Origin of the sequence: Streptomyces axinellae (assembly GCF_039532135.1) — a bacterium.
GTDB lineage: Bacteria > Actinomycetota > Actinomycetes > Streptomycetales > Streptomycetaceae > Streptomyces > Streptomyces axinellae.
Genome location: NZ_BAAARJ010000005.1, coordinates 1 through 56,169, shown reverse-complemented (window position 1 = coordinate 56,169; position 56,169 = coordinate 1). Strand labels below are relative to the sequence as shown.

48 protein-coding genes, 6 tRNA genes and 1 pseudogene (1 of these 55 only partly in view) are annotated in these 56,169 nt (G+C 72.1%); 26 read left to right on the top strand and 29 right to left on the bottom strand.

Translation table 11 applies throughout. The annotated features are described in order from the left end of the window. Positions 1-8, bottom strand: the start of a protein-coding gene (locus ABD339_RS08650; protein WP_344563894.1) for a TetR/AcrR family transcriptional regulator. The gene continues 727 nt to the left of window position 1, outside the view; only the first 8 of its 735 coding nucleotides appear in the window; the start codon lies at positions 6-8; its stop codon lies beyond the left edge, outside the window. A gap of 302 nt (positions 9-310) precedes the next feature. Further along, complete coding sequence (locus tag ABD339_RS08645; protein ID WP_344563892.1) at positions 311-895, bottom strand: CGNR zinc finger domain-containing protein; 585 nt, start codon at positions 893-895, stop codon at positions 311-313. A 51-nt stretch (positions 896-946) separates the two neighbouring features. Between ABD339_RS08645 and ABD339_RS08640 the strand changes: the two genes are divergently transcribed. The 4 genes from ABD339_RS08640 to ABD339_RS08625 all read left to right on the top strand — a co-directional run bounded on the left by ABD339_RS08640 (position 947) and on the right by ABD339_RS08625 (position 5,252). Then, a complete protein-coding gene (locus tag ABD339_RS08640) occupies positions 947-2,473 on the top strand; it encodes an MFS transporter (RefSeq protein WP_344563890.1) in 1,527 nt (508 codons plus the stop codon). Positions 2,474-2,491: 18 nt separating this feature from the next. After that, a complete protein-coding gene (locus ABD339_RS08635; protein WP_344563888.1) occupies positions 2,492-3,613 on the top strand; it encodes an epoxide hydrolase family protein in 1,122 nt (373 codons plus the stop codon). 332 nt (positions 3,614-3,945) lie between these two features. Continuing rightward, positions 3,946-4,611 carry a TetR/AcrR family transcriptional regulator gene (locus ABD339_RS08630; protein WP_344563887.1) on the top strand — a complete coding sequence of 222 codons (666 nt, stop codon included), beginning with the start codon at positions 3,946-3,948 and terminating at the stop codon, positions 4,609-4,611. A 470-nt stretch (positions 4,612-5,081) separates the two neighbouring features. Next, positions 5,082-5,252, top strand: a complete 171-nt coding sequence (locus ABD339_RS08625; protein ID WP_344563886.1) for a hypothetical protein — start codon at positions 5,082-5,084, stop codon at positions 5,250-5,252. A gap of 383 nt (positions 5,253-5,635) precedes the next feature. Here ABD339_RS08625 and ABD339_RS08620 read toward each other — a convergent pair. Continuing rightward, positions 5,636-7,300 (bottom strand): annotated as a pseudogene (locus ABD339_RS08620) (IS1182 family transposase); the annotation flags it as partial. Positions 7,301-7,597: 297 nt separating this feature from the next. Here ABD339_RS08620 and ABD339_RS08615 point away from each other — a divergent pair. Together ABD339_RS08615 and ABD339_RS08610 are read left to right on the top strand one after the other, a co-directional pair. Then, a tRNA-Asp gene (locus ABD339_RS08615) sits at positions 7,598-7,672 on the top strand. A gap of 20 nt (positions 7,673-7,692) precedes the next feature. Next, positions 7,693-7,766 (top strand) — tRNA-Phe (locus ABD339_RS08610). Between the two features lie 50 nt (positions 7,767-7,816). On the opposite strand, the gene ABD339_RS08605 is transcribed toward ABD339_RS08610, so the two are convergent. Continuing rightward, positions 7,817-7,939, bottom strand: a complete 123-nt coding sequence (locus tag ABD339_RS08605) for a hypothetical protein (protein WP_344563884.1) — start codon at positions 7,937-7,939, stop codon at positions 7,817-7,819. A 216-nt stretch (positions 7,940-8,155) separates the two neighbouring features. Here ABD339_RS08605 and ABD339_RS08600 point away from each other — a divergent pair, with 216 nt between their 5' ends. Continuing rightward, positions 8,156-8,491, top strand: a complete 336-nt coding sequence (locus ABD339_RS08600; protein ID WP_344563882.1) for an SCO4225 family membrane protein — start codon at positions 8,156-8,158, stop codon at positions 8,489-8,491. Between the two features lie 45 nt (positions 8,492-8,536). Here the strand turns inward: ABD339_RS08600 and ABD339_RS08595 are convergent, their stop codons facing one another. The 5 genes from ABD339_RS08595 to ABD339_RS08575 form a co-directional block, all read right to left on the bottom strand. Then, the gene (locus tag ABD339_RS08595) at positions 8,537-9,817 is read right to left on the bottom strand and encodes an ABC transporter permease (RefSeq protein ID WP_344563880.1); all 1,281 of its coding nucleotides are present in this window, start codon (positions 9,815-9,817) and stop codon (positions 8,537-8,539) included. 102 nt (positions 9,818-9,919) lie between these two features. Beyond that, positions 9,920-10,906, bottom strand: a complete 987-nt coding sequence (locus ABD339_RS08590; protein WP_344563878.1) for a cytochrome c biogenesis protein CcdA — start codon at positions 10,904-10,906, stop codon at positions 9,920-9,922. Beyond that, positions 10,906-11,895: a DsbA family protein gene (locus ABD339_RS08585; protein WP_344563877.1), complete on the bottom strand. Its 990-nt coding sequence runs from the start codon at positions 11,893-11,895 to the stop codon at positions 10,906-10,908. The genes ABD339_RS08590 and ABD339_RS08585 overlap by 1 nt, the downstream gene beginning before the upstream one ends. 91 nt (positions 11,896-11,986) lie before the next feature. Further along, positions 11,987-12,466, bottom strand: a complete 480-nt coding sequence (locus ABD339_RS08580; protein ID WP_344563875.1) for a hypothetical protein — start codon at positions 12,464-12,466, stop codon at positions 11,987-11,989. A 43-nt stretch (positions 12,467-12,509) separates the two neighbouring features. Then, positions 12,510-13,250 carry a SanA/YdcF family protein gene (locus tag ABD339_RS08575; protein WP_344563873.1) on the bottom strand — a complete coding sequence of 247 codons (741 nt, stop codon included), beginning with the start codon at positions 13,248-13,250 and terminating at the stop codon, positions 12,510-12,512. A gap of 264 nt (positions 13,251-13,514) precedes the next feature. Here ABD339_RS08575 and hrpA point away from each other — a divergent pair, with 264 nt between their 5' ends. The 3 genes from hrpA (at position 13,515) to ABD339_RS08560 (ending at position 18,448) form a co-directional block, all read left to right on the top strand. Beyond that, complete coding sequence (gene hrpA / locus ABD339_RS08570) at positions 13,515-17,567, top strand: ATP-dependent RNA helicase HrpA (protein WP_344563871.1); 4,053 nt, start codon at positions 13,515-13,517, stop codon at positions 17,565-17,567. Positions 17,568-17,655: 88 nt separating this feature from the next. Then, a tRNA-Asp gene (locus ABD339_RS08565) sits at positions 17,656-17,730 on the top strand. Positions 17,731-18,256: 526 nt separating this feature from the next. Beyond that, entirely contained in the window at positions 18,257-18,448 is a 192-nt protein-coding gene (locus ABD339_RS08560) for a DUF6274 family protein (protein WP_344563869.1), read from the top strand. A 486-nt stretch (positions 18,449-18,934) separates the two neighbouring features. Here the strand turns inward: ABD339_RS08560 and bldC are convergent, their stop codons facing one another. Continuing rightward, positions 18,935-19,141, bottom strand: coding sequence for a developmental transcriptional regulator BldC (bldC, locus tag ABD339_RS08555; RefSeq protein WP_003949541.1), 207 nt, complete (start codon positions 19,139-19,141; stop codon positions 18,935-18,937). Positions 19,142-19,623: 482 nt separating this feature from the next. After that, positions 19,624-20,499, bottom strand: coding sequence for a DUF8083 family protein (locus tag ABD339_RS08550; RefSeq protein ID WP_344563867.1), 876 nt, complete (start codon positions 20,497-20,499; stop codon positions 19,624-19,626). A gap of 184 nt (positions 20,500-20,683) precedes the next feature. Here ABD339_RS08550 and ABD339_RS08545 point away from each other — a divergent pair, with 184 nt between their 5' ends. Beyond that, on the top strand, positions 20,684-21,805 hold the full coding sequence (locus tag ABD339_RS08545; protein WP_344563865.1) for a Leu/Phe/Val dehydrogenase: 1,122 nt from the start codon (positions 20,684-20,686) through the stop codon (positions 21,803-21,805). Positions 21,806-22,054: 249 nt separating this feature from the next. Then, positions 22,055-22,315, top strand: a complete 261-nt coding sequence (locus ABD339_RS08540) for a DUF3073 domain-containing protein (RefSeq protein ID WP_344563863.1) — start codon at positions 22,055-22,057, stop codon at positions 22,313-22,315. Between the two features lie 245 nt (positions 22,316-22,560). Here the strand turns inward: ABD339_RS08540 and purM are convergent, their stop codons facing one another. The 4 genes from purM to ABD339_RS08520 all read right to left on the bottom strand — a co-directional run bounded on the left by purM (position 22,561) and on the right by ABD339_RS08520 (position 26,877). Continuing rightward, positions 22,561-23,634, bottom strand: coding sequence for a phosphoribosylformylglycinamidine cyclo-ligase (purM, locus tag ABD339_RS08535; RefSeq protein ID WP_344563861.1), 1,074 nt, complete (start codon positions 23,632-23,634; stop codon positions 22,561-22,563). A 209-nt stretch (positions 23,635-23,843) separates the two neighbouring features. Beyond that, positions 23,844-25,394 carry an amidophosphoribosyltransferase gene (purF, locus tag ABD339_RS08530; RefSeq protein ID WP_344563860.1) on the bottom strand — a complete coding sequence of 517 codons (1,551 nt, stop codon included), beginning with the start codon at positions 25,392-25,394 and terminating at the stop codon, positions 23,844-23,846. 54 nt (positions 25,395-25,448) lie between these two features. Further along, positions 25,449-26,282 carry a maleylpyruvate isomerase family mycothiol-dependent enzyme gene (locus ABD339_RS08525; RefSeq protein WP_344563858.1) on the bottom strand — a complete coding sequence of 278 codons (834 nt, stop codon included), beginning with the start codon at positions 26,280-26,282 and terminating at the stop codon, positions 25,449-25,451. A gap of 10 nt (positions 26,283-26,292) precedes the next feature. Next, positions 26,293-26,877, bottom strand: coding sequence for a TetR/AcrR family transcriptional regulator (locus ABD339_RS08520; RefSeq protein WP_344563857.1), 585 nt, complete (start codon positions 26,875-26,877; stop codon positions 26,293-26,295). Between the two features lie 268 nt (positions 26,878-27,145). Between ABD339_RS08520 and ABD339_RS08515 the strand changes: the two genes are divergently transcribed. After that, positions 27,146-27,916, top strand: coding sequence for an SDR family oxidoreductase (locus ABD339_RS08515; protein WP_344564419.1), 771 nt, complete (start codon positions 27,146-27,148; stop codon positions 27,914-27,916). 94 nt (positions 27,917-28,010) lie between these two features. Here ABD339_RS08515 and purL read toward each other — a convergent pair whose 3' ends face one another. The 3 genes from purL to purS are packed head-to-tail and all read right to left on the bottom strand — an operon-like array spanning position 28,011 to position 31,287. After that, positions 28,011-30,314 carry a phosphoribosylformylglycinamidine synthase subunit PurL gene (purL, locus tag ABD339_RS08510; RefSeq protein WP_344563856.1) on the bottom strand — a complete coding sequence of 768 codons (2,304 nt, stop codon included), beginning with the start codon at positions 30,312-30,314 and terminating at the stop codon, positions 28,011-28,013. Beyond that, positions 30,311-30,988 carry a phosphoribosylformylglycinamidine synthase subunit PurQ gene (gene purQ / locus ABD339_RS08505; protein ID WP_344563854.1) on the bottom strand — a complete coding sequence of 226 codons (678 nt, stop codon included), beginning with the start codon at positions 30,986-30,988 and terminating at the stop codon, positions 30,311-30,313. Before purQ ends, purL begins: the two co-directional genes overlap by 4 nt. Next, positions 30,985-31,287, bottom strand: coding sequence for a phosphoribosylformylglycinamidine synthase subunit PurS (gene purS, locus ABD339_RS08500; protein ID WP_344563852.1), 303 nt, complete (start codon positions 31,285-31,287; stop codon positions 30,985-30,987). Before purS ends, purQ begins: the two co-directional genes overlap by 4 nt. A 426-nt stretch (positions 31,288-31,713) precedes the next feature. On the opposite strand from purS, the gene ABD339_RS08495 reads away from it, so the two are divergent. From ABD339_RS08495 to ABD339_RS08460, 8 genes are all read left to right on the top strand, one after another. Continuing rightward, positions 31,714-32,031 (top strand): histone-like nucleoid-structuring protein Lsr2, encoded by a 318-nt coding sequence (locus ABD339_RS08495; RefSeq protein WP_344563850.1) that lies wholly within the window; start codon positions 31,714-31,716, stop codon positions 32,029-32,031. A gap of 138 nt (positions 32,032-32,169) precedes the next feature. Then, a tRNA-Gly gene (locus ABD339_RS08490) sits at positions 32,170-32,241 on the top strand. A 79-nt stretch (positions 32,242-32,320) separates the two neighbouring features. Next, positions 32,321-32,393, top strand: a tRNA-Gly gene (locus ABD339_RS08485). Positions 32,394-32,573: 180 nt separating this feature from the next. After that, positions 32,574-33,617 carry an ABC transporter ATP-binding protein gene (locus tag ABD339_RS08480; RefSeq protein ID WP_344564418.1) on the top strand — a complete coding sequence of 348 codons (1,044 nt, stop codon included), beginning with the start codon at positions 32,574-32,576 and terminating at the stop codon, positions 33,615-33,617. Further along, entirely contained in the window at positions 33,614-34,459 is an 846-nt protein-coding gene (locus tag ABD339_RS08475) for an ABC transporter permease (RefSeq protein ID WP_344563849.1), read from the top strand. The genes ABD339_RS08480 and ABD339_RS08475 overlap by 4 nt, the downstream gene beginning before the upstream one ends. A gap of 110 nt (positions 34,460-34,569) precedes the next feature. Further along, on the top strand, positions 34,570-35,994 hold the full coding sequence (locus tag ABD339_RS08470) for a sensor histidine kinase (protein ID WP_344563848.1): 1,425 nt from the start codon (positions 34,570-34,572) through the stop codon (positions 35,992-35,994). A gap of 156 nt (positions 35,995-36,150) precedes the next feature. Further along, entirely contained in the window at positions 36,151-36,753 is a 603-nt protein-coding gene (locus ABD339_RS08465; protein WP_344564416.1) for a response regulator transcription factor, read from the top strand. Between the two features lie 95 nt (positions 36,754-36,848). Continuing rightward, positions 36,849-36,921, top strand: a tRNA-Gly gene (locus ABD339_RS08460). A gap of 68 nt (positions 36,922-36,989) precedes the next feature. Here the strand turns inward: ABD339_RS08460 and ABD339_RS08455 are convergent. From ABD339_RS08455 to purD, 4 genes are all read right to left on the bottom strand, one after another. Beyond that, positions 36,990-37,931, bottom strand: a complete 942-nt coding sequence (locus ABD339_RS08455) for a phosphoribosylaminoimidazolesuccinocarboxamide synthase (protein ID WP_344563846.1) — start codon at positions 37,929-37,931, stop codon at positions 36,990-36,992. Positions 37,932-38,308: 377 nt separating this feature from the next. Beyond that, complete coding sequence (locus tag ABD339_RS08450; RefSeq protein WP_344563844.1) at positions 38,309-39,895, bottom strand: N,N-dimethylformamidase beta subunit family domain-containing protein; 1,587 nt, start codon at positions 39,893-39,895, stop codon at positions 38,309-38,311. A 218-nt stretch (positions 39,896-40,113) separates the two neighbouring features. Beyond that, positions 40,114-42,273 (bottom strand): hypothetical protein, encoded by a 2,160-nt coding sequence (locus ABD339_RS08445; protein ID WP_344563842.1) that lies wholly within the window; start codon positions 42,271-42,273, stop codon positions 40,114-40,116. 274 nt (positions 42,274-42,547) lie between these two features. After that, on the bottom strand, positions 42,548-43,828 hold the full coding sequence (gene purD, locus ABD339_RS08440; protein ID WP_344563840.1) for a phosphoribosylamine--glycine ligase: 1,281 nt from the start codon (positions 43,826-43,828) through the stop codon (positions 42,548-42,550). Positions 43,829-44,179: 351 nt separating this feature from the next. Between purD and ABD339_RS08435 the strand changes: the two genes are divergently transcribed. Continuing rightward, on the top strand, positions 44,180-44,887 hold the full coding sequence (locus ABD339_RS08435; RefSeq protein WP_344563838.1) for an SLATT domain-containing protein: 708 nt from the start codon (positions 44,180-44,182) through the stop codon (positions 44,885-44,887). A 93-nt stretch (positions 44,888-44,980) separates the two neighbouring features. Here the strand turns inward: ABD339_RS08435 and ABD339_RS08430 are convergent, their stop codons facing one another. From ABD339_RS08430 to ABD339_RS08415, 4 genes are all read right to left on the bottom strand, one after another. Continuing rightward, entirely contained in the window at positions 44,981-45,640 is a 660-nt protein-coding gene (locus ABD339_RS08430; RefSeq protein WP_344563836.1) for a hypothetical protein, read from the bottom strand. A 176-nt stretch (positions 45,641-45,816) separates the two neighbouring features. Continuing rightward, a complete protein-coding gene (locus ABD339_RS08425; RefSeq protein WP_344563831.1) occupies positions 45,817-46,569 on the bottom strand; it encodes a GntR family transcriptional regulator in 753 nt (250 codons plus the stop codon). Then, on the bottom strand, positions 46,566-47,942 hold the full coding sequence (locus ABD339_RS08420; protein WP_344564414.1) for an aspartate aminotransferase family protein: 1,377 nt from the start codon (positions 47,940-47,942) through the stop codon (positions 46,566-46,568). Before ABD339_RS08420 ends, ABD339_RS08425 begins: the two co-directional genes overlap by 4 nt. Before the next feature lie 414 nt (positions 47,943-48,356). Next, positions 48,357-49,151, bottom strand: coding sequence for a hypothetical protein (locus tag ABD339_RS08415; protein WP_344563829.1), 795 nt, complete (start codon positions 49,149-49,151; stop codon positions 48,357-48,359). A 127-nt stretch (positions 49,152-49,278) separates the two neighbouring features. Between ABD339_RS08415 and ABD339_RS08410 the strand changes: the two genes are divergently transcribed. The 3 genes from ABD339_RS08410 to ABD339_RS08400 all read left to right on the top strand — a co-directional run bounded on the left by ABD339_RS08410 (position 49,279) and on the right by ABD339_RS08400 (position 52,960). Further along, positions 49,279-50,058, top strand: a complete 780-nt coding sequence (locus ABD339_RS08410) for a response regulator transcription factor (RefSeq protein ID WP_344563827.1) — start codon at positions 49,279-49,281, stop codon at positions 50,056-50,058. Next, on the top strand, positions 50,058-51,734 hold the full coding sequence (locus ABD339_RS08405) for a sensor histidine kinase (RefSeq protein ID WP_344563825.1): 1,677 nt from the start codon (positions 50,058-50,060) through the stop codon (positions 51,732-51,734). The genes ABD339_RS08410 and ABD339_RS08405 overlap by 1 nt, the downstream gene beginning before the upstream one ends. A gap of 551 nt (positions 51,735-52,285) precedes the next feature. After that, positions 52,286-52,960 (top strand): S1 family peptidase, encoded by a 675-nt coding sequence (locus ABD339_RS08400; RefSeq protein ID WP_344564412.1) that lies wholly within the window; start codon positions 52,286-52,288, stop codon positions 52,958-52,960. Between the two features lie 128 nt (positions 52,961-53,088). Here ABD339_RS08400 and ABD339_RS08395 read toward each other — a convergent pair whose 3' ends face one another. Continuing rightward, positions 53,089-53,811: a LysE family translocator gene (locus ABD339_RS08395; RefSeq protein ID WP_344563823.1), complete on the bottom strand. Its 723-nt coding sequence runs from the start codon at positions 53,809-53,811 to the stop codon at positions 53,089-53,091. Positions 53,812-53,923: 112 nt separating this feature from the next. Between ABD339_RS08395 and ABD339_RS08390 the strand changes: the two genes are divergently transcribed. Then, positions 53,924-54,376: an Lrp/AsnC family transcriptional regulator gene (locus ABD339_RS08390; RefSeq protein ID WP_344563821.1), complete on the top strand. Its 453-nt coding sequence runs from the start codon at positions 53,924-53,926 to the stop codon at positions 54,374-54,376. A gap of 87 nt (positions 54,377-54,463) precedes the next feature. Here ABD339_RS08390 and ABD339_RS08385 read toward each other — a convergent pair whose 3' ends face one another. Both ABD339_RS08385 and ABD339_RS08380 read right to left on the bottom strand, forming a co-directional pair. Beyond that, a complete protein-coding gene (locus ABD339_RS08385) occupies positions 54,464-55,399 on the bottom strand; it encodes an SRPBCC family protein (protein ID WP_344563819.1) in 936 nt (311 codons plus the stop codon). A gap of 6 nt (positions 55,400-55,405) precedes the next feature. Next, positions 55,406-56,011 (bottom strand): hypothetical protein, encoded by a 606-nt coding sequence (locus ABD339_RS08380; protein WP_344563817.1) that lies wholly within the window; start codon positions 56,009-56,011, stop codon positions 55,406-55,408. Positions 56,012-56,169 lie beyond the last annotated feature (158 nt).

Here is a 56,169-nt window from a genome sequence, read left to right as displayed (position 1 = left end):
GCGAACATGTTCGCGCAGGGAGCCACACACCTTCGAGGACGCCCGCCCACCGGTCGAAATGCCCGCCACGAGCGGGCGGCCCGCACGACTCAAGAGATGCCGCCTCACCTGCGGTACCCGCCTCCGGGCTGGAAGGGCACACGGTGGACGAGGCCGCCTGGCCCGCTCGTCGGAGCCGCCCCCCTTTTTCACGCCTTGAAGTGGCGCGGACGGCATCGGGCCCGGGCCCGGGACCGCCACTACCGCCGCCCACGCGCCTGCGCGCCTGCGCGCCTGTGCGGCGTGACGACCCCGTTCTCGGACTGGAGTATCAACGCGGACTGCGTCGGTTCCGGTAGGCCGCGACGCTGGCCCGGTGTGCGCAGGTTCGGGTGCAGTACTGCTTCGAGGCGTTGCGCGAGAGGTCCACGAAGGTGGCCCGGCAGTTCGATCCGGCACATACGCCGAGACGGGCGGGGCCGAGCGTGGCGATCACGGAGGCCAGTGCGCTGAGCGTGGTCGCGGCAAGGTGCGCGGAGCAGCGGTCGGTATCGGAGGTCACCTCGGTCCACCAGCGGCTGTCCTCGTGGCGCAGTACGGGGGTGGCGCGGCTGCGGCGCAGACCGTCGTTGATCAGAGCCGCAGCTTCGACCGCGTCCGTGTTCGCCCGTTCGAGCACCTCACGCACCGTCTCGCGCAGCGCGCGGACTTCCGCCAGGTCGGCGCGGGTGGGATGCCGCTGACCGGCCCCTTGGTCCGCGGTCGGACTCGGCGGCACCGCTACGGGATGGTCGTCGAGGAAGCCCTGGAGCTGCTCCACGGTCTCCAGCGCGTCCTCTCCCTTGACCGGCCTCAAGGTGTTGGCGAGATCGACGGCTGTCTGGACCACCCGTGGGTCGTAACACGCATTCTGCATTTGACGTATCTCCTCACTGCTCCCTAACGTTACACCCAAAGGAGCTTTAGCATGTCACAATGCACTCGGCGAGGGACGACGCCGCAGGTCATCCCCTCCGGAGAGGCCCCGGCACCGGGGCGGACGGACGCCCCGGACGGGCGTCGGCTGGGGCTGACTCTGGGGATGCTGGTGCTGCCGATGTACGTGGCACTGGGAGCGCCGTCGGTGGCCCTGCCCGCCATCGGCCGCGCGCTCGCGGTGCCGTTCGGGGCCACCGCATGGATCCTCGCCGCGTGGTCACTGACCTCCGCGCTCGCGATGCCGGTCGCGGGCCGGCTGCTGGCCCGCTGGAGCCCCTTCCAGGTCCTCGCCGCCGGGGTCGTGGCGCTCGCCGCGGGCTCCGCGCTCGCCGGGGCCGGGCCGACACTGTCCGTCGTGATCGTCGGCCGACTGATCGGCGGCGCCGGGGCGGGCGCGACCGTGATCGCCGTCTTTGCCGCGGCCACCGCCCTTCCCGGGCGGCAACGGATCCGCGCCCTGGGAATCATCGCGGCTGCCGGCGCGACGGCGTCGGGGTGCGGGACGCTGTTGGGCGGGGCGGTGACCGCATGGCTCGGGTGGCGTGCCGTGCTCGCGATCCCGGTCCTCGCGCTGCCCCTCCTGCTGGCCGCGTTGCCGAGCAGGCGCGCGCTGACGCGGAGCGGCGGTGGCAGTGGCGGTGGCGGTGGCAGTGGCAGTGGCGGTGGCGGTGGCAGTGGCAGTGGCAGCGAGCGGAACGGCTCGACCGGGCGACTCGATGTCGTCGGCGCGGCCGTGCTGTCGGTGCTCGCCGGCTCCTTGATCACGTTGCTGCAGGCACACTCGGTCGGCCTGCCCGCTCCGGTCACGCTCGTCGTGGCTGCCGCCGGGGCGCTCGCCGCCGTGGGGCTGTGCCGGCGGGTGCGCGGTACGCCCGACGCGTTCGTGCCCCGGCGGGTGATCGCATCCCCCGGCTTCCTGGCGGCCGGGCTCATCGGCGGGACCGTCTTCGCCGGCTACTACGGGGTGCTGTTCCGTGCCCCGTCCCTGATCGAGCAGGCCACGGGCGGGGGCCCGCTGGAAGCGGGCGTGCTCTTGGTCCCGGCCGCCGCCTGCTCGGTGCTGGCCGGGCGGCTGGTCGGCACCTCGACCGACCGGTTCACCGGTTGGCAGGTGTCGGCCGGGCTTGCGGCACTCACCGTCGTCGGCGTGCTCGTCGTCGCGGTCTTCACCGGGCCGATCCTGATCGTCGTCGGCACGGCGTTGACCGTGTGCGGGTTCGCCGGTGCCCAGGCCGTCCTGGTGAGCCTCGCGCCGGACCTGGTCGCCGCGGACGACCGCCACACCGCACAGGGCCTGCTCAACTTCATGAACGCCCTGGGCGGCGGGATCGGTCCGGCCGCTGTCGCGGGTCTGTCCGGCATCGGGCCGGCGCCGATGGCCCTCGCCGTGCTCGCGGCACTCCCTCTGACCGGACTCGTCCTCAGCCTGACCCGGCGCCCTACCCCCGCCCCGCACCCGGCGCCACGCGAGAGCGGCGCTGACAGTCCACCCGCATCAGATCCGACAACGCCTTGACCAGCAAGGAGCCTTGCCATGTCCGCCGAGCCGTTCGAGGTCAGCGTCACCGAAGCCGAGATCGCGGACCTGCGTGAACGATTGCGACGGACACGCTGGCCCGAGCGCGAGCCGGTGGACGACTGGTCACAGGGGCTGCCGCTGGGGTATGCGCAGGAGCTTTGCCGCAGTTGGGCCGAGGACTACGACTTCGGGTTCGCCGAGCGGCTGAACGTGTTCCCTCAGTACCGCGACACCCTCGACGGGCTGGGCATCCACTTCCTGCACGTCCGCTCACCGGAGCCGGACGCGTTCCCGCTCGTGCTCACCCACGGGTGGCCGGGTTCGGTGCTCGAATTCCTGGAGGTCCTCGGCCCGCTGACCGACCCGCGCGCGCACGGCGGTGACCCGGCGGACGCGTTCCACGTGGTCGCACCGTCATTGCCCGGGTACGGCTGGAGCGACAAACCGACGACGACCGGGTGGGGCATCACCCGCACCGCGCGCGCCTGGGACACCTTGATGGTCTCGCTGGGTTACGAACGGTACGGCGCGCAGGGCGGTGACTGGGGTTCGGCGGTGTCCGCGGCGTTGGGCGAGGTGGCGCCCGAGCGGGTCGCCGCCGTCCACCTGAACCTGGGGTCCGTGGCGGCGGGCACGTTCGATGACCCGACGCCCGCGGAGCTGGCGAATCTCGAAGCCGAGAAGGAGATGCGGCGCACCGGCCGGGGGTACTCGGCGATCCAGGCGACCCGGCCGCAGACGCTCGGCTACGGCCTCACCGACTCCCCGGCGGGGCAGGCCGCCTGGATCGCCGAGAAGTTCTGGGCGTGGACGGACAACGACGGCCATCCCGAGGACGCGTTGTCGCGGCAGACGATCCTCGACGAGATCTCGGTCTACTGGTTCACCGCGTCGGCCACGTCCTCGGCGCGCCTGTACTGGGAGAGCTTCGCCAACTTCCGGGACAAGGCGACCGCGCCATCCGGGCTGTCGGTCTACCCGCGCGACATCACCCGCCCGTCGAGGCGGGAGGCCGAGCTGCGGTTCACCGACCTGCGCTGGTTCGAGGAGCTGCCGCACGGCGGCCACTTCGCCGCGCTGGAGCAGCCGGAGTCGCTGGTCGAGCAGGTGCGCGGGTTCTTCCGCCTGTTCCGCTGACTGTCCGTGCCACCCCTGGGAAGCCCGCGCCCAGGGGATGGTCCAGTCAGTCCCCCGGTCACCGGCACGTCATGTGGTGGGGCGGCGCGAGGGGCATCCGCTGCCCGGCTCGGCCCGACATACGCCTCGTCAGCTCCGCGAGGTGGAAGACCTGGCTGTACAACAGCCGGCAGCGGATGCTGCGGGGTGCCGCGTTGGCGGACCGCTGCAACCGGGCTCCGTGCTCGTCGGCCACGGGTCGGCGGCCACGGGGCGCAGCCGTGGGGGGCGGGGCCCCGCCCCCCATTTAGTGAACAGTGTTCACGTGAACAGTGTTCAGTATAGTGAGGTCCATGAGCTCTCCGTCAAGCCCGGCCCGAGGCCGGCCCGCCCGACTCAGCCAGGCCCGCACCATCCAGACCGCCCTCGACCTCCTGGACGAGTCCGGACTCGACGCGTTGACCATGCGCCGGCTCGCCGATGCGCTGGGCGTCCAGGCCGGCGCGCTGTACCGCTACTTCGCGACCAAGCAGGACCTGCTCACCGCGATGGCCGAGCGCATGGTCGAAGGCGTCGGGGCCGCCGCCGGGCCGACGGGGGACGGCGACTGGAGCGAGGGAGTGGCACGGCTCGCCCGCTCGCTGCGTACCGCCCTGCTCGCCCATCGCGACGGCGCACGCGTCTTCGCCGGTACACACTCGACCGGCCCGAACACCCTGGGCTTCTCCGACAGCCTCGTCGGCGTACTGCGAGCGGCGGGCTTCGGCGACAGCGAAGCGGCGCGGGCGCTCTACGCGGTGGCCAACTTCACCGTCGGCCACACGCTGGAGGAACAGGCCGCCCTCCGGCCGGAGAACGAAGGGCCCGCCGACACGGGGCTCCTGCACGAGGCGGTGGCCGCAGGGACGTATCCGCACCTCGCCGCCACCCTGCCGGTGCTCACCAGTACGGATTTCACGGGGCACTTCGAGTTCGGACTGCGGCTGCTCCTGGACGGACTGCGTGCTGTGCGGCGGTGAGCCCATGGGTGCTCCCCGACGCCGCGGGTCCGAGCGGGCAGGAGCAGACCGACGACGCGCTCCGGACTGTCCGCCGCACCCTCGTCCCTCACGACCATCGCGAACCTGAGTATTACGCAGCGTTACACGCCGCCGCTCGGCAACGGCTGTTGCGAGAACAGGGCCGCCGCCGCGCCCGCCTACGAGCTACTGGCGGCCAGTCCCCTACGCGGGCCCGGCCCCACAGCCGCAGGACGGTCGCCCCCGGTCTCCCCCGCGCCGACGCCGCGGCTCGCGACGCGACCCGCGACTCGCGACCGCCTGGGCACCCTGACCCCGACCGGGCACGAGGTCACCGCCCTCGCCGCCCTCGGTGCCCACACCCCCCGGGGTCCGCCCGACCGCCCTCCCGGCGCAGGAGTGCGGCATCCGTGCTGATCGCGGGCCGCGGGCCCTGCCCTACGGCGCGTCCCGCAGACGGGAGTTGCCAGTTGGCCGGCGAGCGCCCGGCCGGCGTCAAGGGCGGCGGCGAGCGCCTCGCAGTGCTGCTCGGCGAGAGCGCGCAGACCCTCCATGCCGGGGGTGGCGGCGGCGAGGGTGAGTTCACGCTTGAGACGGTCAACCCGGCCTGCCGGACGCCGGCCAGGACCCGCGCCAGGTAGGGGGTGGAATGGTCATCTCCCCCTGCTCCCCCGCCCGTTGACGCCCCGCCGGACCGGCTCCGGCCGCCACCGCACCTACGCGCGCCTCAGCCGTCCGTGTGGGCCGGGGTACGGAGGCGCCAGGTGGTGCCGGAACAGGGCAGGGGCGGGAAGGTGTGCCCCTGGACGTCGGTGCTCCAGTGGTGGCCCTGGCCGCAGTCGCACTCGTAGATACCGCTGGCGGGGACGGTTTCCCCCGGCTTGTAGCGCAGGTTTTGACTCATATGCCACATATAGCCCCGCCCGCCCTGCCCCGCGACCCGAGCGGCCCTGCTCGCACCCCGGCCGGCCCAGGGGCGCCCCGCCCCGGCCGGAGGATGCTGTTGGTTAATTCGGGCCGTCTGCTTCGCTCCGCCGATCGTCGGATCGGCGGGGCGAAGTGCTGCGAAGTGGCTGGTGCGGGTGCGGGCTCGTGGGGTGCCGGTGAGGTGGGCGTCGATGCGGGCGAGGTTGACCGCTGCTCCGGTGAGCTGGTGCTGGAGGCTGGTCTTGGCAAGCCCGCGGTAGCGGGATCTGCGCAGGCCGCAGCGGTTCACGCCCTGGGAGATGGCACCTTCGACACCAGCGCGGGTCTTGTAGCGTTCCTTCCACGCGTCGGTCTCCTGCTCGGCCCGGCGCTGGTGCAGGACCTCATGAATGTCCCGGTCCTGGAGGGTCAGCTTGCGGCGCGGTCCGCGCGTGCAGGAGTTCTTGACCTGGCAGGGTCCGCAGTCGGTCATCGAGAACTGCACCCGGATCTCGACCTTGTCCCGGACAGGTTCTCTCGCCCAGCGGGTGCTGGTCTTCCCGCCGGGGCAGGCCACTGTCTGCCGGTCCCAGTCGATGGTGAATGCGCCGACGGGAAAGGTCGCTGAAGCCCCGGCCCTGTTCTGCCAGCCGGTGCCCGGCATCATCGGCCCCACCAGCTCCACGTTGTGGTCGCGCCGGGCGGCCACGATGTGGCGGGCGGTGACATAGCCGGTGTCGACCAGGTGCTCGTCGGGAAGCAGCCGGCGCTCGGCGAGAGTGGCGTGGAGGGCCGGGACCATCTCGAAGTCGCTGACCGTGGCACCGGTGGTGGCGACGTTCGTGATCAGGTCCGGCGTGTCACCACCGCAGGTCTCGGTGAGATGGACCTTGTATCCGTCCCACATCGTGTCGCGCTTCACGCTGCCGCGCGCCTCAGTGTCATAGGGGGTGACCAGGCGCATCGCGCCTGGCGGCCGGTCTTTTGGGTCCCTGCGCCGCACCTCGCCTTCGACCAGGTGGAAGTGCTGGACCCACATCTGCCGCAAGACTTCCACCTCCGGCACCGCCCGCAGTCCGGCAGGTGCACCGGGTGAGGTGACGGCCTCCAGCAGCCGCATCCCGTCGGTTCCGATCCGGCGGCCGATCTCGTCCCGCTTGGCCGGGGTCTTGGGGAACCGTGTGTCCTCGGCGCGGGTGGCGTAGTGCCGGAACCAGTTCGGCTCAGCGATCTCGGACAGCCAGTCGGGGACGGCGACGGCGAGCGCGTTCAGGGCCGAGCGCAGGGTTTCGGCGATCATCTCCAGCCAGCACATGTCCCGCGCCGCCGACAGCACATGGGTGGAGTCGGTCCGGGCCTTGCCTCTGCCGGTGAGCAGTCCCTTGTCCCGGGCCGCGGCGAGGATGCCGTCCAGTACCCGCCGCCCCGCGTCCGCCTGGACCAGCCGGTCTCGGAACTCCGAGAGGACGGAGAAGTCGAAGCCCGGATCATCCAGCTGGAACCCGAGGGCGTACTTGAAGTCGATCCGGGCCCGGACCGCCTCCGCGGCCTGCCGGTCGGTCAGCCCCTCGACGAACTGCAACACCAGGACCAGCGCAAGGCGTCCCGGTGACCAGGCGGGCTTGCCCCGCACCGGAAACAGGTCCGCGAACTCCTCGTCCGCGAACAGTGACCCCAGCTCGTCACGGACCCGGATCGCCAGGCTCCCCTTCGGGAACGCGGCCCGCGCCACCCGCACCGTCTCCGCCGGGATCTCCCCAGACCCCTTCGGCTGCATCGACATCCACACCCACCCCATACGACAACGTCGGCCTTCAAGACCACAACCGGGTCTTGAAGGCCGACGTCACGCACGGCCCCGAATTAACCAACAGCATCGCCGGAGGAGAGCGGGGCCGCCCCGCGTCAACGTCGAATCCGGCGGACCGGCACGTTTACGGCGCACACCCCGGGGTCTGTTACTCTTTTCCGGCGACGTCACCCCAGCTCGGGAGCCCCTCGGGGAGCCCCTCTGGAGCCTCCCGAAAGCAGTTGGGAGCACCGTTCGCACTGTGCGAGACTAGGTCTCACGCGAAAGCTTGGTCCTGTGGAGCAGTTTGGAGTGCTCGCCACCCTGTCAAGGTGGAGGCCGCGGGTTCAAATCCCGTCAGGACCGCTGCACCCTTCAAGGTGCGTGGCTGGGTAGCTCAGTTGGTACGAGCGTCCGCCTGAAAAGCGGAAGGTCGCCGGTTCGACCCCGGCCCCAGCCACCGTCGCCCCTCTCGGGGCTTGAGCCCCTGCCAGGATCATCGGCGGGGGCTCATTCGTTGTCGGTGACAGCCGCGGGGCAGGACGCGGAGAACTCGTACCGCAGCTCGTAGAGGTGCCCGGCCTTGGCCATCAGCGTGGCCTCGATGGGCCAGGGCTTGGCCTTCGCCTTCATCTTGGTGCGCAGCCCGAGAACTGAGTACGCGCACTCATGCGATCGCGATGCGCCGCTGGCTACCGTACGACTGTACGAACGATGACGGACGACGACGGCACGTGATCCGGCCGCTCACGTGCGACCAGCGAACCGGACAAGCCGCGCCGGACAAGCCGCACTGGACGACAGGCACCGGCAACAGGCACCGGACAAGCACGCAGAGGAGACCTCGCGATGACGCGCACGTACAACTGGGGGATGACCGCCCGTCGGCTGTGGGGGAACCCGGCTGCCCTCGGCTACCTTGCCCTGGTGCTCGGTACCGTGGCGTTCACCCTGGTCACCATGGGTTTCGCGCCGGAGCCCGATGCTTCGATGGCCGGGGTCTGGATGTATGTGGCGACGGCGCCGGTGTCCTTCCTCTTCGTGATGGCCGGCAGCGTGGAGACCTGGTTCATGGTGTTCTCACTCGTCGTCTCGGCGCTGGTCCAGTCCGCCGTGATCGGCGCGCTCTACAGCGCCCTCCGCGCCCGGCGCCAGGAGTCGCCCCGGCGGCCCTCCCTCATCTGACGTCCGACAGCCGACCGCCCGGCATGACGTGACGGCTCCAGGAGGTCACGCCCCGGACGGGGCCGTTCCGTGGGGGGTCGCGTGGGTCGCGGCCTTGGGGCGTCCGCCCGGGTGGCGGTGGCGCCAGATCCAGAAGACCGTACTGGAGACCAGCGCCCAGGCGGCGAGCACCAGGTAGGGCTGGAGCAGCTGGTGTTCGGGGAAGTAGACGGCTGTGTGCTGGGCGTTCACCGAGGCGCCGGGGGGCAGCCAGCGGCCGATCTCGCCCAGTACCGAGGGCAGCAGCGGCCAGGAGACGGCGCCGCCGGAGGACGGGTTGCCCAGCAGCACCATCACGCCCCAGGTCGGCACCATGGCCCAGCGCCCGAAGAGGGTGTTGAACATCGTGAAGACCATGCCGCCGGTGAACATCGTCAGCGCCAGGATCATCCAGGAGTGCACGAACGGGAGCCGTAGCGCGCCCAGGCCCCAGTCCACCACCGCGGAGATCACGAAACCGCCCAGCAGCGCGTACGCGACCGTGAAGGCGATACGTTCCGGCGGGTTCAGCGCGCGTGCGTGCACGCTGAGCTGGATCGCGCCGACGAAGCCGATGATCACGGCTGCGAGCGAGATGTAGAAGATCGCCAGCCCGCGCGGGTCCCCCTTGTTCAGCGGCTTGAGGTCCCGCACCTGCACCGGGACGCCGATCGCCTTGCCGACCTTCGGCCCCGCCTTCTCCAGCAGCTGGGCCACCGAGGCGCCGGACGCGCTGGAGACGTCCAGTTCGACGCCCTTCGGCCGCTCGACCCGCACGATCGCGAAGACCTGCTGGGCCTCGATGGCCTGCTCCGCCTCGGCCTGCGTACGGAAGTGCCGCAGCTCCAGGGAGGAGCCGAGCCCCTTCTCCATGCCCTGGACGAAGGCGCTCCGGTCGTGCGCGCTGTTCGGTTTGCCGACGAGGGCGACCGGGACATGGTGCGGAGTGGGGTTGGCCATCGCGTACGTGTACGAGCCGGCGAAGAGGCCGGCCGCGGCGGCGAGGATCAGCACGAGCACCGAGGCGGGCAGGAACGGCGAGTCCTTGAAGGCCCGCCACCTCTCGCCCGCGCTCGGCTTGTGGCCGTGCCGGCCGTGCGGCCCTTGGGGCCGGGGGCGCCCTTCGGGACCGTACTGACCGTGGGGGCCGAGTTGCCCTTGAAGGCCGAGTTGCTCGTGGGGGGCGTGCTGTCCGTGGGGGCCGAGCTGCCCTTGGGCGCGGGTGGGCGTCCCGTCCGCCTCTGGCGCCCCGTTCTCCTCGGACTCCTCGCGTCGCCGCTCCGACCACTCCGGTTCCTCCGCGTCCATGCGCCCACACTAAGCGGGCAAACCGTGCATTTCCCCTGGAGGGGATGAAATTTGCCCCCGCCCCCCAGCCCCCGCCCCCGTCCCTCTGGGGAGGGACGGGCGTCAGCTGTTTCGGGGTGCGTTCGGGCGGGGGTGGGGGCACACGTCCGGGTGCGGCTCCGGCTCTGGCGCTGAGTGCGCGTCCGGCTCCGGGTCCGCGTCCCGCTGGGGGGCCGCGTCCGGTTGTGGGGCCGCGTCCGGTTGGGGGGCCGCGTCCGGTTGTGGGTCGGGGGCGGCGCGGCGGGCGCGCAGTCGGTGGACCGCTGCCGCGCCGCCGGCCACGACGAGGAGCCCCGCCAGCAGCACCCCGTCAGGCACCCCGTTGCCCACCCTCTTCGCCCAGCTCTCGGCGGTGAAGGCACCGTCCACATCCAGCAGGCCGGGCAGCGACGCCGCGCCGTCGAAGAGCAGGAACAGCGCGCCCAGCAGGATGAAGAACAGCCCCGACAGCAGGGAGGTGGTGTGCAGCCGCAACCGGCCCACGCGCAGTTCCCGGCCGCGCAGCCACCGGCGCCGACCCAGGTCGAAGCGCTCCCACAGCAGCGCCAGCACGAACAGCGGTACGGCCATGCCCAGGGCGTAAACGGCCAGCAGTACGCCCCCGTACACCGGGTTGCCGCTCACCGCCGCGACCGTCAGCACACTGCCGAGGATCGGGCCCGCGCAGAATCCGGCCAGGCCGTAGACCGCGCCGAGCGCGTAGACGGAGAGGGCGGTGGTGGGCCGGATGCGGCCGGACACCGCCTGGAGGCGGCGCGAGGCGAAGCCCATACCGAGGATCTGCGCCAGCCCGAGCGCGATGATCAGCCAGCCGCCCACCGCGACCAGCAGCTCCCGGTGCCCGTAGAAGAGCCGCCCCGCGAACGAACCGGCGGCGCCCAGCGGCACCAGCGTGGTGGCCAGCCCGAGGTAGAAGATGCCGGTACGGGCGGTCAGGCGGCCGGCCGAGTCCATCGAATAGGCGAAGAACGCGGGCAGCAGCAGGGCGCTGCACGGGCTGAGCAGGGCGAGCAGGCCGCCGAGGAAGGCGGCCAGATATCCGACGTCCATCAGCCGCGCCCGCCTGCCTCGTCGCCCTTCCCCTCGGACCCCTTGTCGCCCTTCCCCTCGGACCCCTTGTCGCCCTTCCCCTCGGACCCCTCGTCGCTCTTCTTCGCGGCTGCCGCCGCGCGTTCGATCGCGTCGGTGAAGACCTCGTCCGGCTGGGCGCCGGCGATCGGCTCGCCGTTCACCAGGAAGGCCGGGGTGGCGCTGGCACCCAGCCCGTACGCCTCCTCGCGGTCCTTGGCCACCAGCTTTCCGGCGGCGTCGCCCGCCCGGTCGCGGTCGAAACGGTCGAGGTCCTTGACGCCCGCCTCCTCGGCGAGGTCGTGCAGGTGGGCATCGGCGAAGGCGTTCTTCTCGTTGGCCTTGTCGGAGTAGACGGCCTTGTAGAACTCCCAGAACCGGCCCTGCTGACCTGCGGCGTAGCTCGCGAGCGCGGCGCGCTCCGAACCCTTGCCGAAGATGGGGTAGTTGCGCCACTCCAGGCGCAGCAGGCCCTTGTCGACGTACTTCTTCACCAGCTTCGGCTCGGTGTCCCTGGCGAACTTCCCGCAGAACGAGCAGCCGAAGTCGGCGTACTCGATCATCACGACCGGCGCGCCCTTGTCGCCGCGCGCGAAGGGGTCGTCGGCGTCGCGCCGGGCCAGCTTCAGCAGGGCCGGGTCGCCGGCGGGACCGTCGTCCGGGCGGCCCTGGACGGTGGCGTTGCCCGCCTCCGAGCCGTCGGAGTCGCCGCCCACGGCGTACTGCGACAGCCACCCGGCCAGCAGCGCGCCGACGAGGATGAGCGCTCCGATGGCCGGCCCCTTGCGGGACTTCGGCTTCGGGCCGGACTTGGGCTTCGGACCCGACTTGGGGTTCGTCCCGGACTTGGGGTTCGGCCCGGACTTCGGACCGGACTCGGGGTTCGATCCAGGCTCGGATTTCGGCGATTTCGGCCCGGACTTCGGCTGGGGCTCGGGGTTTTCGGGTCGGGAACGGCGCTGAGAAGGCACAGAGTTCTCCTGTCCTGGTGGCGGAATGGATGCTGCTGCCGGACGGCGCGGACGGGCGCGGAGCGCGCGGGGGCCGCGTCGTCGGGCGCATCTACACGCGCAGGACGGAGAGTTCTATGGGGGTCGGGGGTGGTGCGGGGGCGGGACCGCGCACGGGAGGCCGCGCGTGCGCGGTCCCGATGGCGGCATGCGACTCCGGGGTGAGACAGACGGGCAGCGCGAGGGTCTGCGTCTTCTGCTGAGTGGTGGACGGCACGGCGGGCAAGGCGCCGTCGTCCCCCTTGGACTTGTGGCAGCGAGAGGATCCGGACTCGTCGGCCGGAGCGGCGGCGTCATACGCGGTACGCGGGGAGTACGCCGACTCCTGGGCCGCGTGGGCCTTCTGAATCGCGTGGGCCGTACGAGCTGTCTGCGCCGCGTGGGCTGTCTGGGTCAGCTGGGCCGGCTGGGCCGCGGTCGGGGAAAGGGACGGCGCGGCGGCCCGCGCCTGCGCGGCCCCGCACAGTGCGAGCAGCAGCCCCAGGAGGACAGCGGTCGCCCGCCGTACCCGTACCTGACCTCCGCCGCTCATGCGGGTCAGCCTAACGAACCGGATCTCCCCCGCCACTCGGCACTCAGTCGCCCGGCCCTCCTCCGGCGGGACCGGTCCGGTGGGGTCCGGCCAGGGCGCGCCGCACACCGGGTTCGCGGGGGCCGAGGAAGTGCGGGTCGGGGGTGAACGCGGCCTCCAGCGCGGCCTTCGCGGCGCCGGGCACCTCGCGGAGCCCGCCCGCGTACCAGGTGACGTCCCTCGGCTCGCGCACGGGCACCCCGTACGCGTCGATCCCCGCCGCCCGGCACAGCGCCGCCGCCCTGCGCACGTGGAAGTCCTGGCTGACCAGCAGCGCGCGGTGGACGCCGAAGATCCGGCGGGCCCGGGTGCACGAGTCCCAGGTGTCGAAGCCCGCGTAGTCCGCGACGATCCGCGAGCCGGGCACGCCGCGCTCGGTCAGATAGCCGCGCATCGCACCGGGCTCGTCGTAGCCCCGGCGGCCGTTGTCCCCGGTGACCAGCAGGGCGCGGGCCTTGCCGTGCCGGTACAGGTCGATCGCCGTATCCAGCCGGTGCGCCAGATACGGCGAGGGCTCGCCGTCCCACAGCCCCGCGCCGAAGACGACCGCCACGGGTGCGGACGGCGCGGCCTCGACACCGCCGCGCACGACCGCGCTGTCGGTGGACAGCCGCAGCCAGGTGGCGGGCAGGACGGCCAGCACGCAGACGAGCACGGCCACCCGTACGAGCCGTCGCCGCCGCGTCCGCGCCCACGTCCATATCCGCGCCCGCGTCCGCATCCATATCCGCGTCCGCGTCGTCATGATCCCCCCCGCCCCAGACGATCTGTACCCCTGGTGTGCCCTGCCCGGCCGGGCAGGGCCCCGCCGGAGCGCGGCTCCTCCCCGGCCGCGGGCAAGGGCCGGGCCCGGCGGCCGAAGCGGCGGCCGGCCGCACAAATACCCGTACGGCTAAACCGACGCAGCGGCCCGCACCCCGGTTGCCGCGCCATGTCGCGGCTCCCGCGCCCCGGCCGGAGGCCAAACCGTTCGCCTCTGCCGCGCCCCGAATGAGATCCTGGGAAAGGTATGTCCACTTCCCCTCGCTCTCCCGAAGCCCTCGCCACCCGTCTCCCCGACCTGATGCTCGCGGACCAGCAGCGCCTGGGCCGCCGGCTGGCGGGTGCCCGGAAGATCCGCAAGGCGGAAGCACGCGCTGCCGTCCTGGCGGAGATCTCCGACGCGATGGACAGTTCCGAGCTGCGCGTCACCGCCCGCCGCGAGGCGCTGCCGCGCATCACCTATCCCGCGCAGCTGCCCGTCAGCCAGAAGAAGGACGACATCCTGGCGGCCGTCCGCGACCACCAGGTGGTGATCGTCGCGGGCGAGACCGGATCAGGCAAGACGACGCAGATCCCCAAGATCTGCATGGAGCTGGGCCGCGGCATCCACGGTGTCATCGGTCACACCCAGCCGCGCCGGATCGCCGCGCGCACGGTCGCCGAGCGGGTGGCCGAGGAGCTGGGCTCGCAGCTGGGCGAGGCCGTCGGCTGGAAGGTCCGCTTCACCGACCAGGTGAAGGACCACACGCTGGTGAAGCTGATGACCGACGGCATCCTGCTGGCGGAGATCCAGCAGGACCGCGAGCTGCGCCAGTACGACACGATCATCATCGACGAGGCGCACGAGCGCTCCCTCAACATCGACTTCCTGCTCGGCTACCTCGCCCAGCTGCTGCCCCGCCGCCCCGATCTGAAGGTCGTCATCACCTCGGCGACGATCGACCCGGAGCGCTTCTCCCGGCACTTCGGGGACGCGCCGATCATCGAGGTGAGCGGGCGGACGTACCCGGTGGAGGTCCGCTACCGGCCGCTGCTGGAGGAGGATTCCGAGGCGCCGGACCGCGACCAGGTCACCGCGATCTCCGACGCGGTGGACGAGTTGCAGGCCGAGGGCCCCGGCGACATCCTCGTCTTCCTCTCCGGGGAGCGGGAGATCCGCGACACCGCCGACGCGCTGGAGAAGAAGTTCCGGCGCGCGGCAGGCCACAGACCCGGCAACGAGACCGAGGTCCTGCCCCTGTACGCCCGGCTGTCCAACGCCGAGCAGCATCGCGTCTTCCAGCCGCACGGCAACCGCCGCATCGTGCTGGCCACCAACGTCGCCGAGACCTCTCTGACCGTCCCGGGCATCAAGTACGTCATCGACCCGGGCACGGCCCGCATCTCCCGCTACAGCCACCGCACCAAGGTGCAGCGCCTCCCGATCGAGCGGATCAGCCAGGCCAGCGCCAACCAGCGCAAGGGCCGCTCGGGCCGCACCTCGGACGGCATCTGTATCCGGCTGTACGCGGAGGAGGACTTCCTCGCCCGGCAGGAGTTCACCGACCCGGAGATCCTCCGTACCAACCTGGCCTCGGTCATCCTCCAGATGACGGCGGCGGGCCTCGGCGACATCGAGAAGTTCCCCTTCATCGACCCGCCGGACCACCGCAGCATCAAGGCCGGCGTCCAACTGCTGGAGGAGCTGGGCGCGCTGGAGCCCGCCTCGCGTGCCCTCACCAAGGTGGGCCGCAGCCTCGCGCAGCTGCCGGTGGATCCGCGGCTGGCCCGGATGGTCCTGGAGGCCGACAAGAACGGCTGTGCCCGCGAGGTGATGGTGATCGCGGCGGCCCTGTCCATCCAGGATCCGCGCGAGCGCCCCGCCGACAAGCAGCAGCAGGCCGACCAGCACCACGCCCGCTTCAGGGACACCAGCAGCGACTTTTTGACCTTCCTGAACCTGTGGCGGTACGTCCGCGAACAGCAAAAGGCCCTGTCCTCCTCCGCGTTCCGCCGCATGTGCAAGGCGGAGTTCCTCAACTACATGCGGATACGCGAGTGGCAGGACATCTACACCCAGCTTCGCCAGGTGGCGAAGACGATGAAGATCCAGCTGTCCGAACAGGACGCGAGCGACGACGCCGTCCACCAGTCGCTGCTCGCCGGGCTGTTGTCGCACGTGGGCCTCAAGGAGGCGGAGAAGAACGAGTATCTGGGCGCCCGCAGCGCCAAGTTCGCCGTCTTCCCGGGCTCCGCGCTCTTCAAGAAGCCGCCGCGCTGGGTGATGTCGGCCGAGCTGGTGGAGACCTCCCGGCTGTGGGCGCGGGTCAACGCGAAGGTCGAGCCCGAGTGGATCGAGCCGCTGGCCCAGCACCTGGTCAAGCGCACCTACAGCGAGCCGCACTGGGAGCAGAAGCAGGCCGCGGTGGTGGCGTACGAGCGGGTGACGCTGTACGGGATCCCCATCGTGGCCCAGCGCAAGGTCGGCTACGGCACGATCGACCCGGAGACCTCCCGCGACCTGTTCCTGCGCAACGCCCTGGTCGAGGGCGACTGGCGCACCCATCACCAGTTCTTCCACGACAACCGCAAGCTGCTGGAGGAGGTCGAGGAGCTGGAGCACCGCGCCCGCCGCCGCGGCATCCTCGTGGACGACGAGACGCTGTACGACTTCTACGACCAGCGCGTGCCCGAACATGTCGTCTCCGGGGCGCACTTCGACTCCTGGTGGAAGAAGAAACGCCGCGAAGAGCCCGACCTGCTCAACTTCGAGAAGTCGATGCTGCTGAGCGAGCGGGCCGAGGAGATCTCCGCCTCCGACTACCCGGACGTGTGGCGCCAAGGCGGCCTCGCCCTGCCGGTGACCTACCAGTTCGAGCCGGGGGCCGACGCGGACGGGGTGACCGTCCACGTACCGCTGCAGGTCCTCAACCAGGTCACGCCCGACCTCTTCGACTGGCAGATCCCGGGCCTGCGCGAGGACCTGGTCACCGAGCTGATCCGCTCGCTCCCCAAGCCGGTGCGCCGCCACTACGTGCCCGCGCCCAACTACGCCAAGCGCTTCTTGGAGACCACCGGCCCGGCAGCCGAGTCCACATCAGAGCCCGGGACACGGTCCGAACCCCTGACGTACACCCTGGCGCGCGAGCTGAAGCGCATGGTCGGCGTCCCCGTCGAGCCGCGGGACTTCGACCTGGCGAAGGTGCCGGACCACCTCAAGATCACCTTCCGGGTCACCGACGAGCGGCGCCGCAAGCTGGCCGAGAGCAAGGACCTGGAGTCCCTCCAGACCCGGCTCAGGTCCCAGACCCAGCAGGCCCTCAGCAAGGCGTTCGAGTCCGCGGCCCGCGCGAGGACGGGCAGGGGCCGGGCCGGCAAGGCGGCGGAGCCGTCCCCGGACGGCGAGCCCACCGCGCCCGCCCAGCACGCCGCGGGCCCCACCCCCGCCCTCCAGCGCACCGGCCTGACGAGCTGGACGCTGGGCACCCTCCCCCGCACCTTCGAGACCCGCCGCGCCGGCCAGCCCGTGAAGGCGTACCCCGCGCTGGCCGACGAGGGCGACTCGGTGGCGGTGCGGCTCTACGACACCGAGGCGGAGCAGCGCCAGGCGATGTGGCGCGGCACCCGCCGTCTGATCCTGCTCAACCTCCCCTCCGACCCTGCCAAGTTCGCCCAGTCGAAGCTGAGCAACCAGCAGAAGCTGGCCCTCTCCCGCTCCCCGCACGGCAGCGTGCAGGCCCTGTTCGAGGACTGCGTCTCCGCGACCGCCGATCGCCTCGTCACCGCCCACGGCGGCCCGGCCTGGGACGAGGAGTCCTTCCGCAAGCTGTTCGACGCCGTACGCTCCGACCTGGTCGACGCCACCGTGCGCACCGTCCAGCAGGTGCAGGAGGTGCTGGCGGCCTGGCACTCCTGCGAGGGCAGGCTGCGGGCCACGACGAGCCCCGTACTGGCCTCCTCCGTCGCCGACGTACGCGCCCAGCTGGACGCGCTCATCAAGCCGGGCTTCGTCACGGAACACGGCGCGGGCCGCCTGTCCGACCTGATGCGCTACCTCGTCGCCGCCGACCGCCGCCTCCAGCAGCTTCCCCACCACGCGGAACGGGACCGGACGAGGATGGCGAAGGTGCACGAGATGCGGGACGAGTACCTGTGGCTGCTGGAACAGTTCCCCCCGGGCCGCCCGGTGCCGCAGGCCGCCCGGGAGATCCGCTGGATGATCGAGGAGCTGCGCGTCAGCTACTTCGCCCACGCGCTGGGCACGGCCTACCCCGTCTCGGACAAGCGCATCGTGAAGGCAGTGGACGCGGCAGCCCCGTGACCGCCGACCGCAGCGGAAAGCAATCCCCCGACCACACAGGGTGAGTTCGCACCGCACCCCCGGCCTGCTGTAGAGTCTCGTTTCGCGAGGTCCTGTGGAGCAGCTTGGAGTGCTCGCCACCCTGTCAAGGTGGAGGCCGCGGGTTCAAATCCCGTCAGGACCGCAGAAGGTAAGAGGCCCGCAACCACAATCGGTTGCGGGCCTCTTGGCGTGTCCCCCCAGAGGCCGCGCCCGCGGCGGCAGCCGCCGACAACACAGCAAATCCCGTCAGGACCACAGACGACGAGAGACCCGCAACCGCCCCCGGCTGCGGGCCTCTTCACATGCACCCCCCAGAGGCCGCGCCCGCGGCGGCAGCCGCCGACAGCACAGCAAGTCCCGTCAGGACCACAGACGACGAGAGACCCGCAACCGCCCCCGGCTGCGGGCCTCTTATACGCGCACCCGCGGACAGCTCCCGCCCGCGAGCCCCGCGCAGCCGCACCGCACGCCGAACAACCCCGCACAACCCCTCAGAACCGCACAACGGCCGCCTCGCCCCGCCCCGCGAAACCCCCCGCCAACCCAGGCCGCCCCGCGGCCACCCGCGCCCCGTCGGCCCCTCCCCTGCGCCCTCGGATTCCCTGGCCGGTCAGGACGGTTGACGGCCCCTCGGTACCGGGGTACCCCTACTGAAGGAGGTGCGGCGGATGGCGACAGCTCCTTTCACTCCTAGGCGGCACGAGACGAGGGCGCTCCTGCGCGCCCATCTGGCAGCGGCGACGCGCTATCACCACATGACCCGGCACTGCCCCATCTGTCACCGGCTGCTGCGGCTGGCGATGGAGACTCAGACCGAGCCGGCCGGGACGCCGGTGCCACAGGGTTCTTCCGACAAGTGACCACCGTTCGGGGCCTGTTGACTCATTACCGTAGGTTCGCGGGCGACCACAAGATGTTCCTGGTGTGACGGGTGTCACTCGATTCGGTCGTACCGACGGGGAACTTGAGACCCCCTCACACACCCTCAATTTAATATGTGCAATTGCACTACCCCGTTCCGCCACCCCGAAAGAGGCGACGGAACGCCTTCTCGTGCGGAGATATTCGTCGGCCGGACGTCAGGCCAGCAGGTTCGTACGAACCCGACCAAGCTCGATCAGCACCCACCAGCGGGACCCACGCGCGCCCCGCCGGCCCCGACTGCCCCTCGAACCGGCGATCTTGAGCGGTCTTGAGGGCATAAAAAGATCGCGCCGGACCCGGCGGAGTCCAGCGCGATCACAAGACAAGCACTGTTGGGGCAGTGGCTGTCGGATGGTGCTCAATGGGCGTACGAACGGGGAGGGGGCCCCGAAAACGCCCCTATATGGGGTTGTTTCGCCTGATCAAGCCTCGCTGCGCTGCTGGGGAATTCCTGCCAGCAGAGCGCGAACCTCCGCCTCGCGGTAGCGGCGGTGTCCTCCGAGCGTGCGGATGGACGTGAGCTTGCCCGCCTTTGCCCAGCGCGTGACCGTCTTGGGGTCCACACGGAACATCGTGGCAACCTCAGCCGGGGTCAACAGCGGCTCGGCATCAGGGGTGCGAGCGGTCATGAGCGGCCTCCTCGGGAGAACCGAACCATCACGGTTCTTTCCTCTAAATTCTGCACCTTGACCCGCGTTGCCCGATATGGCGGACGCGAGCCGAGTCGGTTATAGGACGAACGGCTTGTCCTCGGCACTACAACTACACCATCTGTCCAGCCACGTCGGCCAAACCGATGGAATTGCCCTCTCAGGTGTTCAACCTCGGCGGAAGCCGATGGACCGTCCTATAGCGGACAGTCACACCACCGTGACGATCAGTCACAACGGGAGCAGGGGTCACCAGACCCACCAAGGAGGGCAATAGCGATCTATCCGCCCTTAGTTGGACGGAAGGAGCCCTGCGCGGACTCCTTGTCCTATTTTGACACGAGGGGTAGGTCTGAGAGCAAGACCCCTTTAAGTGCAATCCATCACGCTTGAGGCAAAAACCCGGTTCGGGACGTAGGTCCTAGACGCTCCTGCCTCGTCCCAGACGCCCCGATCCGGCTTCAACTCGCGAACTGGAGTTCCCGGACCACCCGCCAGCGGTCCGTCAGCCGCTCGTACGCCTCGCCGGCCCGCTCACCGTCACCCGCCCGGAGCGCGGCCAGACCCTCCGCCACATCGGCGGCGGAGTGGTCCCCCGCGAGCTGCTCCTCGGGGATCGCGTGAGCCAGCCCGCCGTAGTCCAGTTCGACGAGGGAACGCGGATGGAATTCCTCCAGCCAGCGGCCCACATCTACCAGCCCGTCGATGAGCGGTCCCTCCTCCAGCTCCTCGCGAAGCACCCGCAGCCCTCTGGCGAGGCGGCGCCTCGCCTGGACCATTGGCGTGCGATAGCGGAGAACGAACTGCTGTCCGCTCTCCTCACCCGATTCCGGCTTCGCAAACTCTCTGTCTTCGTCGGCGAAGAGGACGAACCAGCGGACCGGCACATGCCACACCGATGTGCGGATCCAGGGCCGCGCGTCCGGGTTGTGCTCCCGCCACCGCTCGTAGTCGGCGGCGGCCTGACGTCGGACGACGGGCGGGAGCGCCGCGTCGAGCACGGGCGGCGGCAGGTCCGTCTCCCGGTCGGCCGTGGCCTGGGTGAGCGCGGCGAGCGCCTGCCAGCTGCGCAGCCGGGTCCGCCAGGGGCACACGCAGGTCACCCCGTCCACCTCCGCCACGAACGCCTCCGCGCTCTCCCGCTCCGGCACCACGACGGGCGGCACGGGGAGCAGGTCGGCCAGCGCGCGGCGGATCTCGTCCTGCGCGCTGGGGAAGCGCTCCTGCTTGGCGTACGCGACCCAGTGGGCCCGTTCCGGCTCGGGAAAGGCGGCCAACGGCTCATAGACCCGTAGATATGCCGCGTACGGGACAATGACCGACGCTTTCTCAGCCACGCGCTTCCTCCAAGGACCGGTTCGGACAAGCTTGAAAGACAGTTGACTACCCCGATCATGGGACCGCAACGTGCCCGCGATACGCAGGTCGTACGCTGCTCTCGACCGGCCCTCCCTGGGCCTTACCCGCCACAAGCGGCGCGGCCCGTCGGAGGGCTACGACGCGATCCCAGGAGTCACCACCGTGATCGAGGTATCACCCACCCCCAGCGTCCCCGCTACAGCGGGCGGCCTCGGCGACCCGCTGGTCAGCACCCTCTTCCACTCCGAACAGGGCGGCCACGAGCAGGTCGTGCTCTGCCAGGACCAGGCCAGCGGCCTCAAGGCCGTCATCGCCCTGCACTCCACCGCCCTCGGCCCCGCGCTCGGCGGCACGCGCTTCCACGCCTACGCGGACGCGGCCGACTCCGAGCAGGCCGCCGTCCTCGACGCGCTCAACCTCGCTCGGGGCATGTCCTACAAGAACGCGCTGGCCGGACTCGACCACGGCGGCGGCAAGGCCGTGATCATCGGCGACCCCGAGCAGATCAAGACCGAGGCCCTGCTGCGCGCCTACGGCCGCTTCGTGGCCTCTCTCGGCGGCCGGTACGTCACCGCCTGCGACGTCGGTACCTACGTCCAGGACATGGATGTCGTCGCCCAGGAGTGCCGCTGGACCACCGGCCGCTCCCCCGCCAACGGCGGCGCCGGCGACTCCTCGGTCCTCACCGCCTTCGGTGTCTTCCAGGGCATGCGCGCCAGCGCCCAGCGCCTGTGGGGCGCCCCCACGCTGCACGGCCGTACGGTGGGCGTGGCCGGTGTCGGCAAGGTCGGCCACCACCTGGTCGAACACCTGCTGGAGGACGGGGCGCGCGTCGTGATCACCGACGTGCGCGAGGAGTCGGTGCGGCGGGTGCTCGCCGCGCACCCCGAGGTCGGTGTCGCGGCCGGCACCGAGGAGCTGGTCAGGGCCGAGGAGCTGGACGTGTACGCGCCCTGCGCGCTCGGCGGCGCGCTGGACGCGGAGACGGTCTCCGCTCTCACCGCAAAGGCCGTCTGCGGCGCCGCGAACAACCAGCTCGCGCACCCGGGTGTCGAGAAGGACCTCGCCGAGCGCGGGATCCTCTACGCGCCCGACTACGTCGTGAACTCGGGCGGCGTGATCCAGGTCGCGGACGAGCTGCACGGCTTCGACTTCGCACGTGCTAAGGCAAAGGCCGCCAAGATCTTCGACACCACGGTGGAGATCTTCGACCGCGCCGAGGCGGACGGAGTGCCTCCGGTGGTGGCCGCCGACCGGCTCGCGGAGCAGCGCATGGGCAGGTGAGAGCCGTTTCACGACCCCGCGGCGGGCCGATCCGCCACAGGAAGGTAAAATCGCAACCGACCAGCACGAGGAAGGTCATCGGGCGCGTCGCACGGCGGCCGTGTCGTGCGGGCGACGTACCGTACGGCCGCGGAAGCAGGTACCGTTGAAGCCCTGAGTGCCGGTCTCTCCCACGGGAGACCGATATGAATCATGAACGCGTGTCAAGACTCTGGGGCCGTCGAGCCCCGTCGTTGAGGGGGTCGAGCCATGGGGCGCGGCCGGGCCAAGGCCAAGCAGACGAAGGTCGCCCGCCAGCTGAAGTACAACAGCGGTGGGACAGACCTATCGCGCCTGGCCGAGGAGCTGGGCGCATCGACATCGAACGAGCCGCAGAAGAATGGCGAGCCCGTCGAGGACGATGAGCAGGACGATCCGTACGCGCAGTACGCGGATCTGTACAACGACGACGAGGACGACGATGGTTCGTCCGGATCGTCGGCTCCGCAGTCGAAACGCCGCGGCGCCTGACGTTCACCCGCAGTGACCCGGTCCGGCAACCGCCGGGCCGGGTTCTGATATGCCCGGGGGCATCTTCGGGGGTCATTCCCCGGGGTCTGACGGCGAGCCGGCGATCCGACCTGCCCCGCTCCGCCATGCCGGGCCCGGTTCCGGCGTGCCCGCGGCCTGCGGGCCGCACGTGCGCCGCCGGGCGGCCCGCGGCGCTCCGGCCCCCGACCGGGCCCCGGAGGCGCGGGGCCTCCGGGTGAGCGGGCTCAGCGCGCATGGTCCCCGGTGAGGGTGACGGCTTCGCTCCGGTCGCCGCGTTCGGTGATCTCACCCGCGACCCACGCGTCCACGCCACGGTCCGCGAGAGTGGCGAGCGTCACATTCACCGATTCGGGCGGGACGACGGCGACCATGCCGACGCCCATGTTCAGCGTCTTCTCCAGCTCCTCGCGGGCCACCTCGCCCACGCTGCCGACGACGTCGAAGACCGCTCCCGGCGTCCATGTCGCCCGGTCCACGGTGGCGTGCAGGCCCTCGGGGACCACTCGGGCCAGGTTGCCGGCCAGGCCGCCGCCGGTGATGTGCGAGAAGGCGTGCACCTCGGTCCTGCGGGTCAGCTCCAGGCAGTCCAGGGAGTAGATCTTCGTCGGCTCCAGCAGCTCCTCCCCCAGGGTGCGGCCGAACTCGGGGACCTCCCGCTCCAGGGACCAGCCGGCCCGGTCGAAGACCACGTGCCGCACCAGCGAGTACCCGTTCGAGTGAAGGCCGGAGGAGGCCATCGCGATCACGGCGTCCCCCGAACGGATACGGTCCGCGCCCAGCACGGCATCCGCCTCGACCACGCCCGTGCCGGCGCCCGCCACGTCGTAGTCGTCGGGGCCCAGCAGGCCCGGGTGCTCGGCCGTCTCGCCGCCGATCAGGGAGCAGCCGGCCAGGACGCAGCCCTCGGCGATGCCCTTCACGATCCGCGCGACGCGCTCGGGGACGACCTTGCCGACGCAGATGTAGTCCGTCATGAACAGCGGCTCGGCGCCGCACACCACCAGGTCGTCCACGACCATCGCCACCAGGTCGTGGCCGATGGTGTCGTGCACGTCCATCCGCTGGGCCACCGCGACCTTGGTGCCCACGCCGTCGGTGGCCGACGCCAGGAGGGGGCGGGTGTAGTCCTTGAGCCGGGACGCGTCGAAGAGGCCGGCGAAGCCGCCCAGTGCGCCGAGCGACTCGGGGCGCTGGGTCTTCTTGACCCACTCCTTCATGAGGTCCACGGCGCGGTCGCCGGCCTCGATGTCCACGCCTGCGGCGGCGTAGCTGGCGCCTTGGCCCGGGCTGTTCGTCATCGGTAGGTGTCTCTCATCTGTGGCTGAGGTGGTGGCATCGGCCCCTGTGCCCCGCGCCGCGCCCTGTTCCTTCAGGGACACGCCGGGGCTCCGCCCCCGGACCGCTTCGTTCCCCGGACCCGCCCGGCCCTCGGCCGGGAAGCGATGCCCGAACAGAGGGGCGGACGACGGGGCGAACGGAAGGGCTGGGGGCGGGGCATCGCCAAGGGCTAAGGGCGCTTCAGCGCGTCCGCGGCGCCGACGCCGGTGGCGAGGGTCTTCACGCCATCGACATCGCTGCCCGTCTCGACCTCCAGCAGGTGCTTGCCCAGCAGCTCGGGGTCGGGCAGCTCCATCGGGTACTCGCCGTCGAAGCACGCCCGGCACAGCTCCCGCTTGGGGATCGTCGTGGACTCGATCATGCCGTCGATGGAGATGTAGGACAGCGAGTCGGCGCCGAGCGACTTGCCGATCTCCTCGACGGAGAGCCCGTTGGCGATCAGTTCGGCGCGGGTGGCGAAGTCGATGCCGAAGAAGCAGGGCCACTTGATCGGCGGCGAGCTGATCCGCACATGGACCTCGGCGGCCCCGGCCTCCCGCAGCATCCGCACCAGCGCGCGCTGGGTGTTGCCCCGCACGATCGAGTCGTCGACGACGACCAGCCGCTTGCCGCGGATGACTTCCTTGAGCGGATTGAGCTTGAGGCGGATGCCCAGCTGCCGGATGGTCTGCGAGGGCTGGATGAAGGTCCGGCCGACGTAGCTGTTCTTGACCAGGCCCGAACCGTAGGGGATGCCGCTCGCCTCGGCGTAGCCGACCGCGGCGGGCGTGCCGGACTCCGGGGTCGCTATGACCAGGTCGGCGTCGGCCGGGGCCTCGGCCGCGAGCCTGCGGCCCATCTCCACCCGGGAGAGGTACACATTGCGGCCCGCGATGTCGGTGTCGGGGCGCGCGAGGTAGACGTACTCGAAGACGCAGCCCTTCGGCTTTGCTTCGGCGAAGCGCTGGGAGCGCAGTCCGTCCTCGTCGATGGCGACGAGTTCGCCCGGCTCGATCTCGCGGATGAAGCTCGCGCCGACGATGTCCAGGGCCGAGGTCTCGCTGGCGACGACCCAGCCGCGCTCCAGGCGGCCGAGGACCAGCGGGCGGATGCCCTGGGCGTCGCGGGCCGCGTAGAGCGTGTTCTCGTCCATGAAGACCATGGAGAAGGCGCCCTTGGCCCGCGGGAGCACCAGCGGGGCCGCCTCTTCGACGGTGAGCGGGGTGCCGTCCTCGCTGGTCTGGCCCGCGAGCAGCGCGGTGACCAGGTCGGTGTCGTTGGTGGCCGCCACCTGCGTCGCCCGCCCGTTGCCGGTGGTGGCCAGCCCGGCGACCAGCTCGGCCAGCTCGGCGGTGTTGACGAGGTTGCCGTTGTGACCCAGGGCGATGGAGCCGTGGGCGGTGGCGCGGAAGGTGGGCTGGGCGTTCTCCCAGACCGAGGCGCCGGTGGTCGAGTAGCGCGCGTGACCCACGGCGATGTGGCCGCGCAGGGAACCGAGCGAGGTTTCGTCGAAGACCTGGGAGACCAGGCCCATGTCCTTGAAGACGAGAATCTGGGAGCCGTTGCTGACCGCAATGCCCGCGGACTCCTGACCGCGGTGCTGCAGTGCGTAGAGGCCGAAATATGTGAGCTTCGCGACCTCTTCACCCGGAGCCCAGACGCCGAAGACGCCGCATGCGTCCTGGGGGCCCTTCTCGCCGGGGAGGAGGTCGTGGTTGAGTCGTCCGTCACCACGTGGCACGTCATCGAGTCTAGGACAGACACCCGGCTGCGCCGAACCGGGGACCTGTGACCTTCAGCCCAGTACTGGCAGCACGGCGGTCAGGTCCGAGCGCTCGCCACTGGCCGACAGCTGGCCGGAGGCGAGCGCTTCGTCCCAGGTCAGGCGGCCGGTGGCGAGTCGCAGCCAGGTGACCGGGTCGGCTTCCACGACGTTCGGCGGGGTGCCCCGGGTATGCCGGGGGCCTTCGATCGCCTGTACGACTGCGAACGGCGGGATCCGCACCTCGACGGAGCCGCCCGGCGCCTTCGCGGCCAGCGCGTCGGCCAGCAGCCGGACCGTCGCGGCCAGCGCCTGGCGGTCCAGGCCCACCCGGATCCCCGTCGCGCGGGCCAGATCGTCGCTGTGGACGACCAGTTCGACCAGCCGCGTCACGGTGAAGTCGAGCATCCGCATCGCGCCGAACCCGTGCGGGACCAGCAGGTCCTCGCGTACGGCGGACTCGATGACCGGCTCCAGGTCGGCGACGGCCTCATCGATGCGCACCGCGCCGTCGGCGGCCCCGGCGGCCTCGGCGCGCGTCTCCTCGTCCAGGGTGTCCGCATGCGCCGCGGTCGAGACGGCCCAGCGGGAGAGGGAGACCTCGGGGGCTGTGGCGGCGGAGCCCGGCCCGGCCAGATAGCGGGGCACGGCGTCGATCTGGAGCGCGATGTGCACCAGCAGATGGTGGACGTCCCAGCCCGGGAGCCCGGAGGGCAGCGCGCGCTGCTCGGGCGAGAGCCGGTGCGCGGCGTCGGCCACGGCCTCGACCTGGTTGACGAGCGCCATGCGCATCCGTGCCGGGGCGTATGTACGAGGTTTCCGGTCTCTTCCTGCGGGGGTTCCGGTGGTTCGCTTCGCGGGCGGCATAGCCGTGAGATTAGCGGCTGGCCGCCCGCCTGGACCCCAGACCGTCGAGGGTGAGGTCGAGGAGGCGTTCGGCCTGGTCGCGCTGCTCGGGCCGGCCCGAGGTGAGGGCGATGCCCGCGAGGGCGGCGAACATGTCGCTCGCCCGGATGTCGGAGCGGAGCGAACCGGCGGCGACCCCCGCTTCCAGGAGCGTGGTGAGGGCCGCCTGGATCAGCTCGTGGCTCTCGGGGTGCGGGTCGGTCCCCGAGGCGACCAGGGCTCTGAGCGCTTCGGCCATGCCGAGTTTGGCGGTGGCGTAGTCGATGAAGCGGCGCGTCCATGCGCGCAGGGCCTCCTCGGGCGGCAGCGTCTCCAAGAGTGCGGGGGCCGCGTCGCACAGCTGGGCGACCTCGTTGCGGTAGGCGGCCTCGACCAGGGACTCCCGGGTCGGGAAGTTGCGGTAGAGCGTGCCGGTGCCCACCCCTGCCTCTTTGGCGATGCGCTCGAAGTGCGCCTCCAGCCCCTCCTCGGTGAACACGCGTACCGCCGCGGCCAGGATCTTCTCCCGGTTGCGCCGCGCGTCGGCCCGCAGTGGACGTCCCGCGTCCCGTCCCATCAGCGACTGCCTCCTCGTTGCCGGTTGCTAAGTGGAGGCACGGCCAGTTATTGTCCGACAGGTGAAGCGGCGGAGCCTCCACTTCACTGTAGGGCATGGCCCGGCCTGCCCATATCCCGCTCCCGCCCCTCCACTGGGCTTCTCCACCGGCCCTCTTTCGGCCTCTGTGCCGCTCTACGGCCTCATTCGGCCCGCCCGGTGGCCGGCGTGGGCCCCCTCCGGCCCACGGCCCCCTCTGAAAGGACTGCTCGTGTCAGCAATCGACGGCATGGAAGGAATCGACGGCGTTGAAGGCGTCGGGGACGTTGAAGGCATCGAGGGCAAAGTCGTGGCGATCACCGGCGCGGGCAGCGGCATCGGTGAGGCGACCGCCCTCCTGCTCGCCGAGCGCGGCGCGAAGGTCGTCCTCGGGGCGCGGCGCACCGAGCGCCTGGAGGCCCTGGCCACCCGCATCGAACAGGCGGGCGGCACCGCCACCTGGGCCCCCACGGACGTGACGCGGCGCGCTGACTTGTCCCGTCTCGTCGAGCTGGCCTGCGAGCGGTACGGCACGCTCGATGTCCTCGTCAGCAACGCCGGGGTCGGCCTCATCTCCCCCCTGGACGAGCTGCGCGTCGAGGACTGGGACGAGATGATCGACGTCAACCTCAAGGGCGTGCTGTACGGAATCGCCGCCGCCCTCCCCGTCTTCCGCGAACGGGGCTCGGGCCATTTCGTGCACACCGTCTCCACCTCGGGGCTGCGCATCGTCCCCACGCAGACGGTCTACGCGGCCACGAAGAACGCCGTCCGCACCCTCTCCGAGGGGCTGCGCCAGGAGGCCGGGGACAGCCTGCGCGTGACCGTCGTCTCCCCCGGCGCCGTCCGCACGGACTTCGCGGAGCGCATGGACCCGGCGATGAAGGCCGAGATCAAGAAGCTGATGGCCGAGAGCGCGCTCGCACCGGACGCGGTGGCCCGGGCCATCGCCTTCGCGATCGAACAGCCGGACGATGTCGATGTGAACGACCTCGTCGTACGGCCCACCGCGCAGAGGTAGAGCCCCCAGGGCCGCAGGCACAGGCGGGCGCCCGTACGGAATTCCCGTACGGGCGCCCACTGTTGCTCTCGTTCTCAGACGAAAGCCCTCGTTCTCAGGCGAACAGGCTCGGGAGGGTCGCCTCGTGCTCGTGGCGCAGCTCCGTCAGCGGGATGCTGAACTGGCCCTGGATCTCCAGGTCTTCGCCGTCCACGACGCCGATGCGGGCGGCGGGCATGCCGCGGGCCGCGCACATGTCGGTGAAGCGGACCTCCTCGCTGCGCGGGATCGCCACCAGCGCGCGGCCCTGCGACTCGGAGAAGAGGAAGACGAAGGGGTCGATCCCGTCCGGGACGAGGATCCGCACGCCCCGGCCGCCCTTGAGGCAGGACTCGGCCAGCGCCTGCACCAGGCCGCCGTCCGACAGGTCGTGCGCGGCGTCCGCCATGCCGTCCCGGGAGGCGGAGATGAGGATCTCGGCCAGCAGCCGCTCCCGCTCCAGGTCCACCTTGGGCGGGCGTCCGCCCAGGTGGCCGTGGGCTACCTGCGACCAGGCCGAGCCGCCCAGCTCCTCCTCGGTGTCGCCCAGGAGGTAGACGAGCTGGCCCTCGGCGCCGAAGCCCATGGGGGTGCGGCGGGCCACATCGTCGATGACACCGAGGACGCCGACGACAGGCGTGGGGTTGATCGCCGCCTCGCCGGTCTGGTTGTAGAGCGAGACGTTGCCGCCGGTCACGGGCGTGCCCAACTCGCGGCAGGCGTCGGCCAGTCCACGGCACGCCTCGGCGAACTGCCACATGGCCGCCGGGTCCTCGGGCGAGCCGAAGTTGAGGCAGTCGGTGACGGCGAGGGGGCGCGCGCCGGTCGCGGCGACGTTGCGGTACGACTCCGCGAGCGCCAGCCGCGCTCCCTCGTACGGGTCGAGTTTGGCGTAGCGGCCGTTGCCGTCGGTGGAGACGGCGACACCGAGGCCCGTCCCGGCGTCGATGCGGATCATGCCGCTGTCCTCGGGCTGCGCGAGGACGGTGTCACCGAGGACATAGCGGTCGTACTGGTCGGTGATCCAGGACTTGGCGGCCTGGTTGGGCGAGGAGAGCAGGGCGAGCGTGGCGGCGCGCAGCTCCTTGCCGTCCGCGGGGCGGGGGAGCTTGGCCGGGTCGTCGGCCTGGAGCGCGTCCTGCCATTCGGGGCGCGCGTAGGGGCGCTGGTAGACGGGGCCCTCGTGCGCGACGGTCTTCGGATCGACATCGACGATCTTCTCGCCGTGCCAGAAGATCTCCAGCCGGTCGCCCTCGGTGACCTCACCGATGACGGTGGCCGTGACCTCCCACTTCTCGCAGATCTCCAGGAAGCGTTCGACCTTGCCGGGCTCGACCACCGCGCACATGCGCTCCTGGGACTCGCTCATCAGGATCTCCTCGGGGGAGAGCGAGGAGTCGCGCAGCGGCACGGTGTCCAGCTCGACCTGCATGCCGCCCGAGCCGTTGGAGGCCAGCTCGCTGGTGGCGCAGGAGAGCCCGGCGGCGCCCAGGTCCTGGATGCCGACGACGAGGTCGGCGTGGAACGCCTCCAGGGTGCACTCGATGAGCAGCTTCTCCTGGAAGGGGTCGCCGACCTGCACGGCGGGGCGCTTGGCGGGTTTGCCGTCGGTGGCCTCGAAGGTCTCGGAGGCCAGGATCGAGGCACCGCCGATGCCGTCGCCGCCGGTGCGGGCGCCGTAGAGGATGACCTTGTTGCCGGTGCCGGCGGCCTTCGCCAGGTGGATGTCCTCGTGCTTCATGACGCCCACGCACAGCGCGTTGACCAGCGGGTTCCCCTGGTAGCAGGCGTCGAAGACGACCTCGCCGCCGATGTTGGGCAGGCCCAGGCAGTTGCCGTAGCCGCCGATGCCGGCCACGACGCCGGGCAGGACGCGCTTGGTGTCGGGGTGGTCGGCGGCGCCGAAGCGCAGCGGGTCCATCACCGCGACGGGGCGGGCGCCCATGGCGATGATGTCGCGCACGATGCCGCCGATGCCGGTGGCCGCGCCCTGGTAGGGCTCCACGTAGGAGGGGTGGTTGTGCGACTCGACCTTGAAGGTGACCGCGTAGCCCTGGCCGACGTCCACCACGCCCGCCTGCTCGCCGATGCCGACGAGCATCGCCTCGGCGCCGGGCCCCTCGGTGGGGGCCTTCTCGCCGAACTGCTTGAGGTGGACCTTGCTGCTCTTGTACGAGCAGTGCTCGGACCACATGACGGAGTACATCGCCAGCTCGGCGCCGGTCGGGCGGCGGCCGAGGATCTCGCGCACCCGCGCGTACTCGTCCTCCTTGAGGCCCAGTTCGGCCCAGGGAAGGTCGGTTTCGGGAGTCTGCGCCGCGTGCTCGACGGTGTCCAGGCCCGGGGAGGTGCTGCCCGGGGAAGTGCTCTGCGGAGTCATGAGGCGACCAGCTTCTTCAAGGCCGAGGTGAAGAAACCGAGCCCGTCGGTGGTCGGTCCGGTCAGGGCCTCGACGGCGTGCTCGGGGTGGGGCATGAGGCCGACCACGTTCCCGGCCTCGTTGGTGATTCCGGCGATGTCGCGCCGCGAGCCATTGGGGTTGCCGCCCTCGTAGCGGGCGACGATCCGGCCCTCGGCCGCCAGCGCGTCGAGCGTGCGCTCGTCGGCGACGTAGCCGCCCTCACCGTTCTTGAGGGGGACGGTGATCTCCTGGCCGCGCGCGTAGTCGAGGGTCCACGCGGTCTCCGCGTTCTCGACGGTCAGCCGCTGGTCGCGGCAGACGAAGTGCAGATGGTCGTTGCGCGTCAACGCGCCCGGCAGCAGATGGGATTCGCACAGGACCTGGAAGCCATTGCAGATGCCGAGCACCGGCATTCCGGCCTTCGCCTGTTCGATGACCGTCCGCATGACGGGCGAGAAGCGGGCAATTGCGCCGCACCGCAGATAGTCGCCGTAGGAGAATCCGCCCGGCAGAACGACGGCGTCCACCTGGTGCAGGTCCTTGTCGCGGTGCCACAGCGCGACGGGTTCACCCCCAGCGATGCCGATGGCGCGCTGCGCGTCACGGTCGTCGAGGGAGCCGGGAAATGTGACGACGCCGATACGGGTGGTCACGCCACGGCTCCTTCGGAGTCGGCATCCGCCTCGGCCGGGCGTTCGACGCCTTCGTCATCCGTGACCCGGACGGTGAAGTCCTCGATCACGGTGTTGGCGAGAAACGTCTCGGCCAGTTCACGGATACGGGCGAGGGCGGCCCGGTCGACGGGCCCCTCCACTTCCAGCTCGAAGCGCTTGCCCTGGCGGACATCGGAGATTCCTTCGAAGCCCAGGCGGGGCAGTGCACGGTGCACCGCCTGTCCTTGGGGGTCGAGGATCTCCGGCTTCAGCATGACGTCGACCACGACGCGAGCCACGGGGTACTCCTAGTGCTTAGCGGGGCGCTGCGCTGGCCAGCGTACCCGCCATGAGAATCTACGCGCGTTGATATAGGTGACGATCCTGTTGGGACTTCGCGTAGCACTGGGAAAACGGCCGGGAAAAAAGTATGGTCCCGATTGCAGCCGGAAGCCGATCTGAATTCCGCCGGCCCACAATCTCCGTGCGCCCGTCGCGATCCGAAGGACAGCGGAAGCACACCGGAAGCGCAGCAGAACCCCGGCAGAAGCTCGGCAGAACAGCAGCAGAACCGCAGCAGAATGTGAACCCGCCCCCTATCCGGACTCGCCCGTATACCGGCTTGTCGCCCTCCGGCGACCCGCCCGTACTTGTCAGCGGACCCGCACAGAACGCGGTAATGCCGGGTGATCCCTTTAATGTTCCTGAAGGAAGGACCGATATCCGTGGCACAGCGCGTAGTGGTCACACTCTCCGATGACATCGACGGCGGAGAAGCGGCGGAAACGGTCACCTTCGGCCTCGACGGCAGGTCCTACGAGATCGACCTGACCACCGACAACGCCAAGCGCCTCCGCACCGAACTGGCCCCCTTCGTCGAAGCCGGACGCAAGCGGGCGAAGTCGGGCAAGACCTACCACCGCACACCCGTCCCCCCCGACCCCCGCGCGGTGCGGGCCTGGGCGGAGTCCAACGGCTTCGAGGTGCCGGCCAAGGGCCGCATCCCCAAGAAGATCTACGAAGCGTTCAACGCCGCGCGCTGAACGCCACCTTCGGGTGACACCGGGCCGCCCCTCCCCCGGCCCGGGGCCCCGCACCTCCCGACTTGCCATGCACCCCGGGTGATCGGCTAGAGTTCACATCACGCCGCGAGGGAGCCCCCGGGAAACCTCACGAAGCGCGCGGGTGTAGCTCAGTAGTAGAGCGCCCCCTTTCCAAGGGGGAGGCGCAGTGTGCGATTCCTGTCACCCGCTCTCCAATACCGCCACTTCGATCGGAAACGATCAGGTAGGGTATTGGTCGCACCACTCGGTGAAAGCCGGGTGGCGGCAGGCGGACGTAGCTCAGTTGGTAGAGCGCAACCTTGCCAAGGTTGAGGTCGCGAGTTCGAGCCTCGTCGTCCGCTCAGAAAAGGGCCCCGGTCTTCGGACCGGGGCCCTTCCTCGTTCCGGGTCTCACCTCGCGATCTGGAGATCCTTTTTCGGGATCCCGTCGTTTCGGGACGCGTCCACGGATGACATTCGTCATCTGCACCGATGACGACCCGCACTGCTCGAAGCGCTCGCACGGCGGAAACCTTGATGTCATGGACGCGATCGAGGTCGAAGGACTCAAACGCCGGTACGCGGCGGGCAAGAGCGGCACGTTCGAGGCCGTACGGGACATCTCGTTCTCCGTGCGCGAGGGAGAGATCTTCGCGCTGCTGGGCACGAACGGGGCGGGCAAGACCTCCACCGTCGAGGTGCTGGAGGGGCTGGCGCGGGCGAGCGCGGGCAGTGTGCGGGTACTCGGGCTCGACCCGTACACCCAGCGCGCCTACGTACGACCCCGTACCGGCGTCATGCTCCAGGAGGGCGGCTTCCCCTCCGAGCTGACCGTCGCCGAGACGGCCCGGATGTGGGCAGGCGTGACCAGCGAGGCCAGGCCCGCGCACGAGGCGCTCACCCTGGTCGGGCTCGGCGCGCGCACCGATGTACGGGTCAAGCAGCTGTCCGGCGGCGAGCGGCGGCGGCTGGACCTGGCGCTGGCGCTGATCGGGCGGCCCGAAGTGCTGTTCCTGGACGAGCCGACAACCGGCATGGACCCCGAAGGGCGCCGCGACACCGCCGACTTGGTGCGCCGGCTGAGCGCCGAGGGCACCACCGTGCTGCTGACCACGCACTACCTGGAAGAGGCCGAACAGCTCGCCGACCGGCTCGCGATCATGCAGGCCGGACGGATCGTGGCGGCCGGCACCCCGCAACAGGTGGTCGCGGCCCGGCCCTCGCGGATCTCCTTCCGGCTCCCGGCGGGGATCTCGCCCGAGCGGCTGCCGCTGACCGTACCCGCCGCCGTCGAGGGGCGCACGGTGTCCGTCAAGACCGACGCGTTGCAGTACGCGCTGACCGAACTGCTGCTGTGGGCACGGGATACGGGCATCGAACTGGAGGGACTGCAGGCGCGGTCGGCCTCGCTGGAGGAGGCGTTCCTGGAGATCGCCCAGGCCGGCGGCCGGCGCGACGGAACCGACGGTTCCGGGGGCGGTCCGCGGGATTCCGGCGACGGCACGCGGGGCTCGGGCGAGCCCGGCGGGAGCCAGGGCGCGGGGCACGGTGACGGTACGACGACGAAGGCGGGGATGCCGGTATGACCACGGTGACCGGAACACACGGCGGGGCCGGAATGAGCGAGCACACCGGAGGAACCGGAGGCAAGGGCGCCAGGTCGGGCGGGCTCTCCGGGCGGCGGCTGGGCACGCTCGCGCGGGCGGAGCTGACGCTGCTGCTGCGCAACAGGTCGGCACTCGTGGTCGCCCTGCTCGTACCCGTCGCCCTGACCTTCTCCCTCAGGTCCGCCGCCGAACAGTCCGACCTGAGCGGTACGGGGCTGTCGGTGGGTACCACGGTGGTGCCCGGGTCCGTGGCGATGGTGCTGGTCTTCGCCGTCTACAGCAACCTCGTCGGGGTCTACGTCGCGCGCCGCGAGGAACTGGTTCTCAAGCGGCTGCGCACCGGTGAGGCCAACGACCTGGAGATCCTCGGGGCCGGCGCACTGCCCGCCATGGCCGTCGGGCTCGCGCAGTGCGTGCTGCTGCTGGCCGGCGGGGCCGCCGTACTGGACGTGGGAGCCCCGGCACGGCCCGACCTGCTGGTCGCGGGCGTGGTGCTGGGCATGGTGCTGATGGCCTCGCTGGCCGCCGCCTCCACGATCTTCACGCGCAGCGCCGAGATGGCGCAGCTCACGCCGATGCCGCTGATGATGGTGACGTTCATCGGCTCGGGGGTCTTCGTCCCGCTGGAGGTCCTCCCCGACCGGCTGGCCGAAGTATTCCGCTGGTTGCCCATGACGCCCGTCATGGACCTGGTGCGCAGCGGCTGGACCGAGCAGCTCGGTGCCGGGGAGACGGTGCGCGCGGTGGCCGTCACGGTGGCCTGGATCGCGCTGGGCGCATACCTGGTGCGGCGGCGCTTCCGGTGGGAACCTCGCCGCTGATGCGCTGGGCGCGCGGTGCCGATGGGGGCTGCGCGCCTGTATCGAGGGGCGCTGAGTGTCGGAGGTGCCCCGTACGGTGAGAGCGGAATCGGGGAGACGGGAGGCGGCCGATGTTCCGCTGGGGCAGGGCCAAACGGCGTGCGTGGCGGCGCCGTAGCAGATACGAACAGGTCGAGGCAGCCACGCGCTGGACGCTGCTGGCCACCCCCTGGATCTTCGGAGTCAGCGGCCTCCCGCAGATCTTCGTCGCCCTCGCCGACGAGACTTCCGCGCGCTGGCTGGCCCTGCTGGTCGTCCTGCTCGGGTTCACCCAATGCGCGCTGAGCATGGGCGGGTTCCGCCAGGGCGTGAACAACTACCTGAACGTGGGGCCCGCGCCCGTACGGCGACTGCTGGTGATGGCGGCGGCGTTCGCCCTCAGCGTCGGCGCGCTGCTCGTGCTCGTCGCCCGGGGGCAGGTCGGGCCGGGCCCGTCGGTGGCGCTGACACTCTTCGGCGCCCTGCCCGCCCTCACCGGCACCTACGGGCTCTGCGTGCCCGTCCGCCGCGCCTCGGCCACGGTGACCGTGGGTGCCACCGTGCTGACCGGTGCGTTCGCGCTGGCCGGCATGAGCTTGGGCTCGCTCCTGGCGACCTGGTTCGTCACCGTCGCCACCGGACTCCTCGGCATCTACACGCCCCGCTCCTCGACCTGGTACCTGGCGGTGATGCGGGAGCTGGACCAGGCCAGGACGGTGCAGTCGCGGCTGGCCGTCGCCGAGGAGCGGCTGCGCTTCAGCCGGGACCTGCACGATGTGATGGGCCGCAACCTGTCGGTGATCGCGCTCAAGAGCGAGCTGGCGGTGCAGCTGGCGCGGCGTGATACCGAGACCGCCGTCGAGCAGATGGAAGAGGTCCAGCGGCTGGCGCGCGAGTCCCAGACCGAGGTGCGCGCGGTCGTACGCGGGTACCGGGAGGCGGGCCTGCACACCGAACTCGCCGGTGCGCGGGGGGTGTTGCGGGCGGCGGGCGTGGACTGCCGGATCGAGGACGGTGCGCCGGAGTTGCCGGCCGAGGCGCAGTCGGTGCTGGGCTGGGTGGTGCGCGAGGGCGCGACGAACATCCTGCGGCACGCGGAGGCCACCCGGTGCACCGTACGCGTCAGCTCCACCGGCCTCGGCAGGGAGGGCGCGAGCGCCGTGCTCGTGATGGAGAACGACGGCGTGTGCGACTCCCCCGCCCGCCCCACGAAGGGTGGCTCGGGCCTCGCGGGCCTGCGCGAACGCCTGGCGGCCCTCGGCGGCACGCTGACGGCCGAGCCCGCCGCGGACTCCGACGGCGCCGTGTCCCTTTTCCGGCTGCACGCGGAAGTCCCGCTCCGTGCGGGGCCAGGACCGGAACCGGAACCGGACGCGGGTGAGGGTGGGGGTGCAGGTACGGGTACGGATTCCGGCGCGGCGGCGGACGGGGGCGCGGACGCCGCACCCCGCACGGCGGCGGTTACCGGTAGAACGGCGAATACCGGTACAGCGGCGGATTCCGGTGCGCGGGACTGAGCGGGGCCGTGACCGGGCGGCGGGGAGGACCCAGGCAGGGCACGAAGGAGCAAGGGGAGAGCGGTGAGCGGTGTGTCAGGGGCGGAAACCGGCGGCACCGGCGCGGACGGGGCCGGGGCCGGGGAAGACCGCGAGGCAACGGGGCCGACGACGGCCATTCGCGTGCTGCTGGCCGACGACGAGCATCTGATCCGGGGTGCGCTGGCCGCGCTGCTCGCGCTGGAGGACGACCTGGTGATCGTCGCCGAGGCGGCGTCGGGGCCCGAGGCCGCGGCCATGGCGCGCGCCCACCGGCCGGACGTGGCGGTGCTCGACCTCCAGATGCCCGGCGCCGACGGCGTACAGGTCGCCTCCGGCTTGCGTACCTCGGTACCGGAGTGCCGGACGATGATCGTCACCAGCCACGGCAGGCCGGGCCACCTGAAACGGGCCCTGGCGGCCGGCGTCCGGGGATTCGTGCCGAAGACGGCGTCCGCGCAGCAGCTCGCGGAGATCATCCGCACCGTGCACGCGGGCAGCCGCTATGTCGATCCCGAACTGGCGGCCGACGCGATCAGCGCCGGGGACTCGCCGCTCTCCGCCCGCGAGGCCGAACTGCTGGAGCTGGCCGCCGACGGAGCGCCCATCGCGGACATCGCCCGCGAGGCGTCGCTGACGCAGGGCACCGTACGCAACTATCTGTCGGCCGCCGTCGCCAAGCTCGGGGCCGAGAACCGGCACGCGGCGGCCCGCATGGCCCGCGAACGGGGCTGGATCTGAGCGGCCGGATCCGGGCCCTTCCGAGTCCGGCTATACTGGGCGGCGCTTCACCACGATCCACCGCCCCCCCCGGGTGCCGGCGCTGGTGGGGTCAGGCGGACGTAGCTCAGTTGGTAGAGCGCAACCTTGCCAAGGTTGAGGTCGCGAGTTCGAGCCTCGTCGTCCGCTCCGCACGGAAGGGGCCCCGGTCTTCGGACCGGGGCCCCTTCGCCGTCACCATGACCGCCGCGCGGCGGTCAGCTCCAGGGGATACCGGTGAGGCGCTCGTACGCCTCGATGTAGCGGGCGCGGGTCGCCTCGACGACCTCCTGCGGGAGGGGCGGCGGGGGCTGCTCGGAGCGCCGGTCCCAGCCGGAGGCGGGCGAGTCGAGCCAGTCGCGGATGTACTGCTTGTCGAACGAGGGCTGCGAGCGGCCCGGCTCCCACTGGTCGGCCGGCCAGAAGCGGGAGGAGTCGGGGGTCAGCACCTCGTCGGCGAGCGTGAGCACGGGCTTGCCGTCGCCGCCCTCACCACCCTCGCGCTCCGCCGCCGCGTCGTCCCAGCCGAACTCGAACTTCGTGTCCGCGAGGATGATGCCGCGCTCGCGCGCGATGTCGCGGGCGCGGTCGTAGGCGGCGAGGGTGGACTGGCGCAGCTCGGCGGCGGTCTCCGGGCCCACCTCGCGGGCGACCTCCTCGTACGCGACGTTCTCGTCGTGCTCGCCCACGGCCGCCTTGGTTGCGGGGGTGAAGATCGACCCCGGCAGCTCGGAGCCGTTCTCCAGGCCCTCGGGGAGGGCGAGCCCGCAGACCGTACGGGTCTGCTGGTACTCGGCCCAGCCGGAGCCCGCGAGGTAGCCGCGGGCCACGCACTCGACGGGGATCATGCGCAGGGAGCGGCACACGGTGGTGCGGCCCTCCCAGTCGGCGGGCGCGCCGGGGGGCAGTTCGGTGCTGAGCACGTGGTGCGGCAGCACGTCGATGAGCTGCTCGAACCACCACAGCGACAGCTTGGTGAGGACCCGGCCCTTGTCGGGGATCTCGGTGGGCAGCACCCAGTCGAACGCGGAGATCCGGTCGCTGGCCACCATCACCAGTTCGCCCGCCCCGTTCTGGTACAGGTCGCGCACCTTCCCCGTGTGCAGGTGCTCCAGGCCGGGCACCTGCGCGGGCTCGGGCTTCTCGACAAATCCAGACACGGTTTTCCTCCCGGGGGGCGGCCGATGTACGACGGTCCGTCGATTGTCCCCTGCGGCTCTGTTGCCTGCGCGCACCAGGGCTGAGTGCCGCTCCCTGTGCCGGTGCCTGTGCCGATGCCGGTGCCATGCCTCCGGCGGGGCGGGGGCGACGGGTGGGTGGGCTTCCGCCACGGCGGAAAGTGGGACAGCGCGCGCCGGTTCGGCACCGCCGGGCTCCGCCGTCGGGCTGCGCGCCGTCGCGGCGGGGAAGAGTCGCCGTCGCGGCGGGGAAGCGTGCCGTCCCGGCGGGGAAGAGTCTCCGTCCCGGCGGGAAAATCGGTGGCGGGGCGGCGGAAGCAAAGCCGTGCGGGGCTGGGGCCGTGGGAACGTGCGGGACGTCAGTCCCGTTTGCAGATGCGGTCCAGGAGGTTGGACGTGGCGCGCTGGATGCGGTCGTCCACGTAGCCGGGGCGATCCAGCGCCGGGGACCAGGCGAAGGTTCCCGAGGAGAAGACGAGGGCGCCGGACGGGGCGCGGTACAAGGAGGTCTCCTGGTGGCGCCGGGCGCCGCCGCGGTCGCGGTAGGGCGAGTGGGCCAACAGGATGCGCGAGGTGTACTCGGGCAAGGTGGTGCGGGGAAAGTAGTGGTCGGCCTCGCCCGCGACGAGGCTGGGCAGTTCGTCGCCCTCTCCCGCGCCGGTCGCCTCCCACAGCCAGTGGTCGGCGTTGCGGACGATCAGCGGGTAGGGCTCGGCGACCTGGGTGGCGTACTGGATGCCGAGCAGCGACTGCTCCGGTTCGCCCTGTTCGCGCCAGAGCGAGGGACGGCCGGGGCCGCGCCGTTTTCGGCAGGTGAGCAGGCGGTCGGGGGCGCCGGAGGGGAGGGCCTCCAACTCGACTTGCCAGTACATGGTGTTGGCGGAGAGGAAGACGAGCGCCGTGCCGCTGTCGCGGGCTTTCTCGGCGGCCCTGCGCATGGGTACGGACCAGTATTCGTCGTGGCCGGGGAAGACGAGGCCCCGGTAGCGCGTGGGGTCCACACGGCCCGCGTGCAGGTCGCGGGTGTCGGCGTAGGCGAGGTCGTAGCCGTAGCGCTCGGCCCAGCGGATGAAATCGTAGGCGTGGCCCACGTGCAGGGGCAGGCCCGAGCCCGCGTAGGGTCGGTCGAAGGAGACGGTCATGGCCGCGTCGCTCTCGCCGAGCAGGCGCCCCTCGTCGTCCCACGCGTGATACAGGCTGGCCCCGAGGCGGCCGTCCTCGGGGAAGAGGTTGTACGCCTGCCACGTCACGTCGGGCAGGACGAGCAGCAGGTCGGCGGGGTCACGGTCGCGCACTGTGAAGGGGATGTGCGAGCGGTGCCCGTCGGCGGTGGTCAGGACGGCGACATAGGCGCCGGTGCTCCAGAACTCGGGGATCTGGAGCCGCCAGGAAAGCCACCAGTGGTGGCAGGAGACGGTGCGGTCGGCGGTGAGCGGGCCGGGCTGCATGATGCCCGACAGCCGGGGGCTGGTAGTGATCTTCGTGGCGCCCGCGCCCGCGTAGTGCCCGATGCGGTAGATATCGACGCTGAAGGGCTGGGGCGGGTTGACGGTGATGCGGAAGTCGATGGACTCACCGGGCGGGGTGCCGCCCGCGACGGAGGCGAAGCCTTTGATCTGGCAGCGCACATCGTCGGCGGGCGGCGGGCCGCTGCGGGAGGGGCCGCTCCTGCTGCGCGGCGGGAGGAGGCGGTTGCCGCCGGCCAGTTCGCGTACCAGCTCAGGGGTGCGGGAGGTCTGGCCGGGCGCCGGTTCGCAGTCGATGTACCAGGGGACGAGGCGGCCGTTCTCGAAGTAGTTCTCGCTCACCCGCAGCCAGGGCAGGGGGCCTTGGCCGAAGGGGTCGGTGACGGCGTGCGCGAGGGCGCCGGACTCCCAGCGCCGGGATGATGCCCCCTGTTGTGCGTGGGGTGCGTGCCGCTGTTGCTCGGTCCGCTCAGTTCCCACTGTCTGCTCCCTCCCCGCTCCCCAGGCATGCCGGGACGACGCCGTTCGCCGCCACGTTCCCGGCCGGTGCGCCGCCGCGTTCGCGACGGGCCCACTCCCCGGTCCTCGTGCCGTGCCGCGCCGTGCCGTGCTGTGCCGCGCTTTGGTGACGGCAGACAGCACATCACATTACGCAAGCGCGCGGTCACCCTTCGTTTCTAATCAGTGGGCGATGAGGGTCAGACGAGCCGCACGGGCTTGTCCGCGCGCACGCCGACGGCGGCGAGCCAGTCGCGCAGGCCCCGGGCATCGCCTTCCTCGACGAGCGCCAGCACGAGCCGGGTCAGGTCGCTTCCGCGCTTGCCCTCGACGAGGAGCGTGGGCCCATCGAGCCAGTCCAGACCGGGTGCGGCGCCCGCGGTATCGACCGCGGCGCAGCAGACGGCCGCGGTGATGTGGTCGGCCAGCAACTCCCGCCCGCCGCGCGGCGGCTGGAGGGGAAGGCCCATCGGAGCCGGGGGTGCCGGGTGCGTTTCCCCGGCGCCCGGGAGAGCCCCGGCATTCAGGGTCGCACCGATGGCACCAGGGGCGCTCGCGGCCTCGGCGCGCGCCACGTCCGCACTGATGCGCGCCGCCAGGGCTTCGGTCGCACCGGGTTCGCGGGGGTCGCCGGGTTCGCCGAGCGAGGTGAACCGGTCCAGAACGCGGGAGAGGGTGGGCCCGGCCAACTCGTGGTCCTGGGAGACCTCGTGACCCTCGTGGCCCTCGGGAGCCCCGCGGCCTTCGTGGTTCCCGCGCTGCGCCCTGCGTCTCTCGTGACCGCCGCGTCCGTCGTCATCCCCGTGGACCTCGCTGCCCTCGTAACTCCCGTGGCCCTGGGCCTCGTAACTCCCGTGGACCCCGCGGGCGTTGTCGGACTCGCGAGCGCGGGCCCCTGCGTCCGCGCCCGCACGCCCGCCGCCCTGTCCCGTGCCGCCGTCCGTGTGCGCGGGCCTCGCCGCCGCCGCTTCCGTCACGCTCGCCGTGTCCGCTGCGGGCGTCGGTGTACGGGTAGGGCGGGTGGCGTCGAGGGCGGCGAAGAGGCGGGCGGCCTCGGTGCGCCAGATCCGGTCCACGACCTCCTCCGGATACGCCGACCACTCCACCGGCGTCCACTCCGGGGCCTCCCCCGGGCCGCTGCCGGGGGGCAGCGGGGGCGTCGCGCCGAGGAAGAGCCGGGCGGCGAGCAGCGAGACGGCGGCGTCCACCGTGCCGGGCTCTTCCAGCAGATCGCAGGCGGGGCGCTCGCCCAGCCGGGAGGTGAAGCCCTCGGCGAGGCGGTCGCGGCGGGACAGCTCGGTCAGTGCGGAGACCACCCCGGCGTCCAGCCGCGTGGGCCACAGGCCCAGCCGCCAGGCGGGCAGCGCTACGCGGGTCAGCAGCCGGTCCCATCCGGCGTAGGCGAGCCCGACCTGCTCCTGGGCCACCACCCGCAGCCCGTAATCCACTCCCTGGGCGCGCTCGGAGGCGGCTGCCGCGACGCCGCGCTCCATCTGGGTGGCGTGCGGGCCCGCGGCGCGGAGCATCAGCCGGGCGAGCGGGCCCACCATACGGGCCGCGCTCAGCCGTGTGCGGCGGGCGCCGGGTGGCACCTGCCGTCTGTCGGCCCCGGCGACCGCCGCGTCCAGGCCCCGTACGAAGCGGCGGGCCGCCGCTATGTCGGGGTGCACCGAGGGGCCCGTACCCGCGACGACGGGGGCGAGGAGCGCGCGCAGCTCGGCCACGCGCATCCACCACAGGAACGGCGAGCCGATGACCAGGACGGGCGCGTCCGCACGCGGCCCACGCGCGGCGCCCGCCCCACCCCGCCCGGCCGTCCCTCCGCCCGGCCCGCCGCGTCTCTCCGCTCCGCCGCGTCTCTCCCTGCTGCCGCCCGCCGCTCCGGAGACGGGGGCGGGGGCGGGGGCGGAGGCCGAAGCCGGGGTGGCGGCGGAGTCGGGGGCGTGGGCCGGGTGGGTGCGGTCCTCCAGCCAGCTGTCGCAGTCCGGGGTCAGGGCGATGGCGGAGGGGGCGGGGACATCGAGCCGCTCGGCGAGGTCCCGCACCATGGCGTGCAGGTCGGGCGCCGTCCGCTCGTCGAGGGGGACGGTGGGCGAGACGGCGGGCCGGGCCCGGGCGATGACGAGGCCCGCGCACACCGCGCACGCCAGGACCACGAGCGCCAAGCCCGTGACCATCCAGCGCGCGGTGGCCCACCCGGAGCCGGCGCCGAAGTGGCCTGTGGCGTCGCCCGCGATCAGGATGACGGCCGCGGCTGCCGGGAGCAGGGCGAGGCCGAGAGCCGTGCTGCGCACCCGCAGCACCGCGAGGGCGTGACCGCGCGCGGAGCGCGTGCCGGTGCTCCGACCGACACCGTTCATCTCTCACCCCCGGCACCTTCTCTGCCGCAGCCGGTCCCTCCGGCTCCCACCCACTCTGACACCGCGCTCTGACACCGCAATCGCGCTGCGCCAGTTGACGGACGCCCGTCGGGGCGGCCCAGTCGGCTTGTGCGGCACCCTAGTTGGGGGCCTGCCGGGCGTCAGCCGTACGAGGTTCCGGTCATCCGATGGAATGGCTTTGGGGAGAGGTCTTGCTCAAAGTCGCCCCCGCGCTATATGAGGGCCCGCCGCGGTCCTGAGCAGGCCCGTGCGCTCAGTCCCGCGCCCCGGCTTCTTCCGCCGCGGCCCGCGCGGCGATGTCGGTGCGGTGGTGCGAGCCCGCCAACCGGACGCGGCCGACTGCCGCGTAGGCGCGCTCGCGGGCCTCGTGCAGATCGGCGCCGGTCGCCGTCACCGACAGCACCCGGCCGCCCGCGCTGCGCACGGTGCCGTCCGCGTCGGCGCTGGTACCCGCGTGCAGGACATAGGCGTGCGGGCCGTCCTGCCCGGCGACCTGCTCCAGGCCCTCGACGGTGTCACCCGTACGGGGTTTGGCGGGGTAGCCGTGTGCCGCCACCACGACGGTGACGGCGGCCCCGTCGCTCCAGCGCAGCGCGGGGAAGTCGGCGAGGGTGCCGGTGGCCGCCGCGTACAGCAGCCCGCCCAGCGGGGTGCGCAGCCTGGCGAGCACGGCCTGGGTCTCGGGGTCTCCGAAGCGGGCGTTGAACTCGATGACGCGCACGCCCCGCGAGGTGAGGGCCAATCCGGCGTAGAGGAGGCCGGAGAAGGGGGTGCCGCGGCGGTGCAGCTCGCGGACGGTGGGCTCCAGGACGGTGGTCATGATCTCGTCCACGAGCTTCGGGTCGGCCCACGGCAGCGGCGAATAGGCGCCCATGCCACCGGTGTTGGGGCCCTCGTCGGCGTCGTGGGCGCGCTTGAAGTCCTGCGCGGGCTGGAGCGGTACGACGCTCTCGCCGTCGGTCACCGCGAAGAGGGAGACCTCGGGCCCGTCGAGGAACTCCTCGATCACCACGGCGCCGCCGCAGGCGAGGGCGTGCGCGCGGGCCTCCTCGATGTCGTCGGTCACCACGACGCCCTTGCCCGCGGCGAGCCCGTCGTCCTTGACCACGTAGGGGGGGCCGAACGCGGCCAGCGCCGAGTCGGCCTGCTCGGGGGTGGTGCACACGTAGCTGCGCGCGGTCGGCACCCCGGCGGCGGCCATGACCTCCTTGGCGAACGCCTTGGAGCCTTCGAGCCTGGCGGCCTCGGCGGAGGGGCCGAAGACCGGGATGCCCCGCGCGCGCAGCGCGTCGGCGACGCCTGCCACCAGGGGGGCCTCGGGGCCGATGACGACGAGGTCGGCGGCCACCTCGGCGGAGGCCGCCAGCTCGGCGACGGCGGCGCCGTCCAGCGCGTCCACCGGGTGCGGCGTGGCCACCTCGGCGGTTCCGGCGTTGCCGGGGGCGCAGTGCACGGCACTGACCTCGGGGTCGAGGGAGAGCGAGCGACAGATTGCGTGTTCGCGGGCACCGCCGCCAATGACCAGGATCCTCACGCCGCCCAGCGTAGCGGGCGGCCTCGGGCGGCTTGGGGGCGCGGTCGCGGGGCGCCCGGAAGCACGGCCGCGGGCGCCCGCAGGCCCGGCCCCGGAGCGTTCCGGCCCGGGGCCGCGTGGACACCCGGAGGAGGGACACCGGTCCACGACACGCCCGGGAACCCGACCCCTTCTGAGGGAAAAAAGGGTGGTTCGACGTGAACATCCCTCTTCTGCCGGTAGGAAAGGAGGTCGGCACGCGGGGGCCGGTCGAGCCACGGGGGCGGTCGGAAATGCGGGGTCACAACGCCGCGGGTGCGCCGTCGTGTGTTTGTCGTCAGGCGCCATTGGGGCGCCGTTGGGAGTGCTCGGGTGAGTCAGCCGGATCTGCTGGGGCGCGGGTTTCCGTCCGGTGACTGGGAGGAGCCGGCCGAGCGCCTGGCGGAGCTGTACCAGTGGGTCGAGCGGGGGGCGCTGGAGATCGTCGAGTGGTATCTGGCCGACCGGGTGCGCAAGCGCCGCTGGGCGCGGGTGCTGCGCGCCGGGACCGTCGCCGGGGTGGCGGCGGGTGCCGCGGTGCCGCTGCTGGATCTGGCGGGCGTGCTGCCTCCCAGGTGGGCGGCGTGGGGGTATGCCGGGTATCTCGCCCTCCTGGCCGCCGCCGTGTGCGCACTGGCCGACCGCTGCCTGGGGCTGACCTCGGGCTGGATGCGCGACATCGCCACGGCACAGGCCGTGCGGGTACGGCTGGAGACGCTGCGGTACGAGTGGGCGGCGGAGAACGTACGGGAGGTCCTCGGCCCCGCCGAGGGCACGGCGGGCGAGGCGGCCGAGCGCGCGCTGGCGGTGCTGCGGCGCTTCGCCGAGGACGTGGGCGAGATCGTGCGCACGGAGACCTACGACTGGATGGTGGAGTTCCGGACCACCTCGGCGCCCGTGCACCTGCACCAGGCCCCGCGCCCGGGCCGCGCGCGCCGCTACGGCGCGGGACCCGCCGCGAGCGGACCGGCCCGCCGGCTGCCGCCCCCGCCGCCGAACGGACACCGGCCCAGCATGCCGCGCCAGCGCCCCCCGGGGTGAGGCCCCGCTGGCCAGGGGGGCCGGCTGCCGGGCGCCTGCCTGATGCCGAGCGCCGAACGGCCGGTGCCGGTCAGCACCGGTGTCCGGGGCCGGTCAGCCGAAGACGATCATGGAGCCCTGGGCCAGGCTGCGGGTCGCCGCGGCGTGCAGGCTCAGCCACACGTGGCGCTCGCGGCCGAAGGGCGTGCCGTCCTCGTAGCCGATCGCGGCGGACGCGGCGGGCTCGTCCAGGTCGGTGGGGCGCAGCGGCGCGGCGGGCGCCGGGGGCGGGTTGTCAGGATTGATGCCCAAGTGCGGGCCCACCAGGTGGAGTTCGCGCAGCAGTCCGTGGCTGGAGCCCAACGGGCCGCCGCCTTCGAGGAGTTCGTCGTCGGCCAGCGGTGCCGGGAAGTCCACGGGGATGTAGGCCCCGGCGTGGTCGTAGTGCCACACCAGGTGGGACTGCTGGGCCGTCTGCTCGAACATCTCCAGAAGCTGCTCGTAGTCGCCGCCCAGTTCACCCACCGGGGTGACCTCCAGGCCGCTGGCGAGCAGCAGGTAGGCGCGGCGCAGGTAGTGCAGCGCGTCGTAGTCGAAGCCCGCGACCGGGGCGACATCGCCGGAGAGGCCCGGCATGTAGCCGAACACCGGGACGGTGGGCAGGCCCGCTTCGGTGAGCGCCCTGTCATAGGTGGCGATCTCTTCGGCGAACGGGTTGTCCGGACTGTGGCACAGCACATCGACGAGGGGTACCAGCCAGAGGTCACAGGCCAAGGGGCGCTCCTATACCGTCAGGGACCTGCATGGGCACAGCGTAGTGCGCCCCGCGCCATCCGCCGCCCCTGCGGTGTGTTCAGCACACCGAAGCGCGGCTTCGTCCCCGGTATGCTCCCGGAATGCCCCGGTCCGGCCGCGCGCCCCCGGGCTCACGCCTCGTCCGGGCCCCCGGCTCACGCGTCGCCGCCGCTCGCGCCCCGTCCGTCTCCGGTGAGGCCGGCCAGGCCGAGGGCGTGCGCGTGGTAGGAGGCCATGACATCGCGGGCGGTCGGCGCGTCGGCCGACACCACGGCGTCCACCAGCGCGTTGTGCCCCGCCCACAGGCGTCCGCGCAGGGTGGGCAGGGTGCGCAGCACGGAGACGGCGTAGACCCAGCACTGCACGCGGAGGCGGTCGAGGAAGTCGCAGACGTACGCGTTGCCCAGCAGCCCGCTCAACTCCCGCCAGAAGCGCAGGTCGTAGGCGATCAGCACGTCCAAGTCGCCGGAGCGCGCCGCGCGTTCGGCGGCGTCGGCGCGGCGGCGTACGGACGTCACGACCTCGGGCCGCAGCCGCTGGAACGCCCGCTCGGCCGTCGTCCCCGGGGCCGTCCCCAGGGGCCGGGCGCCACCCCCGCCGGGGGTGGCGGGGCCGAGGCCCGGGATGCCGTGGAAGACGCCGTCCACGACGAGTTGGCGGGCCTCGCACATCGCGAGGTAGTCCGCCTGCGTGAACTCGTGTACGCGGAAGCCCCGGTGCTGCTCGACGTCCAGCAGCCCCTGCGCCGCGAGGTCCACGAGCGCCTCGCGCACCGGAGTCGCGGAGACGCCGTACTGCTCGGCGATCTCCTTGACCGTGAAGTCGCGGCCGGTGGCCAGCCGTCCGGCGAGGATCTCGTCCCGCAGCGCGGTGGCGACCTGCGAGCGCAGGGTGCTGCGCTTGATCACGCGCTCGCGCCCCCACCCGCGCCCGGGCCCGCGCCCGTGACGGTGTGCGCGCCCGTGACGGTGTGCGCGTCCGCCGCCGTGAGGGCCTGGTCCAGCGCGGAGAGGCCCTCCTTCAGGTCGGCCTCGCCGATGTTGCACGGCGGCACGACGTGGGTGCGGTTCATGTTGACGAACGGCCACAGGCCCGCGCGCTTGGCGGTGGCGGCGAAGTCGGCCATGGGCGCGTTCGCGGGGCCCGTCGCGTTGTAGGGGACCAGCGGTTCGCGAGTCTCCCGGTCGCGCACCAGGTCCAGGGCCCAGAAGGCGCCGGTACCGCGCACCTCGCCGACCGAGGGGTGGCGCTCGGCCAACTCGCGCAGCGCCGGGCCGATGACGGTCTCGCCCAGGTGCGCGGCGTGCTCGACGATGCCCTCCTCGGCCATCGTCTCGATGGTGGCGACGGCGGCGGCGCAGGCCAGCGGATGGCCGGAGTAGGTGAGGCCGCCGGGGTAGGGGCGCTGGTCGAAGGTCGCGGCGATCTTCGCGGAGATCGCGACGCCGCCGAGCGGCACGTAGCCGGAGTTGACGCCCTTGGCGAACGTCATCAGATCGGGTACGACGTCGAAGAGGTCGGCGGCGAACCAGGTGCCGGTGCGGCCGAACCCGGCCATCACCTCGTCCAGGACGAAGACGATCCCGTGCCGGTCACAGATCTCGCGGACGCCCGCGAGGTAGCCGGGCGGCGGCATCATGATCCCGGCGGTGCCGGGGATGGTCTCCAGGATGACCGCGGCGATCGTCTGCGGGCCCTCGTAGGCAAGCGTCTGCTCCAGGTGTGCCAGCGCGCGCTCGCACTCCTGTTCCTCGGTCGTCGCGTAGAACGGCGAGCGGTACAGGTGCGGGGCGTGGAAGTGGACGACGCCCGCCGTGCCGGTGTCCGAGGCCCAGCGGCGCGGGTCGCCCGTGAGGTTGATCGCCTGCTGAGTGCCGCCGTGGTAGGAGCGGTAGGCGGACAGCACCTTGGGGCGGCCGGTGTGCAGGCGGGCCATGCGGACGGCGTGCTCGACGGCGTCGGCGCCGCCGTTGGTGAAGAAGATCTTGTCGAGGTCGCCGGGCGTCCGCTCGGCGATCAGCCGCGCCGCCTCCGAGCGCGCCTCGACCGCGAAGGCGGGCGCGAAGGTGGACATCTTCGCCGCCTGCTCCTGGATCGCGGCGACCACCTTGGGGTGCTGGTATCCGATGTTGGTGAAGACCAGACCGCTGGCGAAGTCGAGGTACCGCTTCCCCTCGTAGTCCCAGAAGTACGAGCCCTCGGCACCGGCCACCGCGAGCGGGTCTATCTGGCCCTGCGCCGACCAGGAGTGGAAGACGTGCGCCCGGTCCGCGGCGTGCACGGCCCGGCCCGCGTCGGGGTCCGGAACGGGAACGGCGGGGACCGCCGGAACAGTGGGAGTGGGGGTGCCGGGGGCGGAGGCGGTGGCTGAGGAGGGTTTGTGCGTCGTCACGGTCAATACCTCGGTTCGCTCGCGTCTGGCCCGCCCGGACGGACGGACCCCGCCCGGGCCGGGAGGCACGGGAGGGTGGACGCGCCCAGCGTATTGAATCCTCCCGCACGTCAAGAACGCGGGATTCCCGGGTCGCCGTTCCACGGACGCGACTTGTGAGGCATCGGCCGCCCCGTCAGCCGCCGTCAGTCGCCCTCGGCCGACGTCAGCTGTCTTCGGCCGACGCCGGCTGTCCTCGCTGTCCTCGGTCTTCCCCTCCGCGTCAGCCGTCCCCGTTCAGTCGTCCCCGTTCAGTCGTCCCCGTCAGTCGTCGTCATCGTCGTCGTCCTTCTCGAAGACGGCGTGCGGTTTGCCGTCGGTGCAGCGCACGAGGACGGTGCGGTCGTCATCGTCGTCGTCGGCCGGCTCCAACTCGATACCGGCCTTCAGCACGGGCCCGGCCTCGACGTCGTCGGCGCTGTAGCCCTCAGCGGGCGACCAGCTCAGCAACTTGACCGCACGCGCGTCCGTACGGCACTCGGCCACCGCCGTCCCGAGCCCGTCCGGGAAGCGGACGGTGGCGATGTGCGCGGTGGGGTGGGGGGCCTTCGGCGTGGACGGAGACCCGGACGAGGACGGGGAATCGGACGTGGCCGGGGAATCGGAGGCGGAGGAGGACGGGTCGGGCGGCGTGGCGGGGGAGGCGGTCCTGTCGCGGGCGCTCGCGCGCTGCTGGGCCTGGGTCAGCTCTTGTTTGACGCCCGCCTCGGTGAGCGGCTTGGGGCGCCCGTACTGGCCGCCGGGGTCGGCGTGCGCGAACGACCAGGCGCCCAGCAGGAAGGCGGCGGCCACCGCGCACACCCAGGCCGCGGCGGCCAGCCGCCGACGCCGGGGGCGGGACCGGGGCCAGGGCTGGTGCTGGGCCGGGGGCTGGTGCTGGGCCGGGGGCGGGGGGATCTCGGCGCCCGCGCCCGCGCTCGCGCCTGTGTCCGCGCTCCCCTCCCCGCTACCGGTGCTGGTGCTGGTGCTGGTGCTGGTGCTGGTGACGGTGCTGGTGCCCTCGGGGCGCGTGAAGTTGTTCGTGGGTTCCGTCCGCTTCTTGCCGTTCGCGCCGCGCATGTCCGGCAGTCTGCCGTCCGCTTCCCTAACGCCGGGTTAAGAGCTGGACAAAGCGGCCGGGACAGTCCGGGACAGTCCAGGACCTCCCTGTGGCCGGGGCCCGGAGCGGGGTGGCTAACGTACGTGTATGTCGCATCTACTCGTCGTCGAGGACGACCCCCAGCTGCGCGCGGCGCTCGTCAGGGCGCTGCGGGACCGGGGCCACGCCGTGGCCACGGCCGGCACGGGCATGGCGGGGCTGGACACGGCGGTCACCCACCGGCCCGATCTGGTCGTGCTGGACCTGGGGCTGCCGGACGTGGACGGCGGGCAGGTGCTGCGGATGCTGCGCTCGGTCAGCGACGTCCCGGTGATCGTCGCGACGGCGCGGGACGAGGAACCGGAGATCGTCGCCGCGCTGGAGGACGGGGCCGATGACTACATCGTCAAACCGTTCGGATCCGGCCAGTTGGAAGCCCGTATCAAAGCGGTGCTGCGGCGGCAGGGCAGCGCGGAGCCGGACGAGCCCGAGCCGCCCGTACAGGTCGGCGGGCTTCAGGTCGCGCCCTCGGCACGCGAGGTCACGCTGGACGGGGAGGCGCTGGAGCTGACCCCGCGCGAGTTCGACCTGCTGTGCTATCTGGCCCGGCGGCAGGGCCAGGTGATCTCGCGGCGCGAGCTGCTGGCCGAGGTGTGGCAGCAGCCGCTCGGCAGCGCGGACAAGACAGTTGACGTCCACCTGTCGTGGCTGCGCCGAAAGCTGGGCGAGACGGCGCAGCAACCGCGCTACCTGCACACCGTGCGGACGGTCGGCGTGAAGCTGGCCGCCCCCGAAGAGCGGGAGGAGACGGAGGAGACGGGGGAGACGGGTGAGCCGCGTGTCGAGGGCGACGGCGAGGAGACGGGCGAAGGCGGGGGCGAGGGCTGATGCGCAGGCAGTTGCTCGCACTCATCGGGACGACCACCGTCGTGGTGCTCGTCGTCCTGCTCGTCCCGCTGGCGCTGCTGGTGCGCAGCCACGCCGAGGACCGGGCCATGACCGACGCCACCGAGCGGGCGCAGTCCGTCGCCGCCGTGGTCGGCGGCTCGCTGGGCCGGGGCGCGAGCGGGCGCGCGGTCGTCCAGGGCGTGGTGGACGGACTCAACGGGCACGGGCAGCCGTGCACCTCCGTCGTCCTCGCCGACGGCACCGTACTGGGACGCGGCACATCCGGCGTCAGCGCCGACGCGCTGAAACTGGCGCGCGGCGGACGGGCCTTCACCTACGCGCCGGACGGCGAGCACAGCGGCGGCCGGGTGGTGATGGTGCCCGTCCTCGCCTCGGGCGCGCAGGGGAAGGACCCGGGCCGGACGCGGGGCAAGGGGGCCGGAGCGGACGCGGGAGGAGGCACGGAGGCCGGAGCGGACGCGGGAGGAGGCACGGAGGCCGGAGCGGACGCGGGAGGGGGCACAGGGGCCGGCGCGGACGCGGGAGGAGGCACGGAGGCCGGAGCGGACGCGGGAGGGGGCACAGGGGCCGGCGCGGACGCGGGAGGAGGCACGGAGGCCGGAGCGGACGCGGGAGGGGGCACAGGGGCCGGCGCGGACGCGGGAGGGGGCTCGGAGGCCGGTGCGGACGCGGGAGGGGGCACAGGGGCCGGCGCGGACGCGGGAGGGGGCTCGGAGGCCGGAGCGGGCCAGGGTCGGGCGGCCGGGCACTCCGCGTCCGTCGTCGAGGTCGCCGTCAGCGAGAAGCAGCTGCACGCGGGCGTGCTGCCCTCCTGGCTGGCGGTCTGCGGGCTCGGCGTCGCGCTGATGCTGCTCGGACTGGCCTTCGCCGACCGGCTCGCCGCGCGCCTCGTCCGCGCCACGCGGCAGCTCGCGTTCGTCTCCGACCGGCTGGCCGGCGGCGAACTCACCGCGCGCGCCACGCCCTCGGGCCCCCGCGAGCTGCGGCAGCTCGCGGGGCGGCTCAACGAGCTGGGCGAGCGCATCGACGGCCTGGTCACCGCCGAGCGCGAGCGCGGCGCCGACCTCGCGCACCGGCTGCGCACCCCGGTCGCCGCGCTGCGTCTGGACGCCGAGGGGCTGCACGACGCGGACGAGGCCGCGCGGATCGGGGAGTCGGTGGCGGCGCTGGAGCGCAGCGTGGACGGCGTGATCCGCGCGGCGCGGCGGGCCGGAGCCGCCCCCGGCACCCAGCGGGGCGACCTGGCGGCCGTGGCGCGCGAACGGACCGCGTTCTGGACGCCGCTCGCCGAGGACCAGAGCCGGACCGTGACGGTCTCGGCGCCCCCGGGGCCGGTGTGGGTACGGGCCTCGCGCGACGAGTTGTCCGCCGTGCTCGACACCCTGATCGGCAACGTCCTCGACCACACGCCCGAGGGCGCCGGACTGTGGATCACGGTCACCCCCGACGGGCTCCTCGCCGTCGAGGACGAGGGCCCCGGCTTCGCGGACGGCGGCGCGGAGGTGGCGGCACGCGGCGAGAGCGGGGCCGGTTCCACGGGGCTGGGCCTGGACATCGCGCGGACGACCGCCGAGGACTCGGGCGGCGGCGTCGAACTGGGGACCTCGGCACACGGCGGTGCGGAGGTGCGCTGCCGCTTCGGGGCGTGCGGCTAGTTCCGTGACCGGCATGTTTGCCCGTCAAGGAGCGTCGTCGTGGGGGCACCGCCCGCTGGGGGCCAACGCCGCTGGGGGCGCCCCCTGCTCGTAGAGCTTGGCGGAGTGCGTGCCGGACGGCGCGACAGGGCGAAGCTCGCCGGGAGGGGCACTTGGTGCTGTGCTGCCGGGAAGGTCCGACCGTCGCTCACAGCCGTGCGGGCAGTGGCCCGTGCGGGATGCGTCGCCAGGGCGAACAGCGCGCTGCCGGGCCGCCGTTGAGTGCGCACCGCGAAGGCGGGCACCACGCAGGCGGGCACCGCCCCGAACGCGTTCCGCCGAGATCGTTCCGAACTTTTCGGCTCCGCTCGGTATCTCACCACCAGTACGGGCTTTTGCCCCGATGAGAGGAGCTGTTCCGCATGGTGGGTGGAGCGCGTGGAGCGCGTGGAGCGCGTGGAGCGCGTGGAGTGGGTGGAGTGGGTGGAACGCGTCGAGTGAGTGGAGCACACCGAGTGCGCCGGGTGCGTGTCCTGCTGTTGACCGCGCTGCTGGCGGTGACGGGCTGGGCGATGTCGTCCGCGCCGGCCTCCGCCGTCATCGGCGGGTCGAAGAGCACCTACGCCCCGTGGGCGGTGCGCATGCTCGTCGACGGCGAACCGGCGTGCACCGGGACAGCGGTCACCCGCGAGTGGATCATCAGCGCCTCGCACTGCTTCTACGAGCACGCGGAAGAGGTCCCGGACAAGAGGATCTCCTTCCGCGTCGGCAACCTCGACATGCGCAAGGGCACCACGGTGCGCCCCGTGCCGGGCAAGCGCGAAGGCAGCGCGAAGTCCGACATGATGCTGATCAAGGTCAAGCCGATGAAGGTACGCGCGGCGCCCCTGGCCACGACCGGCGTCCACCCCGGCCAGAAGGTGCGGCAGTACGGCTGGGGCGCCACCTGCACCGGAGACGAGAACTCCTGCCAGTCCCCGGTCCTCAAGCAGTCCGACCTGCGGGTCGTACGGCCGGACGACCCCCGGTGCGAGGGGTTCGCCGTACCGGGCGGCCCGGACTTCTGCATGGAGAAGGTGCGCGGGATCCCCGCCGGAGGCGACTCCGGTGGCCCCATCATGAGCATCGGCCCGCGCGGCACCGAAACCCTGCTCGGCGTGTTCAACGGCTCCGACCGGGAGGAGACCGCCTATGCCGGTGAGGTCTCCCAGCAGCTCAAGTGGATCCGCTCGGTCATCCGGCACTAGCCGTACCGTCCCGCAGGCATCACCGAGGTCCCCCGCACCGGACCAACCGTTCAGGGGGTAACCGGTTCAGGGGGTGACGGTCCGGGGGACGACCCGCCCGGGAGCCGGCGGCCCCAGGGAGGCACGACTCAGGGGATCAGTTGTTCGGCCAGCAGGACGCCGCCCAGGACGATCATCGCGGCGCCCGAGAGGCGGGTGATGACCCGGGCCGCTGCCGGCCGCCGGCTCAGCAGCGTTTTGGCCAGGGTGCCGACCCCGAGGTAGACGGCGCCCGCCGTGCACATGTGCACGATGCCGAGGAGTCCGATCTGGGCGGCCAGCGGCCAGTCCCCCTGCCGGTCGGCGAACTGCGGCAGCAGCGCGAGGTAGAGCAGCAGTGCCTTGGGGTTCAGTCCGCTGACGCCCGCGCCCTTGAGAACCCGGGCGCGGGCGGCCGGTCCGCCATCGGAAGCGGCGGCGTCGGTGGAGGCGGTGGAGGCCGCGGACGAGGACACCGGCGTGGAGCCGGACGACGCGGACGACGCGGAGGACGCGGAGGACGCGGAGGACGCGGAGGACGCGGAGGACGCGGAGGACGCGGAGACCAGCGTTGTCACCCCCAGCCACAGCAGATACCCGGCCCCTGCCAGCGTCAGCCCGGTGAGGATCCCCGGCGTCCGCGCCACCAGCGCCGCGACCCCCGCCACGACGACCGCCGTCAGCCCCACATAGCCGAGCATCAGCCCGCCCACCGCCGGGACGACCGACCGGTCGCGCAGACCGGACGAGATCGCGTACGCCCAGTCCGCTCCCGGTACCAGGACGAGCATGAAGGACACCGCCAAAAAGGCGGCTATGGAACTGGCAGCCATGGTGGTACTTCTCCCTCTCTGACGGTTCGGAGAGGAAGATTACGGAAGTTCTCCCCGAAAGTGCTCCCCTCCCCTGGTCGCACACGGGAGGCCGAGTGGAAGAATCTTCCCCATGGACGACATGGACCGGCAGATCCTTGCGGAGCTTCAGGAAGACGGCCGATTGACGGTCACCGAGCTGGCGGGACGCGTCGGATTGAGCCTCTCCCCGTGCCACCGCCGACTGCGCGAGCTGGAGCGCACCGGGGCGATCCGCGGTTACCGGGCGGTGGTGGACGCGGACGCGGTCGGGCTGGCCTTCGACGCGCTCGTCTTCGTCACCATGCGCCAGGAGGACCGCACCACGATCGCTTCCTTCGAGCAGGCACTCGCCGACCTTCCCCAGGTCATCCAGGCTCAGCGCCTGTTCGGCGACCCGGACTACCTGCTGCGCGTGGTCACCGCCGACCTCGCCGCGTTCCAGCGCCTCTACGACGAGAACCTCGCCACCCTCCCCGGCGTTCAGCGGCTCAGCTCCACGCTGGTGATGAAGCACGTCGTCCACGAGCGCCCGCTGCCCGCGTAACCGTCCGCCCTGCGGGTGGGCGGTGTGGGAGGGCGGACGGTTCGAGGGGCGGAGTGAGGAGGAGGGCGGAGTGAGAGGGAGGGGGGATCAGGCCGCCTGTTCCTCCTCGTCCCCCTCTTCCCCCTCGTCCCCCTCCTCCTCGTTCTCGTACTCCTCCTCGCCGTCTTCCTCCTCCTTCTCCTGCGCGAGCGCGTCCTCGTGGCTGAGGACGACCTCGCTGTCCTCGATCTCGCCGCGCCAGCCCTCGGGCTCCTCCTCGGCCTCCAGCGTCACGTAGCGCTGGAAGTGCTTGAGGTCCAGGCGGAGGCGGCGGCCCTGTGCGCGCCAGAGGTTGCCGGTCTTCTCGAAGAAGCCCGAGGGGAAGTACTCGACGACGACCACCAGCCGGGTCAGGGTCGGGGTCAGCTCGTGGAAGGTGACGATGCCCTTGGTGCTGCCCCTGGCGCCCTTGGAGGTCCAGCGGATGCGCTCGTCCGGCAGCTGTTCCTCGATCGTGGCCGTCCAGCTCCGGTCGGAGAAGGCGACCTTGGCCTTCCACTCCGACTCGACCTCGTCGGACATCTTCACGCTCTGGACGCCCTTGGTGAAACCGCTGAACTCCTCCAGCTCCGTCCAGAAGTTGTACACCGTGCGCCGGGGCAGGCCGATGTCGAGGGTCTCGACGATATTGGTCACCTTGTTGTTCCCTCCGCCGCCGCCTCCGCCGCCCCCGCCACCGAGGGCGCCCTTGAGGCCCCCGGTCACCTTGTCCTTCACGTTCTTGGTCTTCTCGCCCGCGATCGCCTTCAGCGACGACTCGCCACCGAGCACGCGCTGACCGATCGTCAGCAGCTCGCTCCCGTCGGAGCCGTCGAGCTTGTCCGTGAGGCCGGTGACCCGCTCCCCCACCGCGCTCAGGGCGTGGTGGGCCCGCGCCTGGAGGTGGTTGCCGATCTCCTCCTTGAGCCGGTCCAGCCCGGAGGAACCGTCCGTGGCCTCCGCGCCCTGAGCCTCCCCGCTCGCCTTGTCCGCCTTGTCCGCCATGACCGGCTACCTCCCGCGAGCGGTACGGGCCGACGACTTGCGCGCCGTCTGCCTGCTGGACGAACCGGACCGGGAGGAGGCGGTCTTCTTCGTAGCCTTCTTCGCCGTTCCGGTCCGCTTGGCCGGAGCCTTCTTCACGTGCCTGCCGGAGTCCTCGCGGCTCCGGGAGGACAACGACGCCCGCTGGGGCCGAGCCGCTTCCGCGTCTGCCTTCTCGCCGCTCTCGCCCTTGTCGTCGTTCGCGCCGCTCTCGCCGCTCTCGCCGCTCTCGCCGCTCTCGTCGCTGCCGCCGCTCTCGCCGTCCTGGAGGGCGAGGGTGCGCTGTTGGAGCGCGTCGGCGAGGGAGTTCAGCGTGCGGTCGGCCGCCGACGTCAATGCGGCGAGGCCGGATCGCGTGACCTGTTCCCGTAGCTGGTCACCGGCCTGGCCGAACTGCGGCGACTCGCGCAGCGTACGGACGCCACGGCTCAGCAGTTCCTGCGGATTCGGGGGGAAGTGACGGCCCGCCGCGACGGACGCCAGCGTGAGGGCGAGCTTCCCCTTCTTCGTACGCCCCAATACGTAGCCGAGGGCGACGGCGGCCATCCATGCCGTTTTCGGACTCTCGCTCATGGGTGCACCTTCATGGTCATGGCTCGCTCCTTGGCTCGTGTCCCCCAGTCTTGGCCGGATCGGCGGGCGGCGCGCGGGGAGGACGGTCAGACGGGCGAACCCGGCTTCCGAACGGCGCGGCGGGGGCGGTCGGGGGGCTCTGTGGGGGGCTCTGTGGG

Coding starts and splice junctions, on each gene's coding strand:
- ABD339_RS08645 (WP_344563892.1), bottom strand. CDS start 895: ATGCAGAATGCGTGTTACGACCCACGGGTGGTCCAGACAGCCGTCGAT.
- ABD339_RS08640 (WP_344563890.1), top strand. CDS start 947: ATGTCACAATGCACTCGGCGAGGGACGACGCCGCAGGTCATCCCCTCC.
- ABD339_RS08635 (WP_344563888.1), top strand. CDS start 2,492: ATGTCCGCCGAGCCGTTCGAGGTCAGCGTCACCGAAGCCGAGATCGCG.
- ABD339_RS08630 (WP_344563887.1), top strand. CDS start 3,946: ATGAGCTCTCCGTCAAGCCCGGCCCGAGGCCGGCCCGCCCGACTCAGC.
- ABD339_RS08605 (WP_344563884.1), bottom strand. CDS start 7,939: ATGAAGGCGAAGGCCAAGCCCTGGCCCATCGAGGCCACGCTGATGGCC.
- ABD339_RS08600 (WP_344563882.1), top strand. CDS start 8,156: ATGACGCGCACGTACAACTGGGGGATGACCGCCCGTCGGCTGTGGGGG.
- ABD339_RS08595 (WP_344563880.1), bottom strand. CDS start 9,817: ATGGACGCGGAGGAACCGGAGTGGTCGGAGCGGCGACGCGAGGAGTCC.
- ABD339_RS08590 (WP_344563878.1), bottom strand. CDS start 10,906: ATGGACGTCGGATATCTGGCCGCCTTCCTCGGCGGCCTGCTCGCCCTG.
- ABD339_RS08580 (WP_344563875.1), bottom strand. CDS start 12,466: ATGAGCGGCGGAGGTCAGGTACGGGTACGGCGGGCGACCGCTGTCCTC.
- ABD339_RS08575 (WP_344563873.1), bottom strand. CDS start 13,250: ATGACGACGCGGACGCGGATATGGATGCGGACGCGGGCGCGGATATGG.
- hrpA (WP_344563871.1), top strand. CDS start 13,515: ATGTCCACTTCCCCTCGCTCTCCCGAAGCCCTCGCCACCCGTCTCCCC.
- ABD339_RS08560 (WP_344563869.1), top strand. CDS start 18,257: ATGGCGACAGCTCCTTTCACTCCTAGGCGGCACGAGACGAGGGCGCTC.
- bldC (WP_003949541.1), bottom strand. CDS start 19,141: ATGACCGCTCGCACCCCTGATGCCGAGCCGCTGTTGACCCCGGCTGAG.
- ABD339_RS08540 (WP_344563863.1), top strand. CDS start 22,055: ATGGGGCGCGGCCGGGCCAAGGCCAAGCAGACGAAGGTCGCCCGCCAG.
- purM (WP_344563861.1), bottom strand. CDS start 23,634: ATGACGAACAGCCCGGGCCAAGGCGCCAGCTACGCCGCCGCAGGCGTG.
- ABD339_RS08525 (WP_344563858.1), bottom strand. CDS start 26,282: ATGCCGCCCGCGAAGCGAACCACCGGAACCCCCGCAGGAAGAGACCGG.
- ABD339_RS08520 (WP_344563857.1), bottom strand. CDS start 26,877: ATGGGACGGGACGCGGGACGTCCACTGCGGGCCGACGCGCGGCGCAAC.
- ABD339_RS08515 (WP_344564419.1), top strand. CDS start 27,146: ATGGAAGGAATCGACGGCGTTGAAGGCGTCGGGGACGTTGAAGGCATC.
- purL (WP_344563856.1), bottom strand. CDS start 30,314: ATGACTCCGCAGAGCACTTCCCCGGGCAGCACCTCCCCGGGCCTGGAC.
- ABD339_RS08480 (WP_344564418.1), top strand. CDS start 32,574: ATGGACGCGATCGAGGTCGAAGGACTCAAACGCCGGTACGCGGCGGGC.
- ABD339_RS08475 (WP_344563849.1), top strand. CDS start 33,614: ATGACCACGGTGACCGGAACACACGGCGGGGCCGGAATGAGCGAGCAC.
- ABD339_RS08470 (WP_344563848.1), top strand. CDS start 34,570: ATGTTCCGCTGGGGCAGGGCCAAACGGCGTGCGTGGCGGCGCCGTAGC.
- ABD339_RS08445 (WP_344563842.1), bottom strand. CDS start 42,273: ATGAACGGTGTCGGTCGGAGCACCGGCACGCGCTCCGCGCGCGGTCAC.
- ABD339_RS08415 (WP_344563829.1), bottom strand. CDS start 49,151: ATGCGCGGCGCGAACGGCAAGAAGCGGACGGAACCCACGAACAACTTC.
- ABD339_RS08410 (WP_344563827.1), top strand. CDS start 49,279: ATGTCGCATCTACTCGTCGTCGAGGACGACCCCCAGCTGCGCGCGGCG.
- ABD339_RS08405 (WP_344563825.1), top strand. CDS start 50,058: ATGCGCAGGCAGTTGCTCGCACTCATCGGGACGACCACCGTCGTGGTG.
- ABD339_RS08400 (WP_344564412.1), top strand. CDS start 52,286: ATGTCGTCCGCGCCGGCCTCCGCCGTCATCGGCGGGTCGAAGAGCACC.
- ABD339_RS08395 (WP_344563823.1), bottom strand. CDS start 53,811: ATGGCTGCCAGTTCCATAGCCGCCTTTTTGGCGGTGTCCTTCATGCTC.
- ABD339_RS08390 (WP_344563821.1), top strand. CDS start 53,924: ATGGACGACATGGACCGGCAGATCCTTGCGGAGCTTCAGGAAGACGGC.
- ABD339_RS08385 (WP_344563819.1), bottom strand. CDS start 55,399: ATGGCGGACAAGGCGGACAAGGCGAGCGGGGAGGCTCAGGGCGCGGAG.
- ABD339_RS08380 (WP_344563817.1), bottom strand. CDS start 56,011: ATGAGCGAGAGTCCGAAAACGGCATGGATGGCCGCCGTCGCCCTCGGC.